This is a genomic window from Polaromonas sp., assembly GCF_013817205.1.
Taxonomy (GTDB): Bacteria; Pseudomonadota; Gammaproteobacteria; order Burkholderiales; family Burkholderiaceae_C; genus Polaromonas.
Genome location: NZ_JACDDD010000026.1, coordinates 1 through 42,637 on the forward strand (window position 1 = coordinate 1; position 42,637 = coordinate 42,637).

General features: G+C 62.6%; 45 protein-coding genes and 1 pseudogene. 37 read left to right on the forward strand and 9 right to left on the reverse strand.

The genetic code is table 11. The features are described from left to right. The 4 genes and pseudogenes from H0W47_RS08030 to H0W47_RS08045 form a co-directional block, all read right to left on the reverse strand. Nucleotides 1-820, reverse strand: an 820-nt coding sequence (locus tag H0W47_RS08030) for a TRAP transporter large permease (protein ID WP_296922845.1), incomplete at its 3' end; no start/stop codon positions are given. A gap of 9 nt (nucleotides 821-829) precedes the next feature. Further along, nucleotides 830-1,405 carry a TRAP transporter small permease gene (locus H0W47_RS08035; RefSeq protein ID WP_296922848.1) on the reverse strand — a complete coding sequence of 192 codons (576 nt, stop codon included), beginning with the start codon at nucleotides 1,403-1,405 and terminating at the stop codon, nucleotides 830-832. A gap of 91 nt (nucleotides 1,406-1,496) precedes the next feature. After that, nucleotides 1,497-2,495, reverse strand: a pseudogene (locus tag H0W47_RS08040) (sialic acid TRAP transporter substrate-binding protein SiaP). A gap of 78 nt (nucleotides 2,496-2,573) precedes the next feature. Then, nucleotides 2,574-3,335 carry a FadR/GntR family transcriptional regulator gene (locus H0W47_RS08045; protein ID WP_296922851.1) on the reverse strand — a complete coding sequence of 254 codons (762 nt, stop codon included), beginning with the start codon at nucleotides 3,333-3,335 and terminating at the stop codon, nucleotides 2,574-2,576. A 144-nt stretch (nucleotides 3,336-3,479) separates the two neighbouring features. Between H0W47_RS08045 and H0W47_RS08050 the strand changes: the two genes are divergently transcribed. The 23 genes from H0W47_RS08050 to H0W47_RS18635 all read left to right on the forward strand — a co-directional run bounded on the left by H0W47_RS08050 (nucleotide 3,480) and on the right by H0W47_RS18635 (nucleotide 23,467). Continuing rightward, complete coding sequence (locus H0W47_RS08050; RefSeq protein ID WP_296922854.1) at nucleotides 3,480-4,223, forward strand: SDR family oxidoreductase; 744 nt, start codon at nucleotides 3,480-3,482, stop codon at nucleotides 4,221-4,223. Beyond that, nucleotides 4,220-4,966, forward strand: coding sequence for an SDR family NAD(P)-dependent oxidoreductase (locus tag H0W47_RS08055; protein ID WP_296922856.1), 747 nt, complete (start codon nucleotides 4,220-4,222; stop codon nucleotides 4,964-4,966). The genes H0W47_RS08050 and H0W47_RS08055 overlap by 4 nt, the downstream gene beginning before the upstream one ends. Nucleotides 4,967-5,006: 40 nt before the next feature. Continuing rightward, nucleotides 5,007-5,855, forward strand: coding sequence for a fumarylacetoacetate hydrolase family protein (locus tag H0W47_RS08060; RefSeq protein ID WP_296922859.1), 849 nt, complete (start codon nucleotides 5,007-5,009; stop codon nucleotides 5,853-5,855). A 106-nt stretch (nucleotides 5,856-5,961) separates the two neighbouring features. Continuing rightward, nucleotides 5,962-6,111 (forward strand): hypothetical protein, encoded by a 150-nt coding sequence (locus tag H0W47_RS08065; RefSeq protein WP_296922862.1) that lies wholly within the window; start codon nucleotides 5,962-5,964, stop codon nucleotides 6,109-6,111. 218 nt (nucleotides 6,112-6,329) lie between these two features. Continuing rightward, nucleotides 6,330-7,040, forward strand: a complete 711-nt coding sequence (locus tag H0W47_RS08070) for a TetR/AcrR family transcriptional regulator (protein WP_296922866.1) — start codon at nucleotides 6,330-6,332, stop codon at nucleotides 7,038-7,040. Between the two features lie 24 nt (nucleotides 7,041-7,064). Next, a complete protein-coding gene (locus H0W47_RS08075) occupies nucleotides 7,065-8,861 on the forward strand; it encodes an acyl-CoA dehydrogenase C-terminal domain-containing protein (protein WP_296922869.1) in 1,797 nt (598 codons plus the stop codon). A gap of 46 nt (nucleotides 8,862-8,907) precedes the next feature. Next, the gene (locus tag H0W47_RS08080; RefSeq protein ID WP_296922871.1) at nucleotides 8,908-9,342 is read left to right on the forward strand and encodes a DUF2147 domain-containing protein; all 435 of its coding nucleotides are present in this window, start codon (nucleotides 8,908-8,910) and stop codon (nucleotides 9,340-9,342) included. 148 nt (nucleotides 9,343-9,490) lie between these two features. Continuing rightward, nucleotides 9,491-11,905: a 3-hydroxyacyl-CoA dehydrogenase/enoyl-CoA hydratase family protein gene (locus H0W47_RS08085; protein WP_296922874.1), complete on the forward strand. Its 2,415-nt coding sequence runs from the start codon at nucleotides 9,491-9,493 to the stop codon at nucleotides 11,903-11,905. 162 nt (nucleotides 11,906-12,067) lie between these two features. Further along, entirely contained in the window at nucleotides 12,068-12,574 is a 507-nt protein-coding gene (locus tag H0W47_RS08090; protein ID WP_296922877.1) for a DUF4442 domain-containing protein, read from the forward strand. Between the two features lie 25 nt (nucleotides 12,575-12,599). Beyond that, nucleotides 12,600-13,799 (forward strand): acetyl-CoA C-acyltransferase, encoded by a 1,200-nt coding sequence (locus H0W47_RS08095; RefSeq protein WP_296922879.1) that lies wholly within the window; start codon nucleotides 12,600-12,602, stop codon nucleotides 13,797-13,799. Between the two features lie 149 nt (nucleotides 13,800-13,948). Beyond that, nucleotides 13,949-14,845: an alpha/beta fold hydrolase gene (locus H0W47_RS08100; RefSeq protein WP_296922882.1), complete on the forward strand. Its 897-nt coding sequence runs from the start codon at nucleotides 13,949-13,951 to the stop codon at nucleotides 14,843-14,845. 27 nt (nucleotides 14,846-14,872) lie between these two features. Further along, nucleotides 14,873-15,682: a thioesterase family protein gene (locus H0W47_RS08105; RefSeq protein ID WP_296922885.1), complete on the forward strand. Its 810-nt coding sequence runs from the start codon at nucleotides 14,873-14,875 to the stop codon at nucleotides 15,680-15,682. 2 nt (nucleotides 15,683-15,684) lie between these two features. After that, a complete protein-coding gene (locus tag H0W47_RS08110; RefSeq protein WP_296922888.1) occupies nucleotides 15,685-16,419 on the forward strand; it encodes an SDR family oxidoreductase in 735 nt (244 codons plus the stop codon). Beyond that, nucleotides 16,419-17,015, forward strand: a complete 597-nt coding sequence (locus H0W47_RS08115; protein ID WP_296922891.1) for a 2-hydroxychromene-2-carboxylate isomerase — start codon at nucleotides 16,419-16,421, stop codon at nucleotides 17,013-17,015. The genes H0W47_RS08110 and H0W47_RS08115 overlap by 1 nt, the downstream gene beginning before the upstream one ends. Then, on the forward strand, nucleotides 17,012-17,779 hold the full coding sequence (locus H0W47_RS08120; protein WP_296922894.1) for an enoyl-CoA hydratase: 768 nt from the start codon (nucleotides 17,012-17,014) through the stop codon (nucleotides 17,777-17,779). Before H0W47_RS08115 ends, H0W47_RS08120 begins: the two co-directional genes overlap by 4 nt. 308 nt (nucleotides 17,780-18,087) lie before the next feature. Then, nucleotides 18,088-18,441, forward strand: coding sequence for a YciI family protein (locus H0W47_RS08125; protein ID WP_296922897.1), 354 nt, complete (start codon nucleotides 18,088-18,090; stop codon nucleotides 18,439-18,441). Nucleotides 18,442-18,588: 147 nt separating this feature from the next. Next, nucleotides 18,589-19,011, forward strand: a complete 423-nt coding sequence (locus tag H0W47_RS08130) for a YciI family protein (RefSeq protein WP_296922901.1) — start codon at nucleotides 18,589-18,591, stop codon at nucleotides 19,009-19,011. A gap of 9 nt (nucleotides 19,012-19,020) precedes the next feature. Then, nucleotides 19,021-19,563: an SRPBCC family protein gene (locus H0W47_RS08135; protein WP_296922904.1), complete on the forward strand. Its 543-nt coding sequence runs from the start codon at nucleotides 19,021-19,023 to the stop codon at nucleotides 19,561-19,563. A 26-nt stretch (nucleotides 19,564-19,589) separates the two neighbouring features. After that, on the forward strand, nucleotides 19,590-20,012 hold the full coding sequence (locus H0W47_RS08140) for a VOC family protein (protein ID WP_296922906.1): 423 nt from the start codon (nucleotides 19,590-19,592) through the stop codon (nucleotides 20,010-20,012). Beyond that, a complete protein-coding gene (locus H0W47_RS08145; protein ID WP_296922909.1) occupies nucleotides 20,012-21,280 on the forward strand; it encodes an RNA polymerase sigma factor in 1,269 nt (422 codons plus the stop codon). Before H0W47_RS08140 ends, H0W47_RS08145 begins: the two co-directional genes overlap by 1 nt. A 94-nt stretch (nucleotides 21,281-21,374) precedes the next feature. Further along, complete coding sequence (locus H0W47_RS08150) at nucleotides 21,375-22,109, forward strand: flavin reductase family protein (protein WP_296922911.1); 735 nt, start codon at nucleotides 21,375-21,377, stop codon at nucleotides 22,107-22,109. 91 nt (nucleotides 22,110-22,200) lie between these two features. Then, nucleotides 22,201-22,992 carry an SDR family NAD(P)-dependent oxidoreductase gene (locus H0W47_RS08155; protein ID WP_296922914.1) on the forward strand — a complete coding sequence of 264 codons (792 nt, stop codon included), beginning with the start codon at nucleotides 22,201-22,203 and terminating at the stop codon, nucleotides 22,990-22,992. 142 nt (nucleotides 22,993-23,134) lie between these two features. After that, nucleotides 23,135-23,467, forward strand: coding sequence for a hypothetical protein (locus H0W47_RS18635; RefSeq protein WP_367265145.1), 333 nt, complete (start codon nucleotides 23,135-23,137; stop codon nucleotides 23,465-23,467). Nucleotides 23,468-23,830: 363 nt separating this feature from the next. Here H0W47_RS18635 and H0W47_RS08165 read toward each other — a convergent pair whose 3' ends face one another. The 3 genes from H0W47_RS08165 to H0W47_RS08175 all read right to left on the reverse strand — a co-directional run bounded on the left by H0W47_RS08165 (nucleotide 23,831) and on the right by H0W47_RS08175 (nucleotide 27,548). Beyond that, nucleotides 23,831-25,342 (reverse strand): aldehyde dehydrogenase family protein, encoded by a 1,512-nt coding sequence (locus H0W47_RS08165; protein WP_296922916.1) that lies wholly within the window; start codon nucleotides 25,340-25,342, stop codon nucleotides 23,831-23,833. A 128-nt stretch (nucleotides 25,343-25,470) separates the two neighbouring features. Beyond that, complete coding sequence (locus H0W47_RS08170; protein ID WP_296922918.1) at nucleotides 25,471-26,592, reverse strand: PLP-dependent aminotransferase family protein; 1,122 nt, start codon at nucleotides 26,590-26,592, stop codon at nucleotides 25,471-25,473. Further along, on the reverse strand, nucleotides 26,589-27,548 hold the full coding sequence (locus H0W47_RS08175; protein ID WP_296922968.1) for a DUF1338 domain-containing protein: 960 nt from the start codon (nucleotides 27,546-27,548) through the stop codon (nucleotides 26,589-26,591). The genes H0W47_RS08170 and H0W47_RS08175 overlap by 4 nt, the downstream gene beginning before the upstream one ends. A 168-nt stretch (nucleotides 27,549-27,716) precedes the next feature. On the opposite strand from H0W47_RS08175, the gene H0W47_RS08180 reads away from it, so the two are divergent. Continuing rightward, complete coding sequence (locus tag H0W47_RS08180) at nucleotides 27,717-28,613, forward strand: LysR family transcriptional regulator (protein WP_296922921.1); 897 nt, start codon at nucleotides 27,717-27,719, stop codon at nucleotides 28,611-28,613. 38 nt (nucleotides 28,614-28,651) lie between these two features. Here H0W47_RS08180 and H0W47_RS08185 read toward each other — a convergent pair whose 3' ends face one another. After that, the gene (locus tag H0W47_RS08185; protein ID WP_296922924.1) at nucleotides 28,652-28,930 is read right to left on the reverse strand and encodes a hypothetical protein; all 279 of its coding nucleotides are present in this window, start codon (nucleotides 28,928-28,930) and stop codon (nucleotides 28,652-28,654) included. Between the two features lie 48 nt (nucleotides 28,931-28,978). Further along, on the reverse strand, nucleotides 28,979-29,800 hold the full coding sequence (locus H0W47_RS08190; RefSeq protein ID WP_296922927.1) for an IclR family transcriptional regulator: 822 nt from the start codon (nucleotides 29,798-29,800) through the stop codon (nucleotides 28,979-28,981). A 198-nt stretch (nucleotides 29,801-29,998) separates the two neighbouring features. On the opposite strand from H0W47_RS08190, the gene H0W47_RS08195 reads away from it, so the two are divergent. The 13 genes from H0W47_RS08195 to H0W47_RS08255 form a co-directional block, all read left to right on the forward strand. Continuing rightward, a complete protein-coding gene (locus tag H0W47_RS08195) occupies nucleotides 29,999-31,069 on the forward strand; it encodes an ABC transporter ATP-binding protein (protein ID WP_296922930.1) in 1,071 nt (356 codons plus the stop codon). Beyond that, on the forward strand, nucleotides 31,066-31,959 hold the full coding sequence (locus H0W47_RS08200; RefSeq protein WP_296922933.1) for an ABC transporter permease: 894 nt from the start codon (nucleotides 31,066-31,068) through the stop codon (nucleotides 31,957-31,959). The genes H0W47_RS08195 and H0W47_RS08200 overlap by 4 nt, the downstream gene beginning before the upstream one ends. Before the next feature lie 10 nt (nucleotides 31,960-31,969). Beyond that, a complete protein-coding gene (locus H0W47_RS08205; RefSeq protein ID WP_296922936.1) occupies nucleotides 31,970-32,764 on the forward strand; it encodes an ABC transporter permease in 795 nt (264 codons plus the stop codon). Next, on the forward strand, nucleotides 32,761-33,078 hold the full coding sequence (locus H0W47_RS08210; protein ID WP_296922940.1) for a (2Fe-2S)-binding protein: 318 nt from the start codon (nucleotides 32,761-32,763) through the stop codon (nucleotides 33,076-33,078). The genes H0W47_RS08205 and H0W47_RS08210 overlap by 4 nt, the downstream gene beginning before the upstream one ends. After that, nucleotides 33,075-34,466, forward strand: coding sequence for an FAD/NAD(P)-binding oxidoreductase (locus tag H0W47_RS08215; protein WP_296922942.1), 1,392 nt, complete (start codon nucleotides 33,075-33,077; stop codon nucleotides 34,464-34,466). Before H0W47_RS08210 ends, H0W47_RS08215 begins: the two co-directional genes overlap by 4 nt. Next, nucleotides 34,463-35,620, forward strand: coding sequence for an FAD-binding oxidoreductase (locus H0W47_RS08220; RefSeq protein WP_296922945.1), 1,158 nt, complete (start codon nucleotides 34,463-34,465; stop codon nucleotides 35,618-35,620). The genes H0W47_RS08215 and H0W47_RS08220 overlap by 4 nt, the downstream gene beginning before the upstream one ends. 101 nt (nucleotides 35,621-35,721) lie before the next feature. Then, on the forward strand, nucleotides 35,722-36,732 hold the full coding sequence (locus H0W47_RS08225; RefSeq protein WP_296922971.1) for an ABC transporter substrate-binding protein: 1,011 nt from the start codon (nucleotides 35,722-35,724) through the stop codon (nucleotides 36,730-36,732). A 398-nt stretch (nucleotides 36,733-37,130) separates the two neighbouring features. After that, nucleotides 37,131-37,856 (forward strand): TetR/AcrR family transcriptional regulator, encoded by a 726-nt coding sequence (locus H0W47_RS08230; RefSeq protein WP_296922948.1) that lies wholly within the window; start codon nucleotides 37,131-37,133, stop codon nucleotides 37,854-37,856. After that, nucleotides 37,853-38,737 (forward strand): SDR family oxidoreductase, encoded by an 885-nt coding sequence (locus tag H0W47_RS08235; RefSeq protein WP_296922951.1) that lies wholly within the window; start codon nucleotides 37,853-37,855, stop codon nucleotides 38,735-38,737. Before H0W47_RS08230 ends, H0W47_RS08235 begins: the two co-directional genes overlap by 4 nt. Further along, entirely contained in the window at nucleotides 38,734-40,380 is a 1,647-nt protein-coding gene (locus H0W47_RS08240; protein WP_296922954.1) for an acyl-CoA carboxylase subunit beta, read from the forward strand. Before H0W47_RS08235 ends, H0W47_RS08240 begins: the two co-directional genes overlap by 4 nt. 25 nt (nucleotides 40,381-40,405) lie before the next feature. Beyond that, complete coding sequence (locus H0W47_RS08245) at nucleotides 40,406-41,608, forward strand: acyl-CoA dehydrogenase family protein (protein ID WP_296922958.1); 1,203 nt, start codon at nucleotides 40,406-40,408, stop codon at nucleotides 41,606-41,608. Beyond that, nucleotides 41,605-42,057 carry a hypothetical protein gene (locus H0W47_RS08250; RefSeq protein WP_296922961.1) on the forward strand — a complete coding sequence of 151 codons (453 nt, stop codon included), beginning with the start codon at nucleotides 41,605-41,607 and terminating at the stop codon, nucleotides 42,055-42,057. The genes H0W47_RS08245 and H0W47_RS08250 overlap by 4 nt, the downstream gene beginning before the upstream one ends. Further along, nucleotides 42,050-42,637, forward strand: a 588-nt coding sequence (locus H0W47_RS08255) for an enoyl-CoA hydratase/isomerase family protein (RefSeq protein ID WP_296922964.1), incomplete at its 3' end; no start/stop codon positions are given. The genes H0W47_RS08250 and H0W47_RS08255, both read left to right, overlap by 8 nt.

A 42,637-nucleotide genomic window follows, 5' to 3' on the forward strand; every position in this document is an offset into this window, starting at 1 on the left:
AGATACCGGTGGTCATGCCGCCAATCAGCAGCACCGGCGTCATGATGGGCAGTACCGCGTGGAACTTGAAGAAGCGGTCCGCAGCAAACAGCGCGGCCAAGCACACCACCACGGTGATTTGCGCTGGCAGCCCACCCTTGACGATCAGCAGCCAGACCAGCACCGGCCATACGATCACCACGGCGGTCTCCGCCAGGGCCTTGATCACGCGCGGCCACTCGAACTTGATGTCGCCGCCCCAGCCGTTTTTGTGAGCGAAGTACGCCACTGTCAGCATCATCAGGATGGCCATCAACACGCCCGGCAGGATGCCAGCGAGGAACAGGGCGCCCACGCTGACATTGGCCATCATGCCGTAGATCACAAACGGCAGGCTGGGCGGAATGATGGGCCCGAGTGTGGCCGAAGCGGCGGTCACGCCGACGGCAAATTCCTTGCTGTAGCCGTGGTCGGTCATGGCTTTGACTTCGATGGTGCCCAAGCCGGCGGCGTCGGCAATCGCGGTACCGCTCATGCCGGCAAACACCACCGAGCCCACGATGTTGACGTGGCCCAGCCCGCCCTTGAGCCAGCCGACCAGCGCCAGCGCATAGTTGTAGATGCGGTTGGTGATGCCGGCGTTGTTCATCAGGTTGCCGGCGAGGATGAAAAAGGGCACGGCCAGCAGCGGGAAGCTGTCGATGCCGCTGATCATGCGGTGAATCACCACAAAGCTGGGCAGGTTGCCGGTCCACCAGATGTAGATCAGCGAGGAGCCGGCCATGGCGATAGCGACCGGAATGCCGCCGCTCATGAGCAGGAGAAAAATGATTTTGAGCATGAGGTGTTGTTATTTGTCGTCCATGGAGGACTCGGGGCGCTCCAGCACGGAGTAGCCGCGCTTGCGGTGAAACAGCGCGATCTGCACTGAGCGGAAGGTCATGGCCGCAAAACCGAGCAGGCATATGCCATAGACCCAGTTCATCGGCAAATCAACCATGGTCATGCGGGAATTGCTGCCGAGCTTGAGCATCATCATCAAGGTCAGGACGGTGGCCGCGGCGAAAAAGCCAACGCGCATCAGGTCCACAGCAGTGGCCATGACGCGGCCCATGGCTTTGGGCATGAACTTGTAGAAAAAATCCACCTGGATGTGGTTGTTCTTGATCACGCCGATGGTGGCGCCGGTGAACACCACCGCAATCAGCAGGTAACGCGCAATTTCTTCGGTCCAGGCGGCTGAATCGTTCATCACATAACGCGTGAAGAACTGGTAGAACACCGTCGCGCCCAGGATCCAGAAAAAGCCCAGTGCCACCCAGCCTTCCAGCGTGGTGCCCGAAAGGTCCACCGCGTCGTCCTGTACGTGGAACTCACCGTCTGCTCCCATCACGGGGGCCATGTCGTCAATGGTTTCTATCTTCATGATCTGCTGATCCTGGGCTGGTCGGCTGGTCGGCTGGTCGGCCGGGAAGGGGGCGGGCTGCCGCAGTCGGGCAGCCCGGTGTTGGCGCCGCTTACTTGATGGCGATGACGCGGTCCCAGTCCTTCTTTTCCAGCTTCATGGACTCGAAGGTGATGGCCTTGAGCACGCGCTGCTGAAAGTCGGCGCGGTCCACGGTCACGACGTTGTTGCCCTTCTTCTTGAACTCCTCGGCCAGTTCGCCTTCACGCTTGCGGATGTCGTTGGTAGCGTTGACAGCGGCTTCCTGCGTCACGTCGGTGAGGGTTTTCTGCTCGGCTGGCGACAGCTTGCCCCAGAGGCTGGGCGCGATCACGGTCAGTAGCGCGTCGGAGATGTGGCCCGTCAGGATGATGTTCTTCTGTACTTCAAAGAACTTTTTCGCTTCGATGGTCGGCAGCGGATTTTCCTGCGCGTCCACGGTCCCGTTCTGCAGCGCCAGGTAAACCTCGGCAAAGGCAATCGGCGTCGGGTTGGCGCCGCAGGCGCGGGGCAGGGCGGTGTAGGCGGGCGAATCAGGCACCCGCATCTTGATGCCTTTCATCTCGTCGCAGTTTTTGAACAGCTTGTTGCTGGTGGCGTGGCGCGCGCCGTAATAGGTCAATGCAGTCACGGTGTTGCCGGTGGCTTTTTTGTAGCCCTCGGTCAATTCCTTGAAGACATCACTCTTACCGTACTTCACCACGTGGTCCGCATCGCGGAAGGTGAACGGGTAGTAGCTGACGGCCAGGCGCGGATAGGAGTTGGAGGCAAAGGAGGCACCGGTCAGGATGATGTCGACCGTGCCCAGTTGCAGGCCCTGGTTGATGTCGCTTTCCTTGCCCAGGCTGGAGGCCGGGAAGACCTGGATCTCGTACTTGCCATTGGTGCGTTTTTTGAATTCCTCGCCGGCCCAGACCGACCATTTGTGGTAGGGCTCGGAGGTTTCATAAACGTGTGCCTATTTCAGCTTGGTCTGCGCATTTGCGATGCCAAAAGGGGTGGTAGCCCCCGCCAGTAGTGCGCAAGCAGCTATTGTTTTGAGAGCAATTCGTTTCTGGATCGGTGTCTTCATGGTGTCTCCTCTTGGGGGTGGTTACTGGCTTTCAAAGGGAAACGATGCACATGCCAGCCGTGCACCGCGGTTCGTGCGTCATTCGGCTTTCGCCAGGCTGGCGAAGGGCTCCTTGAGTTCTCGCGCCTGGCGCCAGCTCACGCTGAAGCGGGTGTGCGAGTTGTCCATGTGGGCATGCATGGCCAGTCGGGCGGCTGCGGCGTCGTGCTCACGCACCGCCTGCAGGATGGCCTCATGTTCATTAATGGCGGCGCTCCAGGATTCCAGGTTTTCAAAGTAACCACCCAGGCGCTCGAATAGCGGGCCGCGCCGCGAGTCCCAGAAGCGCTGAACGGTTTCAATCAGCACCACGTTGTCCGACGATTCGACAATGGCGGTGTGAAAGGCCCGGTCGCCTTCCAGCGGCAACACGCCACGGGCGGCATCTTTTTTCATGACCTCCAGCGCCTTGCACATCGCGCCGATATGTTTGCGTTTGGCCTGCAGCGCCGCGATGGATGCGATCTCGCCTTCAATCACCCGGCGCGCGCGTATCAACTCCAGCGGCCCCCATTCATCGGGGGCAATCTGCGGCTGGCTGGCGGCAGCAGCGGCGGCATGGCTGCTGCGATCCAGCACATAGACGCCGGAGCCGGTACGCACCTCGACCCAGCCCTCGACTTCCATCGCGATCAGCGCCTCACGCACGGAAGGCCGGCTGACCCCGAGTTGCCGTGCAAGGTCGCGCTCGGCTGGAAGACGTGTGCCCACCGCAAACTCACCGGACGCGATAAGCGCGCGCAACTGCCCCGCGATCTGGCGGTACAAGCGTTGGGGTTCGACGGTTTGCAGCGGTGGCACGGAAAAAGAAGGATTAAGGGTTAGTCAGAATTGGACAAGTGGTAAGGCCAATTAATAATCCCATGAATCCCCGGCGGCAACATCCGGCAAAACCCTGTGCAGCGGGGTCTGCGGGTGCCGCTTTCGCAACAACAGGACACATCCATGAGACTCGAAGGAAAAACCGCGCTGGTCACCGCCGCCGGGCAGGGCATAGGTAAAGCCAGCGCGCTGGCCATGGCCGCAGAGGGCGCCCAGGTCTGGGCCACCGACGTGAATGAAGAACTGCTGGCCGCTTATGACGGCGTACCCAATATCCATGCGGTCGCGCTCAATGTGCTCGACAAGGCGGCGATTGCTAAAGTGATTGGCGACATGCCGGCGATACATGTGTTGTTCAACTGCGCAGGTTTTGTGCACGCCGGCTCCATCCTGCAGGCCACGGACGAGGAGTGGGAGTTCGCCTTCAACCTCAATGTGCGCTCGCAGTACTGGGCCATCCAGGCAGCGCTGCCGAAGATGTTGACCAACAACGGCGGCAAGGGCGGCGGCAGCATCATCAACATGGCCAGCGTCTGCAGCATCAAGGGCTTGCCGAACCGCTTTATATACAGCGCGTCCAAGGCGGCGGTGATAGGCCTCTCCAAAAGTGTGGCGGCAGACTTCGTGACCCAGGGCATACGCTGCAACGCGATCTGTCCCGGCACGGTCGACACGCCGTCCCTGCAGGACCGCATCAATGTGTTCGAGGACCCGGTCGAGGCGCGTAAGAACTTTGTCGCGCGTCAGCCCATGGGGCGGCTCGCGCAGGCACACGAGATCGCGCCGTTGGTCACCTTCCTGGCCAGCGATGAATCGGCGTTTGTGACCGGCCAGTCCTGGAGCATCGACGGCGGCATGACGATATGAACCAGCTCGACTTCGGCGACCGCCATGCGGTGGTCACCGGCGGGGCTACCGGCCTGGGATTCGCTATTGCCCAGCGTCTCATCGCGTCCGGCGGCAGCGTCACCCTGTGGGATCGCGACGAAGCGGTCGCTGGCAAGGCGGCCGCTTCGCTGGGCGCGCGGGCGTGGGCGGTGGCGGTGGATGTGTCGCAGCACGCCTCGGTTTGCGCCGCGGTTCAAGCGACGCTTCAACATGCGCCCCGGGTGGATGCCTTGGTCAACAGTGCCGGCGTGACCGGTCCCAACCTCAAGCTCTGGGACTACCCGGTGGAGGCATGGGAGCAGGTGATGGCCGTCAATCTCAACGGGCTGTTCCTGTGCTGTCGCGAATGGACGCCGCACCTGCGCGCCAATAACTATGGCCGCATCGTCAACATCGCGTCGGTGGCGGGCAAAGACGGCAACCCGAACGCCAGCGCCTACAGCGCCAGCAAGGCGGCGGTGATCGCGCTGACCAAGTCGCTGGGCAAGGAGCTGGCGGACACCGGCGTGCGCGTTAACTGTGTCACGCCAGCCGCCGTCAAGACCGCGATCTTCGACCAGATGAGTCCCGAACACATCGCCTTCATGTTGTCGAAAATTCCCATGGGGCGTTTCGGCACGCCGGAGGAAGTGGCTGCCATGGTGGGCTGGCTGTGCACCGAAGAATGTTCGTTCTCCACCGGCGCGGTATTCGACCTGTCCGGGGGCCGATCCACGTATTGATGCCCTCATTTGATTTGTTTTTACATAAAAAGGAAAAAATATGAAACTCGTTCGTTACGGCAACCCCGGCAAGGAAAAGCCCGGCCTGATTGATGCCGATGGCAAGCTGCGTGACCTCAGCGCGGTGGTCAAGGACATTGGGCCGGAGCAGTTAGGCGACGCCGCGTTGGCCAAATTGCGCAAGCTCAAGGCGGCCAATCTTCCGCTGGTGAAAGGTTCACCGCGCCTGGGCAGCCCGGTCGGCAATGTCGGAAAATTCATCGCCATCGGCCTGAATTACGCCGACCATGCGGCCGAATCCGGTCTGCCGATTCCGCCGGAGCCGGTGGTGTTCATGAAGGCCACCAGCTGCATCCAGGGCCCCAGTGACGCAGTGATGCTGCCCAAGGGCTCGGTCAAGACCGACTGGGAGGTCGAGCTCGGCGTGGTGATCGGTGCCCGGGCACGTTATGTGTCGCAAAAGGACGCGCTCAATTTTGTCGCCGGTTATTGCACCATCAACGATGTCAGCGAGCGCGAGTTCCAGATCGAGCGCGGCGGCACCTGGGACAAGGGCAAGGGCTGCGACACCTTCGGCCCGCTGGGCCCCTGGCTGGTGACGCGTGATGAGGTCCCCAATCCGCAAAAACTCGCCATGTGGCTGGACCTCAACGGCAAGCGCATGCAGACCGGCAATACAAAAACCATGATTTTCAGCGTGGCCAAGATCGTCAGTTACTGCAGTCAGTTCATGACCCTGCTGCCCGGCGACGTGATTACCACCGGCACGCCACCCGGCGTCGGTCTGGGCATGAAACCGCCGATGTACCTGAAAAAGGGCGATGTGATGAGGCTGGGCATCGAAGGCCTGGGTGAGCAGCGCCAGATCGTCGTGCCTTTCAAGCTGTGAGGCTTTCAGCTTCGCTTGCAGGGCGGGCCGCCAAGTAAACTGCGGCGCACGACCGACGCCTCCGATCTGCCTTTTTTTCTCGGGCAACACGCCGGCGGCGCGTCTGATGCGCGAGAAGGACGGGTCCGGCTCGCCGCTGGGCCTGCCGCAGCAGTGGCCGCCCCCGCTGCGTTCGGTGGTCAGCCTGATCCTGAACTCGGCCTTTCCCGTGTTCGTGGCCTGCGGGCCGGCCATGGCTGATCGCGGCCGGGTTTGAATGGTACCTGACCAAACCTGTCGACCCTGTGGAACTGTCTGCGGTCATCTCGAAACGCGCTTTTTAAGGGTTTCGGGTTTACCCTTGTTGGCCTTAGGCCCGACCCTCTATAAAGCCCGATTTTTTCCTGATTCGGGTTGACGGCACCGGTTTTGCGGCAAAATAGAACGGTCGTTCGTTTTTGTTGTCTTACACCTTTCTTCTTCCATCGCCCATCCATGTCTGTGACTGAACTTTCCTCCAAAGCCACCCGCTCCAGCGGGCGGGACGGCGGCCGTGCAGGCCAGGCCGGCCTGCAAAAAGGCCAGCAAACCAAGGCTGCCATTGTCGATGCCGCGCTCGGACTGGCCACGCAGATCGGCCTGGAAGGCCTGAGCATCGGTGCACTGGCCGAGGTCATGCACATGAGCAAGTCGGGGGTGTTTGCGCACTTCGGCTCACGTGAGGAACTGCAGATTTCCGTGATCCGCGAGTATTTCGCGCGGTTTGAGGAAGAAGTTTTTTATCCCGCCCTCAACGAGCCCAGAGGCTTGCCACGTGTGCAGGCCCTGTTCGGCAACTGGATGAAGCGCGTCGCGGTCGAGTTGCAGTCGGGCTGCATTTTTATCAGCGGCGCGGTGGAGTTTGACGACCGGCCCGGTCCGGTGCGCGACGCTCTGGCAACGTCGGTGCAGACCTGGCTGGCCGCCATGTATCGCGCTGTGGTGCTTGCCAAGGAGGCGGGGCACCTTCGCGCCGATGCCGACGAGCGCCAGATCGCCTTCGAGATCCATGGCCTGATCCTCGCGCTGCACTACGAAGCACGTTTTCTCAAGTCGCCGGGCTCCATCGAGCGGACGCTGCAGGCTTTCCAGAGCATTCTGGCGCGTTATGGCAACGTCGCCACCCTGGCGGGCGCACAACGCGCCATTCCCTCTTCTTCGGTTTAATTTCCCCTTCAAAAGGACGTCTCCATGCCTCAATACACCCCGCCACTGCGCGACATGCAATTTGTGATGCACGAAGTGCTCAAGGTCACTGACGAACTCAAGCCGATTGCCAAATACGCTGACGCCGACGTGGACACCATGAACGCCATCCTCGAAGAAGGAGGCAAGTTCGCCACGGAGGTGGTTCTGCCCCTCAACATCAGCGGTGACGAGGAGGGTTGCACGCTGGACCCGGTCACCCACGCCGTGACCACGCCCAAAGGCTTCAAGGAGGCCTACCACAAGTATGTTGAAGGCGGCTGGCCCGCCTTGAGTGGCGATACCGATTTTGGTGGCCAGGGCCTGCCGCTGGTGGTCAACCAGTGCTTCTACGAAATGCTGAACAGCGCCAACCAGGCCTGGACCATGTACCCCGGGCTGACCCATGGCGCGCATGCTGCGCTGCACGCCCATGGTACCGATGAGCAGAAGAAAACCTATCTGCAGAAAATGACCAGCGGCGAATGGACCGGCACCATGTGCCTGACCGAGCCACACTGCGGCACGGATCTGGGCCTCATGCGCACCAAGGCCGAACCGCAGGCCGACGGCACCTACAAGATCACCGGCAACAAGATTTTCATCAGCGCCGGCGAACACGACATGGCGGACAACATCATTCACCTCGTGCTGGCCCGCATTACCGACGCACCGCCCGGCATCAAGGGCGTCAGCCTGTTCATCGTGCCCAAATTCATGGTTAACCCGGACGGCACACCGGGTGCGCGCAATGGCATTTATTGTGGTGGCCTGGAGCACAAGATGGGCATCCACGGCAACGCAACCGCGCAGATCGTCATCGATGGCGCCACGGGCACGCTGGTGGGCCAGCCCAACAAAGGCATGCAAGGCATGTTTGTGATGATGAATGCGGCACGCCTGGGCGTGGGCAACCAGTCGCTGGGCCTGACCGAAGTGGCTTACCAGAACGCTCTCGCTTATGCCAAGGACCGCACCCAGATGCGTTCGCTGTCGGGCGTGAAAGCCAAGGACAAGACAGCCGACCCGATCATCGTGCACCCCGATGTGCGCAAGATGCTGCTGACCGCCAAGGCCTACGCTGAAGGCGGCCGGGCGCTGGCGATTTACTGTGCGGTGTTGCTGGACAAGGAGCATTACCATCCCGATGAACAGGTGCGCAAGGACAGCGGCGAGGTGTTGTCGCTGCTGACACCCATCGTCAAGGCTTTCCTCACCGACAACGGGCACATCTCCACCAACGCCTGCATGCAGGTCTTTGGCGGCCACGGCTTCATCAAGGAATGGGGCATGGAGCAGTTTGTGCGCGACAACCGCATCAACATGATCTACGAAGGCACCAACACCATCCAGTCGCTGGACCTGTTAGGCCGCAAGGTGCTGGGCAACAACGGCGCCACGCTCAAGAAGTTCGGCAAGATCATTGGCGCGCTGATTGCTGAAGAGGGAGTCAACGAGAAGATGGCCGAGTTCATCAACCCGCTGGCCTACCTGGCTGACCAGATGACCAAGTTCACAACGGAGCTGGGTTTCAAGGGTTTCCAGAACCCGGACGAGGTTGGTGCCGCTGCGGTGGACTATCTGCGCGTCGCAGGTCACCTGGTGTTCGGCTATTTCTGGGCTCGCATGGCGCAGGTTGCGCTGCGCGAAGTGGCTGCTGGCAACACCGACCCGTTCTACCAGGCCAAGCTGCAGACGGCGCGTTTTTACTTCGCCAAGCTCTTCCCTGAGACCGCGACGCTGATGCGCACAGCCCGCAGCGGCAGCAAGGCCTTGATGGATACCGACGCTGCGCTTGCCTGATGCCGGAATTTTCTCGAATTACAAGCGTTTTAACCCTGGAGCCCGTATGTACCGTGCGCTAATAGCTATTATTTTAGGAGCATCTTCGCTGTCGGCGCTGGCCCAGATGACGCCAGCGGGGCTGTGGCGCAACATCGACGACAAGACCGGCGAGGCGAAAGCCGAGATCCGGATTGTCGAATCCGGCGGTGTGTTCAGCGGCAAGATCGACAAGCGGCTCGGGAAGGACGTCAAGCCTGACGACACCTGCGACAAATGCAGCGATGAACGCAAGGACCAGCCCATCCTCGGCCTGGAGATCATCCGCGGCGCCAAAAAGGCGGAAGGCAAAGACGTTTGGGAGGGCGGCAAGATTCTTGACCCTGAAAACGGCCGCAACTACAGCCTGCGCCTGACACCCATCGAGGGCGGGAAAAAGCTGGAAGTGCGCGGCTCTTTCGGCCCCTTCGGACGGACCCAGACCTGGGTGCGTGTGCAGTAAATGGCCCACCCCGCCTGCGGCTCACTGCGTGTAGCCACATCCCCCCTTCCAGGGGCGACAGCTGTGGCCCGGCACAGCCGCTTCCACGCTGTCACTGGACTGGGATTCCGCACACGCAACGAAACAAATAATCCATAAGGAACGAAACATGTCACGTTTCCAAGTCAAAAAAGTCGCTGTTCTCGGCGCCGGTGTGATGGGTGCGCAAATCGCCGCGCATCTGGTCAACCTCAAAATCCCGGTGGTGCTGTTTGACCTGCCGGCCAAAGAAGGACCGAAAAACGGCATTGTGATCAAGGCCGTCGAAGGGCTGAAAAAAATCAAGCCGGCGCCTCTCGGTGTGCCGGAAGATGCGGCCCTGATTGGCCAGGCGAACTACGAGGAACACATGGATGTTCTGAAAGAGTGCGACCTGATCATCGAAGCGATTGCCGAGCGCATGGACTGGAAGACCGACCTGTACCACAAGATCGCGCCTTTCATTGCGGACGGCGCCATCGTCGCCAGCAACACCTCGGGCCTGTCCATCACCCAATTGAGCGAAGCGCTGCCTGAGTCCATCAAGCCACGTTTCTGCGGCATCCATTTTTTCAACCCGCCGCGCTACATGACGCTGGTCGAGCTCATCAACACGCCTACCACCGAACCCAAGGTGCTGGACGACCTCGAAGCCTTCGTGACCAGCGGCCTGGGCAAAGGTGTGATCCGCGCGCACGACACGCCCAACTTCATTGCCAACCGCGTGGGTATTGCCGGCATGCTGGCCACCATCAAGGAAGCCGAAAACTTTGGCTTGAGCTATGACGTGGTCGATGATCTGACCGGCAAGAAACTGGGACGCGCCAGCTCCGGCACCTTCCGCACCGCCGACGTGGTAGGCCTGGACACCATGGCGCATGTCATCAAGACGCTGCAGGACAACCTCGGCGAAGGCAAGACGCCAGACCCGTTTGAAAGCATGTACGGCACGCCGCCTGTGCTGGCGAAGTTGCTGGAATCGAAAAGCCTGGGCCAAAAAACCGGCGCCGGCTTTTACAAAAAAGTCGGCCGCGACATCATGCGGCTGGACCCGGAGAGCATGGAGTACGTCGCCGGTGGTGCCAAGGCCGACGAGGTGGTCGGCCGCATGCTCAAGAAGCCCGCGGGCGAACGCTTGAGATTGCTGCGCGAAGCCGAAGGCGCCGAGCCGCGTTTTCTATGGGCGATTTTGCGCGACCAGTTTCATTACGCTGCCGTGCACCTTGCCACCATTGCCGATACGGCGCGCGACATCGACTTTGCGATGCGCTGGGGTTTTGGTGCCAAGCAGGGTCCGTTCGAACTCTGGCAGGAAGCCGGCTGGCTGCAGGTGGCCAACTGGATCAAGGAAGACATAGATGCCGGAAAGGCCATCAGCGCCGCCCCCTTGCCGGACTGGGTCTTCAAGGGCCCGGTGGCTGACGCGGGTGGTGTGCACACGCCGGAAGGCTCGTGGAGCGCATCGGCGAAGAAGTTCATCGCGCGCCGCGAATTGCCGGTGTACGAGCGCCAGTTTTTCCCCGAGAACGTGTTGGGCTCGAATGCCCCGTCGTTCACGACGGCCGGCACCACGCTTCATGAAGACGATGCTATCCGCCTCTGGACGCTGGACGGCGACCAGGGCGACGTGGTCATCGCCAGCATCAAGACCAAGATGCACGCCATCAGCCCTGATGTTGTCGAAGGCCTGGCAATGGCGGTGGACCTTGCAGAGAAGAGTTACAAGGGCCTCGTGATCTGGTCCAACGACGAGATGTTCTCGGCCGGTGCCGACCTGCAGGCCATGTTGCCGGCCTTCATGATGGCTGGTGTATCGGCCGTGGAAGGTGCCGAGGCCGAGATGCAAAACGTCATGCTGAAACTGCGTTACGCGTCGGTGCCGGTGGTCTCAGCCGTGCGCGGCCTGGCGCTGGGCGGTGGCTGCGAGCTGGCGGTGTATTCAGCCAAACGCGTGGCGGCGATGGAAAGTTACATCGGCCTGGTCGAAGTCGGTGTGGGCCTGGTGCCCGGCGCCGGTGGCCTGACCTACATCGCGCGTCGAGCCGCCGAAAATGCCGCGACGTCGACCAACAAGGACGTGTTGCCTTTCCTGACCGAGGGTTTTACCGCCGCGGCCATGGCCAAGGTCGGCACCAGCGCGATTGAGAGTCGCAAGATCGGTTATCTGGAGGGCAGCGACGTGATCGTTCCGAACAAGGACGAGCTGCTGTACGTGGCGCTCAATGAAGCGCGCGCGCTGTTCAATGCAGGCTATCGCGCGCCCCACAAGCGGTTCTTCCCGGTGGTGGGCCGCAGCGGGTTGGCCACCATCAAGGGCCAGCTCGTGAACATGCGCGACGGCGGTTTTATCAGCGCGCACGACTTCCACATTGCCAGTCTGATCGCCAACGTGGTGTGCGGCGGCGACGTGGACGCCGGCTCGCTGGTGACAGAAGAATATCTGATGACGCTGGAGCGCAAGGCGTTTTGCTCATTGCTGGAGCACCCAAAAACGCAAGAGCGGATCATGGGAATGATGAGCACGGGCAAACCTGTGCGTAATTGATAAAGCTACTGCGGAGCCATCATGCGTCGTTGCAGCCCAGAACCAATCCTCACGTACAGAAGTACGTTCCGGTTGTTTCCGGGCGCCCGCGCCTAGCCTGATGGCTTCCTCGCTACGCTTTCTCAATCACGCACCTCACTTCGTTCAAACGATCAAATTTCCATGACCACTCATTCTCCTAACCGCCTCGAGCGCCAGCTGAACCGGCTGTCCGACGTGCCGGCCTTTGCGCGCGCCTGGTGTCGCGGGCTGGTGATGCACCGGGCCGTGCCTTTCACCGGAACGGCGGGGCTTGATTTTCTTGAGATGACGACCGGCCGAGTCGAGATCGGCATCAAGAACGAGAGGAAAGTGCAGAACCACATTGGCGGCATTCATGCTTCGGCGATGAATCTGCTGGCGGAAACCGCTACCGGCATGGTGGTGGGCATGAATGTGCGGGATGACTGTACGCCGCTGGCCAAGGAACTGAAGATGGCGTTCAAGAAGCGCGCTACCGGCGCGCTGCGCGCCGTGGCCACCTTGAGTGACGAACAGCGCGCCGCCATGCAGGCCAGCGACAAGGGTGAAGTGACCGTGGCGGTCACCGTGACGGATGAGGCCGGCGTGAACCCGGTCGAATGTGAATTTGTGTGGGCCTGGATTCCGTCCGGTCCACGAAAAAGTTAAGTAAAGAATCAAAGGAACTGACATCATGGCCAAACAAGTCCAGGAAGCCTACATCGTTGCAGCCACACGCACGCCCATTGGGCGATCGCACCGGGGTTTTTTTCGCAATACCCGTCCCGACGACCTGCTGGTCCGCGCGCTGCAGGCCGCGCTTGCGCAAGTGCCCACGCTGGACCCAAAAACGATTGAAGACATCATCTGCGGCTGCGCGATCCCCGAAGGCCCGCAGGGCCTGAACATTGCGCGTATTGGCGCGGTGCTGGCCGGCTTGCCGACCAGCGTGGGTGGCATCACCGTCAATCGTTTCTGCGCATCGGGCCTCTCCGCCATCCAGATGGCAGCGGACCGCATCCGTGTCGGCGAAGCCGACGTGATGATTGCTGCCGGCACCGAAAGCATGAGCATGGTGCCCATGTCGGGCAATTCGCCTTCGCTGTCGCCGGCCATGTTTGGCAACGATGAAAACATCGGCATTGCCTACGGCATGGGCCTGACAGCCGAGAAGGTTGCGCAGCAGTGGAAAGTCTCGCGCGATGCGCAAGACCAGTTTGCGCTTGAATCACACCAAAAAGCCATCAAGGCGCAGCAGGCGGGCGCGTTCACGGCCGAGATCACGCCGGTGGAGGTGACCGACCGTGCCCCCGATCTGGAAAGCGGTGAAGTCATCAGCAAGACCCGCAGCGTGAGTCTGGACGAGGGCCCACGCCCTGACACCTCGCTGGAAGGCCTGGCCAAACTCAAGACGGTGTTTGCCGCGCGCGGCTCGGTCACGGCGGGCAACAGCTCGCAAACTTCGGACGGTGCAGGCGCGCTGATCCTGGCCAGTGAAAAGGCGGTGAAGGAACACGGCCTCAAGCCGCTCGCGCGATTCGTCAGTTACGCGGCCAAAGGTGTGCCGCCACACATCATGGGCATAGGCCCCATCGAGGCGATCCCGGCCGCGTTGCGTTACGCAGGTTTGAAGCAGGACGATATCGACTGGTATGAACTGAATGAAGCCTTTGCCGCACAGTCGCTGGCGGTCATCAACACGCTGGGTTTGAATGCCGCGAAGGTAAACCCCATGGGCGGCGCGATTGCATTGGGCCATCCACTGGGCGCGACCGGCGCGATACGCGCCGCAACCGTGATCCATGCGCTGCATCGGCACCAGTTGAAGTACGGGATGGTGACGATGTGTGTGGGCATGGGGCAAGGCGCCGCCGGCATCTTCGAACGGGTGTGAGGCTACTGCGCGGGCGATCTGCGGCGTTGGTCCGGTGCTCCCCATCCTCACGTACCTGAAGTACGTTCCGGTGGGTCCGCTCCGGCCGCCTTGCAGCTCATCCCGCTCGCTACGCCCTGGTGGCTTTGTGGTTCGTTGGAGGAAAAGTCATGCAAAAGCAGGTTCTTGAATCGGGTACTTCACAACTCTCCTTGCGGGTCTACGAACCGACTGCGGCGGCGCGGGCCGGTGTGGTGATTGGCGGGGCCATGGGAGTGCGGCAGGACTACTACGCGCCGTTTGCCGAGTGGCTGTCGGGCCAGGGTTTTCGTGTCACGACCTTTGACTACCGGGGTTCCGGTGACTCGCTGCCCGGCACGCCCGACGGCAGCCTGCGCGGCTTCAAGGCCGATCTTTTTGATTGGGCCAGCGACTATGAAGCGGTCGTCGATTCGGCGAAGGTGGCTTTGCCGGATGCGCCGCTGTACCTGCTGGGCCACAGCCTGGGCGCGCAACTGCCGGGGTTACTGAAGAATCAGGGCAAGGTCGATGGCCTCGTCAGCATCGCCGCCGGCAGCGGCTACTGGCGCGACAACGCACCGCAGCTCAAGCGCATGGTGCTGTACTTCTGGTACGTGCTGGTGCCGCTGGCCACGCGCGTGTTCGGCTACTTTCCGGGGCGCAAGCTGAAGAAGGTCGGCGATCTGCCGGCCGGCGTGATGCTGCAGTGGCGCAAATGGTGTCTGAACCCGCAATACAGCGTGGGTGCGGAAGGCGAGGGCGCACGCCTGAGTTACGCGCAGGCGAGTTTTCCGGTACTGGCCTTGTCCATCACCGACGACGAACTGATGACCTGGCGCGGCACGCAAAACCTGATTAATCTGTATACCGGGGCTGCGCGTCGATTTGAGCGCATCACGCCAGCCGAGTTGGGGGTCAAACGGATCGGGCACTTCGGGTTTTTCCGCCAGCAGTTCAGCCAGAGCCTGTGGCCACGCACGGTGGGCATCCTGGAAGGCATGGCGACCCTGCCGGCTGCCGGTGGCGTCGCCGGCACGACTGCCTGATCGCCGCTACGGCGGCATACTTTGGCCATGAGCGCTCACCCCTTTGATGCAGCGGTTGCCCTGCAGCCGCAGGCCGACGGCACTTTTCTCGGCCATACGAGCGCGGCTTACGCCAACATGGTCGGCCCTTTCGGCGGCGTCACGGCGGCACAAGCACTTAACGCTGTGCTGCAGCATTCGCAGCGCCTGGGCGACCCGATTTCGCTGACGGTCAACTTTGCTGCAGCCCTGGACGACGGGCCGTTCATCGTGAGCGTGCGCCCGGCGCGTACCAACCGGTCGACCCAGCACTGGGTGATCGAGATGCAGCAGAACGGCGAGACGGTGCTGACAGGCACAGCCTTCTTCGGCCTGCGGCGTGAGACTTGGGGTGCCGACGAACACACGATGCCGGACGTTCCAGCAGCGGCCGAAGTGCCGCGTGCCACTGGCCCGGCGCGCGTGGAGTGGGTCAAGCGGTATGAAATGCGTTTTGCAGAAGGCGCGATTCCTGTCGAGTGGAGTGGCACCGACCAGGGCGTCAGCAGAACCCGACTGTGGCTGCGCGACGACCCGCCGCGCCTGCTGGATTTTGCGTCGCTGACTGCGCTATCGGATGTCTTTTTTCCGCGCGTCTGGAGTCGTCGTCCGTTGCTGGTGCCCATCGGGACCGTTTCCATGACGGTTTATTACCATGCCGACAACGCTTTGCTGCAGCGCACTGGCAGTGGCCACTTGCTGGGACAAACCCAGGCGCAGGCCTTTCGCAATGGCTACTTCGACCAGACGGCCCAGTTGTGGAATCAGGCCGGCAACTTGCTGGTGACGACACACCAGGTCGTCTATTACAAAGAGTGATCATGAACAAAGTAGCTCTCATCATTGGCGCGGGCGACGCCACCGGCGGTGCGGTTGCCCGGCGCTTTGCGCGCGAGGGCTACACCACCTGCGTGACGCGGCGCAGCCTGGACAAGCTGCAGCCGCTGCTCGAACAGATCCGCGCAGAAGGCGGCACGGCGCATGGCTTCGCCTCCGACGCTCGCAAGGAAGAAGAAGTGGTTGCGCTGGTCGAGCAGATCGAAAGCACGCTGGGCCCCATCGAGGTGCTGGTCTTCAACATTGGCGCCAATGCGCCCAGCAGCATCCTCGAAGAAAGCGCGCGCAAGTATTTCAAGATCTGGGAGATGGCCTGTTTCAGTGGTTTCCTCAACGGCCGTGAAGTCGCCAAACGCATGGTGCAGCGGGACGGTGATGGCCTCAAGGGCACCATCATCTTCACCGGCGCTACCGCATCGCTGCGCGGCGGCGCAAACTTCGCCGCGTTCTCGGGTGCCAAGATGGCCCTGCGCGCATTGGCGCAAAGCATGGCACGCGAACTTGGCCCGCGCGGCATCCATGTGGCCCATGTGGTGATCGATGGTGCCATCGATACCGCCTTCATCCGCGACAACTTCCCGGAGCGTTACGCGCTGAAGGCGGAGGACGGCATCCTCAACCCCGAGCACATCGCCGACACCTACTGGATGCTGCATCGCCAGCCGCGTGATGCCTGGACGCACGAGATGGACCTTCGGCCTTATATGGAGAAATTTTGATGACAAAAACCGTCGAGTTCTTTTTTGATGTGGGCAGCCCGGCCGCCTACATCGCCTGGAAGCAACTGCCACAGGTCTGCCGTGAAGCCGGCGCCACCATCGACTACAAACCAATGTTGCTCGGCGGTGTGTTCCATGCCACAGGCAACCATTCCCCCACCACCGTGCCCGCCGAGGGCCGCTATATGATGGACGACCTGGGCCGCTTTGCTGAGCGTTACGGCGTGCCCTTCGTCAACAACCCCTTTTTTCCGATCAATACGCTGACCCTGATGCGCGCCGCTGCCGGCCTGCAGATGCGTGACCCCGCCCGTTTTTTACCTTACGTGGAGGCGATGTACAGCGCCATCTGGGTAGATGCCAAAAACATGAATGATGCCGAGGTGGTCGGCGCCGTTTTTCAGGCTGCGGGTTTCGATCCCGGAGCCATGCTGGCGATGACGGCGGAGCCGATCGTGAAGGATCGCCTGAAGGCCATCACCCAGGAGGCTGTGGAGCGCGGCGTGTTCGGTGCGCCCACCTTCTTCATCGACGGCCAGATGCACTGGGGCCAGGACCGTCTCGATTTCGTCAAACAAGCACTGGAAACCAAATGAGTACAGACATCCTCAGCCACACCGAAGCCGGTGTGATGACCATCACCTTCAACCGGCCGGAGCGCAAAAACTCCATCACCTCCGCCATGTACGCCGCTCTGGCCGACGCAATGGCTGCCGCTGAAGCCGACGCTTCGGTGCGTGTGGTGCTGCTGCAGGGGCAGGAGTCCATCTTCTCCGCCGGCAACGACATCGGCGATTTCCTGAACAAGCCACCGGCCGGCATGGACTCGCCCGTGTTCCGCTTCCTGCGCGGCATCGCGGCCTTCCCCAAGCCGCTGATCGCCGCCGTCTGCGGTCCGGCCGTCGGCGTGGGCACGACCCTGCTGTTCCACTGCGACCTCGTCTACGCCGGGGACAACGCGGCGTTCTCCATGCCCTTTGTCAACCTGGGTCTGTGCCCTGAAGCGGCGTCCAGCCTGCTGGTGCCGCAGATGCTGGGTTACCATCGCGCTGCGGAAGCCTTGCTGCTGGGCGAACCCTTCATGGCCGAGGCCGCGCTCGAAGTCGGTCTGGTCAATCGCGTGGTGCCACCGACCGAGGCCAACGGCATCGCGCAGGCGATCGCGCGAAAGCTCGCCGCCAAGCCGCTGTCCTCGCTGGTCGAGACCAAGCGACTGATGAAGAAGGGTCAGCAGGCGCTGGTGGTCCAGCAGATGGCCGACGAAGGCGCGAGTTTCGGCCGCATGCTGCAGGAGCCCGCAGCCAAGGAAGCTTTCGGCGCGTTCATGGCAAAGCGCAAGCCGGATTTCAGCAAGGTCTGAAGTCGGCGTCCGCAGGACGGGGCCGGGCAGCGGAACGGGAGCTTGCCCCAAAAGCGCAAGCTGGATCCGGCAAAGTGTGAGATCGGCCATGCGCTGTGGGGAATCGACCCAGCCGGTGCGCAGCAGCTTTTCGCAGGTGTTGAACCTCGTAGCCATGAATTTGTGCATCGAATTGGCAGTCAGCCCTCGCCCCGCGGGCGCAAGCAGCTATCAAATTAATAGCAATTGGTGGCTGTGCCGGCGCCGCAGTGTGGCCTTTCCAGGGGCACGGCATACTGCACTCCTGACTTTTCGAAGGACGCCGATCCATGCCGTATATGTTGTTGATTCACGAACCCATCGGTCAGCGCCAGACACTCGGCGAAGCCGAAGGCCGCGTCGTCTACGGGCGCATGCTGGATTTTGCGGCTGACCTGAAGGCGCGCGGCTTGCTGCTGGCCACCGAATCCCTGCTCTCCCAGGACCAGGCGTCGCGCGTGCAGGTGCGCGGCGGGCGGGTCAGCGTGCTTGATGGACCTTTTGCCGAGGCCAAGGAAATGGTCGGCGGGTTCTTCCTGCTGGCTTGCGACACCCGTGAGGAAGCCCTTGCCATCGCCAGCCAGTGTCCGGCAGCCGAATGGGCAACCGTGGAAGTGCGCGGACTGGGGCCCTGCTTCGCCTGATGTGAGCTGGTCTGCCCAAGTCCGGAAAAATTTCAAATTTTTCTTGAAGCCTGTCGATTTAGCGTTTCTTGCTTCGTCGTGGAGGTAGATGCTGCCGTTTTGCGGGCCGTCCGGCCCCCGGCTTCGTTTCTTACCAAGGAAAAGTCCATGCGATTCATGATCATCGTCAAGTCCACGCCCGAATTCGAGGCCGAACCGACTCCCATGCCGGACGAGCAGCTGATGGCTGCCATGGCCGGGTTTCACGAGGAACTGGCCAAGGCCGGCGTGCTGCTGGACGCCAGCGGCCTGCAACCCAGCCGCAAGGGCTGGCGTATCCAGTACGCTGGCGGCAGGCGCACCGTGATCGACGGCCCGTTTGCCGAGGCCAAAGAGTTGATTGCCGGTTTCACCACCATCCAGGTGCGCAGCCGGGAAGAGGCGCTGGAATGGTCGCGCCGTTATCCCAACCCGGTTGGCGAAAACGCCCCTGCGGAGATCGAGGTGCGCCAGCTTTATGAGCTCGATGACTTCGAGCCCAGCGCGCAGGTCGAGCGTTTTCGCGAGATGAACACGCCTAGCCAGAAGTAAGGAGCCGCCATGATCAAGACCACCCTTTTGAGCCTGCTCGGCGTGTTGCTGCTGGCCGTCGCCGTCATCGCGCTCATCGCCTCCCAGCGGCCCGACACCTTCCGTGTGGCGCGCAGCACCAGCATTGCCGCGCCCGCCGACCGGATTTTTCCCCTGATCAACGACGTGCAGGCTTTCAACAGCTGGAACCCCTATGCGGTGAAGGATCCGGACATGACAGGCAGCTACCGCGGCCCGGCCGTTGGCCCTGGCGCCCATTACGACTTTCAAAGCAAAAAGGCCGGTAGCGGCAGCTTCGAGATCGTGCAGGCGAACGCACCGTCCCAGGTGCAGATGCGCCTGCTCATGACAGCGCCCTTCAAGGTCGACAACGTCATCACGTTTTCGCTGCTGCCCGAGGGCCAGACCACCCAGGCCACCTGGGCCATGGAAGGCCCGGCGCCTTTTCTGTCAAAGTTCATGGGCGTGATCTTCAACATGGACAAGATGATTGGTACCGACTTCGAAGTCGGTCTTTCCCGGCTCAAGGCCAAAGTAGAAAAAACCAGCTAACCCTTTCAAACTTTCAAGGACTTCACATGTCACAGCAAATCTTCATCAACCTTCCCATCAAGAACATGGAGCGTTCGAAAGCCTTTTTCGGCGCGCTGGGTTACAGCTTCAATCCGCAGTTCACCAACGACCAGGGCGCCTGTATGGTCGTGCAGGAGGGCGGTATTTACGTCATGCTGTTGGTAGAAAGCTTTTTTCAGACCTTTACGAAAAAAGCGATTGCAGACACAAGCAAGACCACAGAGGTTCTGTTGTGTCTTTCGTGCGAAAGCCGGGCCGGTGTGGACGAGATGGTGCGCAAGGCGCTGGCTGCTGGCGGCAAAGCACCCAACGCGCCGCAAGACCACGGTTTCATGTACGCCCATGGTTTCGAAGACCTCGATGGACACATCTGGGAGCTTGCCTACATGGACATGGCCGCCGCACCGGCCACACCCCAGCAAGCCTGATGCATTCGGCCACGCACCAGGCGATTGCGGCAGTCTGGCGCATCGAGTCGGCGAAGATCGTTGCGGTGGTGGCCCGCATGGTGCGCGATATTGGCCTGGCCGAAGAGCTGGCGCAAGACGCACTGGTGTCTGCGCTGGAGCATTGGCCCACCGGCGGCGTGCCGGACAATCCGGGCGCCTGGCTGATGGCCACCGCCAAAAACCGGGCTCTCGACTGGCTGCGCCGCGAGAAGGTTTTGCAAGGCAAGTTAGAGCAAATCGGAAGCGACATGGAAGCGCTGGAGGCCACCGTGGTGCCAGACTTTGTAGATGCACTTGATGCGTCGCGGCAAGATGACATCGGCGACGATTTGCTGCGGCTGATTTTTACCGCCTGCCACCCGGTGCTTTCCACGGATGCGCGTGTGGCTCTCACCCTGAAGCTGCTGGGCGGGCTCACGACCCACGAAATAGCGCGGGCTTTTCTGGTGCCTGAGCCGACGATTGCGCAGCGCATCACACGCGCCAAACGCACGCTTTATGATGCACAGGTGCCATTTGAACTGCCGCGCGCTGAAGCGCTGGGCGATCGCCTGGCCTCGGTCCTCGAAGTGGTTTACCTGGTTTTCAACGAGGGCTACACCGCCACTGCCGGCGATGACTGGATGCGGCCCGTGCTCACCGACGAGGCGCTGCGGCTGGGCCGTATGCTGGCAGAGCTTGCGCCGGACGAGGCAGAGGCGCTCGGGTTGATTGCGTTGATGGAATTGCAGGCATCGCGCACTGCGGCGCGGGTTGACGCAGAGGGTCGTCCGGTACTGCTGCTCGATCAGGACCGCAGCCGCTGGGACCGCCTGTTGATCCGTCGCGGCTTGAGCGCGCTGGGGCGTGCCGCCGCGTTGGCAGGCGCACGGGGCCCTTATGTGCTGCAGGCCGAAATCGCCGCGTGTCATGCGCGCGCTCCCACGGGTGAGGCGACGGATTGGGCGGGCATCGCTGCCCTGTACGACGAGTTGGCACATGTTGCTCCTTCGCCGGTGGTGGAGATCAACCGCGCCGTTGCCGTCGGTATGGCCCAGGGACCAGCCGCCGGGTTGGTCATTGTTGATGCGCTGCGCGATGCGCCATCACTACAGGCTTACCAATGGCTGCCCAGCGTGCGCGGCGACCTCCTCGCCAAACTGGGTCGCAACAAAGAAGCGCGGGCAGAGTTTGAACGCGCGGCGGCACTGGCGCGTAATGTTCGTGAGCGGGAGTTGTTGCTGGAGCGTGCACGCGGACTGGGGTAGCACTTTTCAACGGCATGTCCGAAAGCAGCGAGTCGGTTTGGCGGTGCAGACCTAAGCTTGTGTTTTGCCCAGAGCAAGCTTTATGGACATCGCCATGCATCACCTTATCGAACCTGCCATCCAATACTGGGGCACGCCTGTCGTGCTGGTCAGTACTCTCAATGAAGACGGCAGCAGCAACCTTGCGCCCATGTCCTCGGCCTGGTGGCTGGGCTGGAGTTGCATGCTGGGACTGGACGCCAGCTCAAAAACAACCGAGAACGTCAGGCGCTCCGGGCAGTGTGTGCTGAACCTGCCCTCCGACAGCATGGCGGAAGCAGTCAATCGACTGGCGCTGACGACCGGCAGCCGCCCGGTGCCGGTGCATAAAAAGCTGCTGGGTTACCGCCATGAGGCCGTCAAGTTTGTCGCCAGCGGTTTGACGCCGCAGGCATCGGCGACGGTCGCACCTCTGCGTGCGCAGGAGTGCCCGGTCCAGCTGGAGGCTGTCGTTGAGGAAATTCGCCCTTTTGCCCGAAAAGACCCGCGCATGGGTGTGCCTGCGGTGTGTGTCGAAGTGCGCATCGTGAAAGTGCATGTCCACCCCGACATCCTCATGAACGGGCATGAGCACCGGGTGGATCCTGATCGCTGGCATCCCTTGCTCATGAGCTTCCGGGAGTTTTACGGCCGTGGCGAGCGCTTGCAGAAGTCGCGCCTGGGGCGTGGGCCGGAGGAGGCTTATGCGCCGTGGAAACACGCCGGCCTGAAGGGGCTGGCGGGGAAGGCCCTGGTCGCCTGGTCACGCCACAAGTACGGCATGCAGGAGCAGGTGGCCGAAACTGAGTGACGACGCGGCAGGGAAGGGTGCGCGATGAACGATAGCTTTATAGTGGTCTCACCGCGCTCTTGCCGCGGCATCCTTTTTTCGGGAAAACCATATGAAGCTTGATGAACCATCGCTGCCGGTGGCCGTGATCACCGGTGGCGCGCGTGGCATCGGCCTGGCGATGGGGAAATGGTTCCTGGCGCATGGGCATCGCGTGGTGCTTGTCGATCTTGACAGTGAAGCGCTGGGGCTGGCCGATGCCGCGCTGGATCGGGCTGACGACGTGCTGGTCATTACCTGTGATGTGTCCAGCCCCCAGCAGGTGCAGTCGGCGGCTGAAAAGGTGGAGACTGTTTTTGGCCGTGTTGACGCGCTTGTGAACAACGCCGGCGTTGCCATCTTCAAGCCCGTGATGGACACGACATTCGAGGAATGGCGCCATGTGATGGCAACCAACCTCGACGGCGCGTTTCTTTGCACACAGGCTTTTGTCCCTTTGATGCTGAAGTCGGGTAGCGCAAGCATCGTCAACATCGCCTCCATCTCCGGGTTGCGCGCCAGCACGCTGCGCGCCGCTTACGGCACCAGCAAGGCGGCGCTTATTCACCTTACAAAGCAGCAAGCCGTGGAGCTGGGCAACATCGGTATTCGCGTCAACGCTGTCGCGCCAGGCCCGGTTGAAACCGAGATGGCCAAGCTGGTGCACAGCGCGGCCATCCGGCGCGACTACCACGATGCCATCCCCCTGGGCCGTTACGGCACCACTGAAGAAATCGCAGCGGTCACGGGTTTTCTTTGCAGCGCGGCGGCGAGTTTTGTTAACGGCCAGGTTCTGGCGGTTGACGGTGGTTTTGATGCGGCTGGCGTGGGCCTGCCGACTCTACGCGGCCAGCAGGACGCTTGACCCGCGCCAGCGCTTCATGGTCCCGTCAGCTCAAGATAGGCGCGGCGCGTCTCCGGCGCGACGGAAGCCAGCACCCGGGAGTAAGAAGTTTTGTGACGGCCCAGCAAACGGGCCGAGGCCACCGTTTTGACTTGCAGAACCAGTGGCAGGTGAGTTGCATCAGGAAAATTTCAGCGGAGAGGGTGAAGGCCTTGCTTTTGGAGGACTGCTCGCCCTTGTTTTGCACCGCTCGGGTGATGCCTTCGGCGTGCACCAGCAGGCCCAGTCGCAAGTCGAAGGTGGCCACCGGAAAAAGCCGCTCTGCATAGGGAAAACTCACGGGCAGCTTGCTCACGCGCGCGTCAAAGGCATCCACTTGGGAAAAGCCCGCGACGAAATTGTTGAACTGCTCGCACAGCTTGGTCTCGGTCGCTGTCTGCAGGTTCCAGATACTGTCCCGACGCTGCGGGCGTTCTCCGGGAGCGCTCCCATGTAACCCTCGGTCAGACCTTCCATGAGTTTTTCAATCTCATATTGGCCGAGATGGCCGCCCAGCAAGGCGATACGTTTGCGTTCGTAGCCCGATTTGAGCGCGTATGTGCCGGCTGCGATCAGCAGCCCTATCATGAAAAAATCCATCAATCGAACCGGGGTTGGTATGTGGGAAGAACTCCAGTGTAGTCACCCGCCGTCCCCTGTGGTCCCTTGCCGGTCAAGGTACTACGTCTTACGTCAACTGCACTTCTATTTTCACAAATCAAGTGCTTTTTAAAAATGGCTGGGTTTGGTATGGTCTTGTTCTGAAAAAGACCCCCGCGCAGCCGCTCGGCCGACCGCACCCCAGCGCGTCGATGCTTGTCTATATGTCGAAGCGGATGCCTTGGGCCAGCGGCAGGCTGGCGCCGTAGTTGACCGTGTTGGTGGCGCGGCGCATATATGCCTTCCATGCATCCGAGCCCGACTCGCGGCCGCCGCCGGTTTCCTTCTCTCCACCAAACGCGTCACCGATTTCCGCGCCGCTGGTGCCGATGTTGACGTTGGCAATGCCGCAATCGGAGCCGCGCGCCGAGGTGAACTGTTCGGCTTCGCGCAGGTCTTGCGTGAAGACGGCCGACGACAGGCCGTGCACTACAGCATTGTTCAGCGCGATGGCTTCCTCAAAGTTGTCGTAGGGCACCACATACAAAATTGGCGCGAAGGTCTCGTGCAGCATGGGGCCGTCCTGTTCCTTCAGCTCCACGATGGCGGGACGCACATAGTGGGCTGAGTCGTCGCCTGCCTGCCGTTCACCGAAATGCACAGTGGCGCCCAGCTTCTGGGCTTCATCCAGCGCCGATTGCATGGCGTCAAGCGCACGGCCATCGATCAGTGGGCCGACCAGCGTGCCGTCCTTCAGCGGGTTGCCCACCGGCAGCCGTGCGAACACAGCCACCAGCCGTTTGACCAGTTCCGCATAGATCGAACGGTGCACGATCAGGCGGCGCAGGCTGGTGCAGCGCTGGCCGGCGGTGCCCGCCGCCGCGAAAGCTGCGCCACGTACGACGAGTTCGAGGTTGGCCGTGGGGCAGACGATGGCGGCGTTGTTGCCGCCCAGCTCCAGCAGCGAGCGCTTGAAGAGGCCCGCGCAAGCGATGGCCACGTTCTTGCCCATGGCGGTGGAGCCGGTGGCGCTCACCAGCTTCACGTGCGGGTGCTTGACCAGAGCTTCGCCGGTGGCGCGCTCGCCGATCAGCAATTCACTCAGGCCTGCGGTTTCCAGTCTCAGCTCTTTCGCCGTTTGCAGCAACAGGCCGTTGAGGGCAATGGCCGACAGCGGCGTTTTTTCCGAAGGCTTCCAGGCCAGCGTGTTGCCGCACACGAGTGCCAGCGCGGCATTCCAGGCGAACACCGCCATCGGGAAGTTGAAGGCCGAAATGATGCCGACCACGCCCACGGGGTGCCAGGTTTCCAGCAGCTTGTGGTCGGGGCGCTCGCTGGCAATCGTCAGGCCGTAGAGCTGGCGCGACAGGCCGACGGCGAATTCACAGATGTCGATGACCTCTTGTACTTCGCCCAGGCCTTCTTGCAGAATCTTGCCGGTCTCCAGGGAAATCAGCTGGCCCAGCTCGGCCTTGTGGCGGCGCACGGTTTCACCGAAGGCGCGTACCAGTTCACCGCGTTTGGGGGCCGGCACATTGCGCCATTCGATGAAGCGCTGATGGGCAGCGTTGATCGCCCTGTCAACGTCGGCGGCATTTTGAATGGCCACGCGCGCCAAGTGGCTTCCGTCGATCGGGGTGATAACTTCAATCGCAGCGGGCGCCTTGCTGCCAAGCTCGGCGCTGACGCCCAGGGCCTTGAAGAGGGATGAAACGTCGCTGGAGTAACTCATGAAGTCCTTTCGGGGGTGGTCCTGATATCTGAAGATGTTTTTGAAGCAAGGCTGTGAAGCCCGCGGCCCAGCCGCTCGGCGCCTTGCTGCAGCGCGGCCGGTGAAGGGTTGACAAAGCTCAGGCGCTGCTACGGCTGCGCGTCATTGCTGATGCTGAAGGCAGCGCCCGGCACCACCAGCACTTTGTGCTGAAGGCCGAAGTTCATCCAGTCTTGTGTCGGCAACAGAGGTAAATCACCGCGCAGCCTGGCCCAGACAAACATGCCGCCTTGCGGCGCATCGAATTCGAGCAGCCCGCCGGCATGCGCGCGTAATGCGCCGGCCAGTGTGGCGGCTTTTTCTGCATAGGCCCTGCGCAGCAGATTCAGGTGCGGCGCGAGACGATTGGAGTCCAGCATGGCCGCGAGCGTCAATTGCTCCAGCGAGCCGCTGTGCACGTCGGCGGCCTGTTTGGCCAGCACCACCGCGCGCAGTATGTCGGCCGGCGCGAGCAACACACCCAGGCGAAGGGCAGGCGCCACCACTTTGGAGTAGCTGGTCATGTAGGCGACCTGCGCGGGTGAGCCGGCCTGCTGGTTGAGTTGAACCAGTGGCGGCGGCGGCGCTTCGCCAAACCAGAGTTCACCGTAGGGGTCGTCTTCGATCAGCGTCACGCCATATTGTGCGGCCAGCTCCAGCAGGCGAAGCCGCCGCGCCAGCGGCATCACGGCGCCGGTCGGGTTGGCGAAGTTGGGCACCACGTAGAGTACGCGCGGGCGCTCGGCCAGCAGGATGGGTTCGAGCCTGTCGACATCCATGCCCTGTGCGTCGGTCGGAACTTCGACCAGGCGGGCACCCGCGAAGCGAAAGGCCTGCAGCGCCGCGGGGTAGTTAAACGATTCCACCGCAATGCTTTCGCCGGGCTCGATCAGCACACGCGCCAGCAAATCGATGGCCTGCTGCGAACCCGTGGTGATGATCAGCTCTGCCGCCTTGGCTGCCAGGCCGCGTTGCGTCAACAAGGCCGCGCTGGCCTCGCGCAGCTCGGGCAGACCTTCTGTGGCGCCGTATTGCAGGCTGCGGCCTTGCAGTTTTCCGGTCACTTCCAGCAGCGACTCGCGCAGCCAGTCAGCAGGGAGCAGCGCAGGGTCGGGGTGCCCGCCTGCGAGTGAGATCATGCCCTCCTGGCCGGCCAGCGCCAGCATGGCGCGTATGGGTGAGCCGCTGGCTTGCGCGTAGAGTGGCCGCACCGGCCCGCGCACACCGCTCATGCCCGCGCGGCTGTCATGCCGAAAATGCCGGTGGCATTGCCGGCGTCAAAGGCCAGGTCAAGCTGCGGCGCCTGCACCGGGTCGTTCGCTGCGAGGGGCGCCAGTTCGGCACGCGTGATGAACTCGTAGAACGAGCCGGGCACGCTGCGCGTGACGCGGCCTTGCGCGGCGATGAACTCGCGCTCTACCCTGGCGGCGCGAAAGGCCGTCTGGCGTACGCGGCCGCTGGCCGAGACTTCGACCTTGTCCTTGATGGGACGGCCCAGCGCGCGCTGGTGTTCGGCCACGGCATCCACGTCGGCCACGCGGTCGGTGGCGTGGTTAAAGGCATTGCCTTCGGTTGAAATCCAGGCCATTTCAGCCGATTCGGCCAACAGCGCTTCGTAGTCTTCCAGTGCAAACACGTCGTGCTGGCGACCAAAGCATGCGATCAGATGGGGCAGCAACCGCAGCGCTTGTTGCAGGGGCAGTGTGCCGTCGCGCGTCAATTGATCCAGGTCGGCGATGTCCTGCGCTCCCAGCGGGTCGCGCGAGGTGGACAGCACACGCGTCACCGTTGTCTGGAAGGCAGATGAAAACTCTTCGGGGTGCAGCTCGGATACAAAAAACTGTGCAATGTCCTGCGGAAAATCCTGGTGGCAGTAGGCCCGGCCCGTCATTTTCAGGCGGGGCAGGGGGTAAGTGTCCTGCAGCGCAAAACCCAGCGGCCGCAGCACCCGCGTAAAGGCCGCCTCACCACCGGGCAGCGCCCCGCTGGGCCAGCGCACGGTGCGCAGCGCGCCATGGTCAAACACCACCTGGCGCTTTTGCGCCACCACGTCGCAGGCAATGTAGTCCTGACTGGCCGGCACGCGCTGCACCAGGTCATGAAACAGCGCCATGTTCAGCGCCTGGGCCAGCTCTGCGCGGGTGACGGTGCCTGACGCCGGCTTCTGCAGCGCCGGGTGGACGTACATCTGCTCATGGATGATTTTCACGGCTTCAGGCGGAAGGCAGCCTGAAAGGAGTTTCTGGAGCTGGGTCATTTCAAGGGTGTTTCACGCAGATGAAGGCTGGATTTTCAATAATTCAGGCCTGGTGCGCAAAGGATGTATTTCGATGAAGGCATGAGATATATTGATGCGATGCGCAGAAGAATCCCTTCCACCCAAGCCCTTCTGGCCTTTGAGGCAGCCGCCCACCGCGGCAGCTTCACACTGGCGGCGCAAGACCTGTCGGTGAGCCAGAGCGCGGTCAGCCACCAGATCCTGGGGCTGGAACACGACCTGGACGTGAGCCTTTTTTTGCGGCTGCCGCGCCAGCTGGAACTCACCGACGCCGGCCGTTCGCTGCTGGCGCGGGTCAGTCCGGCGCTGGATGCGCTGGAGGCGGCCATGCTGGACCTGGTGTCGTCCAAAGGCGAAGGTGGCACCTTGGAGCTGGGCGTGGTGCCCACCTTTGCCACTAAGTGGCTGATTCCGCGCATGCCGTCTTTTCTGAAAGCCCATCCGCATGTGACGCTGAATCTGGCCACGCGCCTGCAGCCTTTCGACTTTTCACTGACGGGGCTGGACGCGGCCATCCACTACGGCCGGCCCGACTGGCCCGGCACCGAATCCGAATACTTGGTGGGTGAAGACAGCGTGGTGGTGTGCAGCCCGGTGTTGATAAAAAAACGCCAGTTGCGCCGGCCGGCCGATGTGCTCAAGTTCACGCTGATCCACCAGAGCACGCGACCCCACGCCTGGCGCGACTGGTTTCAGCTGGCAGGCATTGATGACGCGCAGGGCGCAGGCATAGGGCCCAAGTACGAGCTTTTTTCCATGATTGCGCAGGCCGTTAAGGCGGGCTTAGGGTTGGCGGTGCTGCCGCGCTTCCTGGTCGCTGACGACATTGCCGACGGCACGCTGGCGGTGCCGTTTGACTTGTCACTGAGCTCCGACTTTGCCTACTACCTGGTCTGGCCTTCGCAGAAAACCAGCTGGCGGCCGCTGGTGCAACTGCGCGAGTGGTTGCGTGAGCAGGCGAATGCTGTGAAATGAATGGGTGGTGATCAGGTCGCTGTGATCAGCAGTGACATTTAGTGGGTGCGCTTTTCCGAGTTCCACAGCTGCATGAGGCCGAGCGCCAGCATCAGTGTTCCCAAGGCCATCCATATGCCGACAATTCCACGCGGCCCCATCACCTCAAAGGCCCAAATCTTTGTCCAGGCCCATTTGCCGACAAAGGGTGGAACGGAAGGTGTAAGCCATTCCGCCCAGGCCAGGCAAAACGCGACCGCCGCTATCCCCATCTTTGCAACGGCTTTCTCTTTGACCGAAAGGATCGCACCTTGCTTCTTGGCGAGTTCGTTATCCACGGGGCTTTCCTTTTTGAGGCGCAGAAGGGTCGCAGCCGTCAGAGTGTCTCAGTCATTATCAGCAGGTGCAAGGCTCTGCGCGGGCCGGCGCAGCGTGCTGTCAAACGGGTTGATCTGCGCGCTGATGGCTGTTGCTTCGCGCTTGAGTAGCTCCACCACCGTCGGCAAGCGATCGGGGCTCAAGCGTGAGGAAATCGTCCCCACGCTAAGCGCTGCGACCGCGCGGCCTTCGCGGTCCAGCACCGGCACGCCGACGCCGGCCATGCCGTCCAGCAGGTTGGTGTTGCGCCCGGCGTAGCCGAGTTCGCGCACGCGCTCTATCTCTGTGCGCAGGTAGACCTCGTCATATACACCGAACTCGCGCACCCGCGGCAGGTTGTAGCGGATCACTTCCTCGCGCTCGGTTTCGGGCAAAAACGCGAGGATGGCCAGGCCGCCCTGGCCCATGCCTAATGCCACACGCCCGCCGATGTCGCCGGTGAAAGAGCGAATCGGAAACGGACCTTCGCTGCGGTCCAGGCAAACCGCATCAAAGCCGCTGCGTACCAGCAAAAAGATGGTGTCACCCAAGCTGGCACACAGCCGCAACATGGAGGGCCGGCACAGGCTGCGCAAGTCCATGGTGTTGCCGGCTTGCGCGGCCAGCGCAAAAAAATCAATGCTCAAGCGGTACAGCTTGGAGCCGGGTTCCTGCTCCACCACGCGCTCGGCCACCAGGCTTTGCAGGATGCGGTGGGTGGTCGCCTGCGTGAGGCCCGTGGCCTTGGCGATGTGCGTGATGCGCCCGCCTTTGGCCTGCGTGGTGGCCAGGGCCCGGAGAATGGAAAAGGCCCGCTGCACGCTGCTGGAGCTGTTCTCGTCGTCTTTCATGGCGTCTCCTTGGGCGGAATTGATGTTTATATAAGTGTACATAAATTCCGTTAAATGGAATAAATCAAATAAATATATCTCTATACGGAATAACCTATTGACGATTTTTTATAGGATGCCCTAGCATGAAGTCATCAAGGTGTCATCGTCCTGCATGTTGCGGCGCTGGCCATCCCCCTTGTTGCAGAGGTGCTCCCCATGTCTTTTTTGACCTTGGCGAATGTGAACAAGTCTTACGGCGCCACCCGCGCTGTGGCCGACATGGACTTGTCGGTGGAAAAGGGCGAGTTCGTCTCGCTGCTCGGCCCTTCGGGCTGCGGCAAGACCACCACCTTGCAAATGATTGCGGGATTTTGCGAAGTGACATCTGGCCAGGTTACGCTGGACGGCCGTGACATCACCCACGCCAAACCCAATTCGCGCGGCCTGGGCATCGTGTTCCAGAGCTATGCGCTGTTCCCCCACATGAGCGTGTACGACAACGTGAGCTTCGGCCTGGAGATGCGCCGCGTGCCCAAAGAAGAGCGGGCCGAGCGCGTGAAGGCTGCGCTGGCCCTGGTGCATCTTGAGGCGCATGCAGGCCGCTATCCGCGTGAACTCTCGGGCGGCCAGCGCCAGCGTGTCGCCCTGGCCCGCGCCTTGGTGATCTCGCCGCCGGTGCTGCTGCTGGACGAGCCGCTCTCCAACCTGGATGCCAAGCTGCGCGAGGAAATGCAGTTTGAATTGCGGCAGATCCAGCGCAAGGTCGGAACCACTACGGTGATGGTCACGCACGACCAGACCGAAGCCATGTCCATCAGCGACCGCGTGGTGGTGATGGAGGCTGGCCGCGTGACGCAGATCGACGAACCGCACCGGCTGTATGAGCATCCGCAAACCCGCTTTATTTCCAGCTTTGTCGGCAAGGCCAATTTGCTGGAAGGCCGCGTGACGGCCGCCGGCCCCTGGGCCACGGTGAATGTCGGCGGCAATGTACCGCTCGAGGTGCAGGCGCCCGGCGTGGCGGAAGGCGACGCTGTGGTGCTGAGCTTGCGTCCCGAAAAGATCCGCCTCGTGCCCGAAGCCAGCGGCCGTATTGGCGGCACGGTGCACGAACGTTTCTTCCTTGGCAGCCAGTGGCTCTACCAGGTGTCGACCGCGGCAGGCCGGCTCGCGGTGGTCTGCCCCAACGACGGCACGGCGCCCGCTGAAGAGGGTTCCAACGTCGGCCTGGACTGGACCGCCCAGCAAGTGCGTCTGCTGCCCGGCGCGCAAGGGATGCCAGCATGAACAGCGCCGCTGTGGCCGCACCGGTCACGTCACCGGCGCGGGCGAGCGCGTCACGCACGCCCTGGCTGCTGTCGGCGCCGGCCTTCACACTATTCGCTTGCCTCCTGCTGGTGCCGCTGGCGCTCACCGCCGTGCTGTCTTTCCAGGTGTTTGACCACGCCACGGGCGTCAAGAACAGCTTCACCCTGGCGCATTACGCCGCCGTTCTGACGGATGACTACTACCACGGCATCTTCTGGCGCACCCTCTGGATTTCGGCACTCACCACGCTGATCTGCATCGTCGTCGGCGCGCCCGAGGCTTATGTGCTGAGCCGCATGCGCAGCCCCTGGCGCTCCATTTTGTTGCTGGTGGTGCTGGCGCCGCTGCTGGTGTCAGTGGTGGTGCGCGCTTTCGGCTGGAGCATGTTGCTGGGCCCCGAGGGCGTGGTCAACCAGGCCATGCGGGCTGTGGGCCTGCCGTCCATGCGCATCCTCTACACCGAAGCGGCCGTGGTCATTGCGCTGGTGCACGTCATGCTGCCTTTCATGGTGATCCCGGTATGGACGTCTCTGCAAAAGCTGGACCCGGGCGTGGAAGACGCGGCGCTGTCGCTGCAGGCCTCGCACTTCACCACCTTGCGCCGCATCATCTTTCCGCAGGTGCTGCCGGGCATCCTGTCGGGCAGCCTCATCGTGTTCGGCCTCAGCGCCAGCGCATTTGCGATTCCCGGCCTTCTGGGGGGGAGGCGTCTGAAGATGGTAGCCACTGTGGTGTACGACGAGTATCTGCACGAGCTCAACTGGCCGCTGGGCGCGGCGATTGCCCTGACGCTGCTGTTGGCCAACCTGGTCATCATGCTGAGCTACAACCGCGTGCTGGAGCGGTCTTACAAGAAATCCCTGGGATAAGGAGCGCGCCATGTCTAAAAACGGTCCCCTCGCGCTACTGTTCAACGCACTTGTCATCACCTTCATGCTGGCGCCGCTGGTCATTGTGTGTGTGGTGGCCTTCACGCCCGGCAACACGCTGGCCATCCCGACCACGGAATTTTCATTGCGCTGGTTCCGCGCAGTGTTTGCGCATTCGGACTTTGTGCAGTCCTTCAAGAACAGCCTGTGGCTGGCGGCAATCTCTGCCACACTCGCCACTTTTCTCGCCGTGCCGGCCGGGCTGGCGATCGCGCGCCACAGTTTTCCGGGCCGTGATTTTCTCAATGGCCTCTTTCTCTCGCCGCTGATCATTCCGCACCTGGTGTTGGGGGTGGCCTTGTTGCGAACCTTTTCGCTGATAGGCGCTACCGGCAGCTTCTTCTGGCTGGCGCTGGCGCACGTGGTCATCGTCACGCCCTATGTGCTAAGGCTGGTGCTGGCGTCGGTGGAGGGCAGTGACCGCAGCGCCGAGCAGGCCGCGCTGTCGCTGGGCGCCAGCCAGGCCACGGTGTTCACCCGCGTCACGCTGCCGATGATTCTGCCCGGCGTCACCGGCGGCTGGCTGCTGGCTTTTATCAACAGCTTTGACGAAGTCACCATGTCGATTTTTGTCACGGCCCCTTCCACCGTGACACTGCCGGTGCGCATGTACATGTACGCCACCGAGTCGATTGACCCGCTGATGGCGGCGGTGTCGGCACTCATGGTGGCCCTGACGGCCGTGGCCATGCTGGTGCTGGACCGCATCTATGGCCTCGACAAGATTCTGGTAGGGCACAAATGACCCAGCCCCTTCACAAAATACCCGTGGCACTCTTTCAGCGCGTGGCCGAAACCGGCCGCCCCGCAGTGGGTTTTGTGCTCGACGGCCAGGCGCTGAGCGCGCTGGCGGGCGACACCGTGCTGACGGCGGTGCTCACGCACGGCGCGCAATTGCGCCGCAGCGAATTTAGCGGCGCACCGCGCGCCGGCTTTTGCCTGATGGGCGCCTGCCAGGACTGCTGGATCACGACCGAGTCGGGCCAGCGCCTGCGCGCCTGCGGCACGTTCATTGAAGAGGGCATGCGCCTGGTCACCGGCGAGGAGGGGCACGAATGACAAAAGCCCTGCAACCCGTCATTGTGGGCGCCGGCCCGGCCGGCGTGCGCGCGGCGCAAACGCTGGTCGCGCACGGCGTGCGGCCGGTGGTCATTGACGAAGCCCCGCGCTGGGGCGGGCAGATTTACCGCCAGCCGCCACCCGGCTTCACCCGCTCCAAACGCGCGCTGTATGGCTTTGAAGCCGGCCGTGCGGAGGCGCTGCACAGCGCCATGGCCGGCATTCTGAACCGCGTCGACTACCGGCCCGAGACGCTGGTCTGGAGCGCCGAAGGCGGCCGGCTTGATTTGCTTTGCCGCGGCCGCATGGGCACGCTGCCGTATGGCCAGCTGATCGTGGCCACCGGTGCGACGGATCGCGTCCTGCCGTTTCCGGGCTGGACATTGCCCGGCGTCTACACCCTGGGCGCCGCGCAGGTGGCGCTGAAGTACCAGGGCTGCGCCATTGGTTCGCGCGTGGTCATCGCCGGCACCGGGCCCCTGCTGTATCTGGTGGCCTACCAGTATGCGAAAGCAGGCGCAAAGGTGGTTGCCGTGCTGGACACCGCCAGTTTCAAGGACAAGGCGCTGGCGGCCCCGGTCATGCTGCGCCAGCCCGCGGTGTTTGCCAAGGGCGTGTATTACCTGGGCTGGTTGCGCGCGCACGGCGTGCCGGTGCACCAGGGCGTGCGGCTGGTGCGTGCCACAGGCAAGGTGCAGGTCACGGCCATGCGCTGGCGCGCTGGCGCCACCGAGCACGAAGTGGCCTGCGATGCCGTGGCCTTTGGTTATGCGCTGCGTTCCGAAACCCAGCTGGCCGACCTGCTGGGCTGCCGTTTCAGCTACAACACCCTGCAGCGCGCCGCGCTGCCCGAGCGCGATGGGGCAGGGCGCTCCAGTGTTCCGGGCGTCTACCTGGCGGGCGATGGGGTAGGCATCATGGGCGCTGACGCGGCCGAGTGGGCGGGCGAGCGTTCGGCCCTGGCGCTGCTGGCCGACGCGGGAAAGGCCGTGGATGCCGTGGATGCCGCGCGCGCCTCCGAACTGGAAGTGAAGCTGGCGCGCACGGCGGCCTTTCGCGTCGGGCTGGAGCGAGCCTTCCCTTTCCCGCAGGACTGGGCTGCCAGCGCACCTGACGAGCTGGTGATCTGCCGCTGCGAAGAAATCACCGTGGGCGAATTGCGCCAATGCGTCCACGACACCGGCGCGCGCGAGATGAACCGCCTCAAAGCCCTGACGCGCGTGGGCATGGGGCGCTGCCAGGGTCGCACCTGCGGCGTGGCGGCGGCGGAAATCCTCGCGCATGCCTGCGCCGCCGCACCCGATGCGGTGGGCCGGCTGCGCGGCCAGGCGCCCATCAAGCCGCTGCCGTTTGCCGCCATGGCCCGGGTGAACGGAGAGGCCGCATGATGGAACGCATCTCTGCCGATGTCGCCATCATTGGCGGCGGCATCATGGGCTCGTCGGCCGCGCTGTTCCTGCGGCGCATGGGCCTGTCGGTGGTCTTGCTGGAGCGCGATCTCTGCGGTTCCCGCTCCAGCGGCGTGAACTATGGCGGCGTGCGGCGCCAGGGGCGGCCAGCCAGCCAGTTGCCGCTGTCGCAACGCGCGCAGGGCCTGTGGGCGCGGCTGCCCGAACTCATTGGCATTGAAGGCGAGTACCTGCGCTCCGGCCACCTCAAGATTGCACGCAGCGAAGCCGACCTGGCCGCGCTGGAAAGCTACCGCGAGCGCACGCAGGGCTTCGGAATGGATCTGCAAATCCTTTCGGCGCGGGCCTTGCGCGAGCGCTGTCCCTGGCTGAGCCGGGTTGCCGTGGGCGCGTCGCTGTGCCCGGATGACGGGCAGGCCAATCCGCGCCTGGTGTCACCGGCCTTTGCGCTGGCCGCGCAGCGGCTGGGCGCGGATGTGCGCGAGCAGACACACATCGATGAAGCGGCACACGACGGCACGGCGTTTGTGCTGCGCTCGGGCAATGCGCTGGAGGTTCGCGCCAGGCATTTGCTCAACTGTGCGGGCGCTTGGGCCGGCACCATCGCGGCGCAGTTTGGCGATGTGGTGCCCATGGAGTCGGGCCACCCCGAGATGGCGGTGACAGAACCCCTGCCGGTGTTCCTGAACTTCAGCCTGGGCGTGGAAGGCGGCGGCGTCTATGCGCGGCAGGTGGCGCGCGGCAATTGCGTCATTGGCGGCGGCCGAGGCTATGCGCTGGACGACCAGCGCGCCCGTGCGCAGCGCAGCGGCATTGCCGCGCTGATGCAGCAAACCATCGACTTGCTGCCGGCCCTGCGCAACGCCCACATCATTCGCACCTGGAGCGGCACCGAAGGCTACCTGCCCGACCGCCAGCCGGTGCTGGGCCCCAGCGCCACCACACCCGGCCTGATTCATGCATTCGGTTTTGCGGGCGGCGGCTTCCAGCTTGGCCCCGCAGTCGGCGCCGTGCTGGCCGACCTGGTGCGTGACGGCCAGAGCGCCACGCCCATTGATGCCTTTTCCGTGTCCCGTTTTTCTGCAAGTCCGCGTGCGGCAACCACCGGCCTTGTCCCTTCCGCTGTTGTCTGACTTTCCCCTTCAACCCACCCTGCCTCATCACCCCAGGAGATACCATGAACAAGTCCCCACGCTTCCTGTCCGCCCGCGCTACCGCGGTGTCTCTTGCCGTCATGGCCGTCAGCCTGGTTGCCGGGCAGGCTCTGGCCCAAACCAAGACGCTGTACATCGGCATGAATGGCGGCACGATGGAGAAAACCTACACCGGTCATGTGTTCGGCGCCTTCGAGAAAGCCAACAACGTCAAGGTGGTGGTGGTGCCCGGCACCTCGTCAGACATCCTGGCCAAGGCGCAGGCCAACAAGGACAACCCGCAGATGCATGTCATGTTCCTCGACGACGGCATCATGTACCGCGCCATCGGCATGGGTCTGTGCGAGAAGATGCAGGCCAGTCCGGCGCTGAACGATTTGTTCCCCACCGCGCGCTTCAGGGGCGACATGGCCGCAGGCGTCAACATCGGCATGACCGGCATTGCCTACAACAAGAGGATGTTCACCGAAAAGGGCTGGGCGCCGCCGACCTCCTGGATGGACCTGGCCGACCCCAAGTTCAAGGGTAAGGTGGTGTTCCAGTCACTGTCATCCTCGACCTTCGGCCTGCACGGCTTCCTGCTGTTTAACCGCATCCAGGGCGGCACCGACAAGAATGTGGAACCCGGCTTCAAGGCCTGGCCCACCACCATAGGCCCGAACGTTGTGGAGTACATCCCAAGTTCGGCAAAGATCGCCGAGATGGTGCAGACCGGCGAGGCTGCCATGTTTCCGCTAACGCCCACCGCCGTCGGTGTGCTGAAAGACAAGGGCCTGCCGGTTGAGTATGTGCAGCCCAAGGAAGGCTCCGCCGTGCTCACCGTGGGCGAGTGCGTGATCGCCAAGAACAGCGAGCCCGCACTGGCCCACAAGCTAGCCCAGTTCCTGCTGTCACCCGAAGCGCAAGCCGCCGCACTCGAGCACGGCGACCAGATTCCGTCCAACCCAAAAACCAAGGCGTCAGGCACCGCCGCCGCGCTGGTCAAGCAGATGAACGACTACATGAAGACCGCGGTCACGGTGGACTGGGACGTCATCAACGAAAACCGTCCAGCCTGGAATGCGCGCTGGAACAAGACGGTGGAGCGCTGAGAGTCGCGTTGACGGGTTAACTGTCGGCCCTGCCGATGAGGTAGCCCCTCAATGCGTCGATGATTGCACTTCTGATGGTCGATGCCGCGAACCGCCGGGGCGGGTCAATTTCTGTCGTCCGCACTTGGCCGCTATCGACCAACAACGGCAGAAGTTCATTGGATCCGCTCTGAATGTCCGCAATGCGGCGCTGGCAGGTTAGACATTTCCCAAATGCGACGGCCTTCATGACAGGCTGCTTGTAGGAGCATAGCGGGCGATCATTCAGGCGTTTTCACCGTCCGCTATGCGTCGCCTGCTCGCCGGGCTCCGGCGAACCACTTTGCCTTAATTTTCCCATTCTATTTTTACAAAGCAGGTGCTTGCTAAAAATAGCCGGGTTTGGTATGGTCTTGTTCATGGAAAAGACCCCTGCGCGCAGCCGCTCTGCCGGCCGCACCCCTACAGCCGCTGTATCTGCCGAGCCAGCCGCCGAAAAGCGACCGCGCGGCCGGCCGCGCAAGACGATTGATGAACGTGACGATGGCAACCGCCGGGTAGAGCTGGTCAATGCTGCAGCTCGGCTGTTTCGGCGCAAAGGGTTTGAGGCAACCAGCACACGCGACATCGCCGCAGCCGTGGGCATGCACAGCGGCTCGCCTTTTTATCACTTCAAAAGCAAGGGCGCGTTGCTGCATGCGGTGATGGATGAAGGTATGCGCACCGCCATTGCGCGGCAGGCGGCGGCGCTGGACGCTGCGGCCGCCTCGGCACCCGACGCGTTGGCTCTGCTGCAGGTGCTCATCCGCAATCACTTTGATGTTCTGCTCGGTCCGGGCAGCGACTTCATTCCCGTCATGCTGTATGAGTCACGCTCCATCACCGCCAAGCAGCGGACCGCGCTCGCGCTTTTGCAGGGCGACTACGAAGCGCGCTGGGAGCCTGTGCTGCAGTCTCTGCACAAGCAGGGACAACTCAAAGCGCCGGTCAAGCTGGCCCGCTTGCTGATCTTCGGTGCGCTGAACTGGTCGGTGCAATGGTTCGATGCCAAAAAAGGTGCGTCGCTCGACGAGCTGGCCGATGCGGCGATGGCGCTGTTTATCGGGGAAAGCCCGCAAAAACCTATGAGGGGAAGCCGCGCATGAGTTACCAATCGGTGTTCAGTCCCGGCCTGTTTGTCGGCAAGGTGGTGGTGGTCACCGGCGGTGGCTCCGGCATAGGCCGCTGTACGGCGCATGAGCTGGCCGCGCTGGGTGCGCATGTGGTGCTGATTGGCCGCAAGCTCGACAAGCTGCACGACGTGGCCGGCGAAATTGTGGCCGCCGGCGGCCGCGCGAGCTTTCACCCCTGCGACATCCGGCAAGAGGCTGCGGTTCAGGCCACGGTGGCAGCCATCGTGCTGGCCCACGGCCGCATCGACGCCCTGGTTAACAACGCCGGTGGGCAGTACATCGCGCCGCTGGAAAGCATCAGCGCCAAGGGTTGGGACGCTGTGATCAACACCAACCTGACGGGCGGCTTTTTGATGGCGCGCGAGTGTTACCTGCAGTCCATGGCGGCGCATGGCGGCGGCATCGTCAACATCGTCGCCGACATTTGGGGCTCCATGCCTTCCATGGGCCACAGCGGTGCGGCGCGCGCCGGCATGGTCAGCTTCACCGAGACGGCTGCGGCCGAATGGGCGTACAGCGGGGTGCGCGTCAATGCGGTGGCACCGGGCTACATCGCATCGAGCGGCATGGACCACTACCCACCCGAAGCGGGCGCCATGTTGCGCCAGATGCGAAGCACCGTGCCCTTGGGCCGCTTCGGCACCGAGGCAGAGACCTCGGCGGCGATTGTGTTTTTGCTGAGCCCAGCGGCCAGCTTCATCAGCGGCACGGTGCTGCGCGTGGACGGCGCGCGGCCGCAGGCGCGCATGGGCTGGCCCATGCGTCTGCCCGATGCCGACGCGCAGCAGCGCGAGGCGGTCAAGCCGTTTGAGGGCTTCCATCTGGCCACGACGCCGAAAGTTTTTCAGAAATGACCATTTTCCAGACGGCCTGGAATGCACAAGGCAGCGTGGCTGTGCAACGCCGCGACGCCATGCTGGCGCGCATTGCGGCGCTAAGGGCGCTGGAGGGCCGCGCGACCCAGGCATCGGCGAAATCAAAACCGGTGTTCGACAAACGTGGCCAGTTGCTGCCACGTGATCGGGTGGCGATGCTGCTGGACCCGGGCGCGCCCTGGCTGCCTTTGTGTGCACTGGCCGGGTTCCTGCAGGACCAAAAGGATGCGGAGCTTTCTACGCCAGGCGGCGGCATCGTTGCGGGTATCGGGTTTATCGAGGGTACCCGCTGCATGATCGTGGCCAGCGACTCCGGCATCGAGGCGGGAGCCATCCAGGCCATGGGACTGGAGAAAATCCTGCGTGTGCAGGAGATCGCGCTGCAGAACAAGCTGCCGTTCATTCACCTGGTCGAAAGCGCTGGTGCCAACCTGATGCGTTACCGCGTCGAGGGTTTTGTCCAGGGTGGTGCCTTGTTTCGCAACCTTGCGCGGCTGTCGGCGGCGGGCATTCCGGTCATCACGGTGCAACACGGCTCGGGCACGGCGGGCGGGGCTTACATGCCGGGCCTGAGCGATGTGGTGATCATGGTGCGAGGCCGCTCGCGAGCCTTTCTGGCAGGCCCGCCGCTGCTGATGGCAGCCACCGGCGAGGTGGCGACCGAGGAAGAGCTGGGCGGCGCCGGGATGCACACCAGTGTGTCGGGCCTGGGTGAACAACTGGCCGAGGATGACCGCCACGCGCTGGGGCTGGCGCGCCAGGTCGTGGCCCGGATTGCATGGTCAAATCGGGCTCCAGCCCACATCGGACAAGCGCAAACAGCTATCAATTTTGTAGCAAATGGACAGCCACTCTACCCGACGGCCGAGCTGCTGGGGCTGATGAGTGATGACCTGCGCCAGCCGGTGGACATGCATGAAGTAATTGCGCGTCTGGTCGATGGCTCGGACTTCCTGCCTTTCAAGGCCCTCTACGGCGCCGCCACGGTGTGTGTGCAGGCGTCCATTGAAGGCCACGCAGTCGGCATCATCAGCAACAACGGCCCCATCGACGTGGCGGGCGCCAACAAGGCCACACATTTCATCCAGATGATGTGCCAGCTGGGCCACCCCATTGTTTACTTGCAGAACACTACCGGCTACATGGTCGGCAGGGACGCCGAGCGGGGCGGCATGATCAAACATGGCTCCAAGATGATCCAGGCCGTGACCAATGCGACTGTGCCGCAGATCACCATTCAGTGTGGCGCTTCGTTTGGCGCCGGCAACTACGGCATGTGCGGCCGCGGTTATGCGCCGCGTTTCCTGTTCAGCTGGCCGAGTGCCAAAACCGCAGTCATGGGCGGCGAGCAGGCGGCGCGCACCATGCAGATCGTCACAGAGGCAGCCATGGTGCGCAAAGGCATCGCGGTGGACGCCGCGCAGTCGCAGGCGCAGTTTGACAAGATCGTGTCGGTGTTCGAGGCGCAGGCCGATGCTTTCTACACCTCTGGCCTGTTACTCGACGATGGCGTGATTGACCCGCGCGACACACGCGCCGTGCTGGCGCAGTGCCTGGCCATGTGCGCCGACGCAGCAGCGCGCCGGCTGCGGCCCATGCAGTTTGGCGTGGCCCGGATGTGAACGGAACAGACCCAAGGAAACAAACATGCAGTACACCCACGAACACCTTGAAATCCAGAAAACCCTGAAGCGTTTTATCGACGCCGAAATAAACCCGCATGTGGATGAGTGGGAAGCGGCCGAAGTTTTCCCGGCTCATGAGGTCTTCAAGAAACTCGGCAACCTGGGCTTGCTGGGCCTGACGAAACCTGAGGCATACGGTGGCGCTGGCCTGGATTATTCCTACGGCGTCGCCATGGCGGAGGCGCTGGGCCACATTGACTGCGGCGGCATCCCGATGGCCATTGGTGTGCAGACCGACATGTGCACGCCGGCGCTGGCGCGTTTCGGCAGTGAGGAGCTCAAGCGGGAGTTTCTGGCGCCTGCCATTGCGGGCGATATGGTGGGCTGTATTGGCGTGAGCGAGCCAGGCGCCGGCAGCGACGTGGCATCCATCAAGAGCCACGCGCGCAAGGATGGCGACGACTACATCATCAGCGGGCAGAAAATGTGGATCACCAACAGCCTGCAGGCTGACTGGATGTGCATGCTGGTCAACACCGGCGACGGGCCACAGCACAAAAACAAAAGCCTGGTGATGGTGCCGATGCGCGAAGGCGGCGCGCTGCGCAAGGGTATCGAAGTCGGCAAGAAGATCAAAAAGATTGGCATGAACGCCAGCGACACCGGCCTGATTTATTTTGATGAAGTGCGCGTGCCGCAGCGCTACCTGATAGGCGCTGAAGGCTCAGGCTTCATGTACCAGATGATGCAGTTCCAGGAAGAGCGGCTGTGGTGCGCGGCCAGTTGCATCCAGTCGCTGGCCAATTGCATTGACTGGACGGTGGAGTGGGCGCACGAGCGCAAGCTCTTTGGCGCGACGCTGGCCGATCAGCAATGGGTGCAGTTCAAACTCGCTGAAATGAAGACCGAAGTCGAGGGTCTGCGGGCCATGACCTACCGCGCCTGTGAGCTCTACGTGCAGGGCCAGGACGTGACCGAGCTGGCCTCGATGGCCAAGCTCAAGGCCGGGCGCCTGAACCGCCTGGTTCCCGACACCTGCCTTCAGTTCTGGGGCGGCATGGGCTTCACCTGGGAGAACAAGGTGGCGCGCATGTACCGCGATGGCCGGCTCGCATCCATAGGCGGCGGTGCCGACGAGGTGATGATGGGCATCATCGCCAAATACATGGGGCTGTCCAAAAGTGGCCGACGAGAAGCTGATGAAGGAAGGCGGGAAACCAAATGAATCCGTTTGGATGTCTTTGGACCGGCCTGAAGATTCTTCTCTCAGCGATATTTGTGATGATGGCAGGTTTTGGGCTTGTTTCGGCAATCCGAGAGCCAAGTTGGCTAGCTTTTGCAGCGGTTGTATTTGCTGGAGGTATGGCCGCCTTGCCGTGGGTGATGCTGCTAGACAAACGCAAGCGAACATTCCTGGTAGGTTTGGCAGGCATAGCACTAGGACCACTGTTCGTTTTCATGGCGTACCTAACCCTCGTTGGTGAGGGCAGCTATCCCAAAGTCTGCACCGGAAGACGCAAGTTGGGGTGTGAGCTATTCAATTGGCTTTACGAAGTTGGTGGAACACCCGCTGTCGCAGGCTTTTTTGCACTGTTTGGTGTGATGTGTTTAATCGGTGGAGTGCTAATGGTTACAAAGAGGTCACCTGTCAAGACCCACCCAATCCATGAGTGACAAGCTGCTTATCACGCGCATCGGCGAGGTTGAACACTGGACCCTTCAGGACCCGGCCACGCGCAATGCGCTGACCGAAGAGATGGTGGCAGCGCTGGGACAGGCCTGTGAACGGGCCGCGCAGGACACGGCCTTGCGCTTTGTTGTGCTGCAAGGCAGCGCCGGCGCTTTCTGCGCGGGTGGCAGCCTGGGTGACTTCGCCCAATCGATAGGCCAGGCGCTGCCGGCCGGAGAAACCGACCCCCTGATCGCGATGAATGCCGGCTTCGGCCATCTGCTCAACGCCTTGGGCGCGCTGCCGCAGATGTTGCTGGTGGCGGTGGACGGACCGGCCATGGGCGGGGGCCTGGGGCTGGTATGTTGCGGCGATTTTGTGTTGGCGACGCCTTTCGCAGTGTTTGCCACACCGGAAGTGACGCTGGGTGTGGTGCCTGCGCAGATTGCACCGTTTGTGCACAGGCGTCTGGGGGACAGGCTGGCACGGCATCTGATGCTGTCCGGTGAAAAACTTTCCGCGCAGCAGGCCTTGGCGCAAGGTCTGGTGGACGAGGTTGCGGACGATCTGCCCGCTGCGGTGGCG

Coding starts and splice junctions, on each gene's coding strand:
- H0W47_RS08200 (WP_296922933.1), top strand. CDS start 31,066: ATGAACAGCGCCGCTGTGGCCGCACCGGTCACGTCACCGGCGCGGGCG.
- H0W47_RS08210 (WP_296922940.1), top strand. CDS start 32,761: ATGACCCAGCCCCTTCACAAAATACCCGTGGCACTCTTTCAGCGCGTG.
- H0W47_RS08205 (WP_296922936.1), top strand. CDS start 31,970: ATGTCTAAAAACGGTCCCCTCGCGCTACTGTTCAACGCACTTGTCATC.
- H0W47_RS08190 (WP_296922927.1), bottom strand. CDS start 29,800: ATGAAAGACGACGAGAACAGCTCCAGCAGCGTGCAGCGGGCCTTTTCC.
- H0W47_RS08245 (WP_296922958.1), top strand. CDS start 40,406: ATGCAGTACACCCACGAACACCTTGAAATCCAGAAAACCCTGAAGCGT.
- H0W47_RS08090 (WP_296922877.1), top strand. CDS start 12,068: ATGACCACTCATTCTCCTAACCGCCTCGAGCGCCAGCTGAACCGGCTG.
- H0W47_RS08150 (WP_296922911.1), top strand. CDS start 21,375: ATGCATCACCTTATCGAACCTGCCATCCAATACTGGGGCACGCCTGTC.
- H0W47_RS08100 (WP_296922882.1), top strand. CDS start 13,949: ATGCAAAAGCAGGTTCTTGAATCGGGTACTTCACAACTCTCCTTGCGG.
- H0W47_RS08155 (WP_296922914.1), top strand. CDS start 22,201: ATGAAGCTTGATGAACCATCGCTGCCGGTGGCCGTGATCACCGGTGGC.
- H0W47_RS08125 (WP_296922897.1), top strand. CDS start 18,088: ATGCCGTATATGTTGTTGATTCACGAACCCATCGGTCAGCGCCAGACA.
- H0W47_RS08095 (WP_296922879.1), top strand. CDS start 12,600: ATGGCCAAACAAGTCCAGGAAGCCTACATCGTTGCAGCCACACGCACG.
- H0W47_RS08215 (WP_296922942.1), top strand. CDS start 33,075: ATGACAAAAGCCCTGCAACCCGTCATTGTGGGCGCCGGCCCGGCCGGC.
- H0W47_RS08230 (WP_296922948.1), top strand. CDS start 37,131: ATGGAAAAGACCCCTGCGCGCAGCCGCTCTGCCGGCCGCACCCCTACA.
- H0W47_RS08195 (WP_296922930.1), top strand. CDS start 29,999: ATGTCTTTTTTGACCTTGGCGAATGTGAACAAGTCTTACGGCGCCACC.
- H0W47_RS08220 (WP_296922945.1), top strand. CDS start 34,463: ATGATGGAACGCATCTCTGCCGATGTCGCCATCATTGGCGGCGGCATC.
- H0W47_RS08120 (WP_296922894.1), top strand. CDS start 17,012: ATGAGTACAGACATCCTCAGCCACACCGAAGCCGGTGTGATGACCATC.
- H0W47_RS08115 (WP_296922891.1), top strand. CDS start 16,419: ATGACAAAAACCGTCGAGTTCTTTTTTGATGTGGGCAGCCCGGCCGCC.
- H0W47_RS08225 (WP_296922971.1), top strand. CDS start 35,722: ATGGCCGTCAGCCTGGTTGCCGGGCAGGCTCTGGCCCAAACCAAGACG.
- H0W47_RS08075 (WP_296922869.1), top strand. CDS start 7,065: ATGCCTCAATACACCCCGCCACTGCGCGACATGCAATTTGTGATGCAC.
- H0W47_RS08130 (WP_296922901.1), top strand. CDS start 18,589: ATGCGATTCATGATCATCGTCAAGTCCACGCCCGAATTCGAGGCCGAA.
- H0W47_RS08170 (WP_296922918.1), bottom strand. CDS start 26,592: ATGAGCGGTGTGCGCGGGCCGGTGCGGCCACTCTACGCGCAAGCCAGC.
- H0W47_RS08085 (WP_296922874.1), top strand. CDS start 9,491: ATGTCACGTTTCCAAGTCAAAAAAGTCGCTGTTCTCGGCGCCGGTGTG.
- H0W47_RS08060 (WP_296922859.1), top strand. CDS start 5,007: ATGAAACTCGTTCGTTACGGCAACCCCGGCAAGGAAAAGCCCGGCCTG.
- H0W47_RS08065 (WP_296922862.1), top strand. CDS start 5,962: ATGCGCGAGAAGGACGGGTCCGGCTCGCCGCTGGGCCTGCCGCAGCAG.
- H0W47_RS08250 (WP_296922961.1), top strand. CDS start 41,605: ATGAATCCGTTTGGATGTCTTTGGACCGGCCTGAAGATTCTTCTCTCA.
- H0W47_RS08145 (WP_296922909.1), top strand. CDS start 20,012: ATGCATTCGGCCACGCACCAGGCGATTGCGGCAGTCTGGCGCATCGAG.
- H0W47_RS08070 (WP_296922866.1), top strand. CDS start 6,330: ATGTCTGTGACTGAACTTTCCTCCAAAGCCACCCGCTCCAGCGGGCGG.
- H0W47_RS08055 (WP_296922856.1), top strand. CDS start 4,220: ATGAACCAGCTCGACTTCGGCGACCGCCATGCGGTGGTCACCGGCGGG.
- H0W47_RS08235 (WP_296922951.1), top strand. CDS start 37,853: ATGAGTTACCAATCGGTGTTCAGTCCCGGCCTGTTTGTCGGCAAGGTG.
- H0W47_RS08240 (WP_296922954.1), top strand. CDS start 38,734: ATGACCATTTTCCAGACGGCCTGGAATGCACAAGGCAGCGTGGCTGTG.
- H0W47_RS08080 (WP_296922871.1), top strand. CDS start 8,908: ATGTACCGTGCGCTAATAGCTATTATTTTAGGAGCATCTTCGCTGTCG.
- H0W47_RS08035 (WP_296922848.1), bottom strand. CDS start 1,405: ATGAAGATAGAAACCATTGACGACATGGCCCCCGTGATGGGAGCAGAC.
- H0W47_RS08135 (WP_296922904.1), top strand. CDS start 19,021: ATGATCAAGACCACCCTTTTGAGCCTGCTCGGCGTGTTGCTGCTGGCC.
- H0W47_RS08105 (WP_296922885.1), top strand. CDS start 14,873: ATGAGCGCTCACCCCTTTGATGCAGCGGTTGCCCTGCAGCCGCAGGCC.
- H0W47_RS08180 (WP_296922921.1), top strand. CDS start 27,717: ATGCGCAGAAGAATCCCTTCCACCCAAGCCCTTCTGGCCTTTGAGGCA.
- H0W47_RS08110 (WP_296922888.1), top strand. CDS start 15,685: ATGAACAAAGTAGCTCTCATCATTGGCGCGGGCGACGCCACCGGCGGT.
- H0W47_RS08140 (WP_296922906.1), top strand. CDS start 19,590: ATGTCACAGCAAATCTTCATCAACCTTCCCATCAAGAACATGGAGCGT.
- H0W47_RS08175 (WP_296922968.1), bottom strand. CDS start 27,548: ATGTACGTCCACCCGGCGCTGCAGAAGCCGGCGTCAGGCACCGTCACC.
- H0W47_RS08165 (WP_296922916.1), bottom strand. CDS start 25,342: ATGAGTTACTCCAGCGACGTTTCATCCCTCTTCAAGGCCCTGGGCGTC.
- H0W47_RS08050 (WP_296922854.1), top strand. CDS start 3,480: ATGAGACTCGAAGGAAAAACCGCGCTGGTCACCGCCGCCGGGCAGGGC.